The sequence below is a fragment of the Nocardioides sp. genome (genome assembly GCF_035697785.1).
Taxonomy (GTDB): Bacteria; Actinomycetota; Actinomycetes; order Propionibacteriales; family Nocardioidaceae; genus Nocardioides_B.
This window is the reverse complement of record NZ_DASSCL010000153.1, coordinates 1-47,769: the sequence shown is the minus strand read 5'-3', so window position 1 is coordinate 47,769 and position 47,769 is coordinate 1. Positions and strand designations below refer to the sequence as shown.

The following is a 47,769-nucleotide window of genomic DNA, read 5'->3' as shown; positions in this document are numbered from 1 at the left end:
GTTCGGCGACTGGGCCAGCTCCGACGTCACCCTCACGCTGACCGGGCAGGACGAGAACGGCGGCTCCGGGCTGAAGGAGATCCGGTACACCACCGACGGGTCGACCCCGACCGCCGGCCACGGCCAGGTCTACGACCCGGCCGACCGGCCGGTGATCTCCACCGAGGGCACGACCACCGTGCGGTACGTCGCGGTCGACAACGCCGGCAACGTCGAGGCGCCGGTCAACACCGCAGTTGTGAGGCTCGACAAGACCGTCCCGGTGATCACCGACGACTCGGTGGCGAACCCGCCGAGCGGCGAAGCCGGGACGAACGGCTGGTACACCAGCGACGTCGTCGTGACGTTCCGGGCGGCCGACGGGCTGTCCGGGTTCACCGGCAAGCCCGACCCGCACACGTTCACCGCCACCACCAGTGGTGAAGGGAACGCGGTCACGGTCGCCTCCGGCACGGTCGCCGACGTCGCCGGCAACCTCGGCACCAGTGTCGACAGCGCCCCGGTGCAGGTCGACCTGACCGACCCCGGCGTCAACTGTGCGGCCGCGCCGACGTTCGTCCTCGGCTCCACCGGGCAGCAGGTCTCCGCCACGGTCACTGACGACACGTCCGGACCGGCCGCGGCGACGGTGACCGCCGATGCCGACACCAGCTCGGTCGGCACGCACAACGCCACCGTGACCGGGCACGACAACGCCGGCCGGTCCACCCAGGCGACCTGCTCCTACCGCGTCGTCTACGACTGGTCCGGGTTCTTCAAGCCGATCGACAACCTGCCCGTGCTGAACTCGGTCAAGGCCGGCTCCGCCGTCCCGGTGAAGTTCAGCCTCGGCGGCGACCAGGGTCTCGACGTGATGGCGACCGGCTACCCCAGGTCCACGGTCATCAGCTGCGACTCCACCGCGGACACCGACGCCGTCGAGCAGACCGTCACCGCCGGCTCGAGCAGCCTCTCCTACGACCCGGCGACCGGCCAGTACAACTACGTGTGGAAGACCGACAAGGTATGGGCCGGCACCTGCCGGCAACTCGTCGTCCAGCTCGATGACGGCACCTACCACCGCGCCAACTTCAAGCTGCTGAAGTAGGCCGCCAGGCAGGCGGCAGGCCCCGCGCCGGTGCGCCGGCGCGGGGGCTGTGTTGTCAGGAGCGGGCGGGATCGTCCTCGGGCAGGTAGTCGCACGCCCAGTCCGCCCGCTTCCAGTCCGGGACCGGGGTCGCGCGGCCCGGTCGGGGCACGAACTTCGAGCGGCGGACCAGCTGGTACCGGTGGATGTACCGCGGACAGTTCGGGAACACCTGGGTGACGTGCACGCGGACCACGAACTGGGCGCCCTCGTAGTCGGAGAGCAGGGGATCGTCCAGGTGCACGACGGCCCGCCCCTGCACGCGCAGCCGGTTGCCCTTGACGAAGTCGATGAACAGCAGCCCGACCTCGGGGTTGGCGGCGATGTTGCCCATCGAGAGGTACATGCCGTTCCCGTCGTAGTTGGGGAACGCCAGCGTCCGTTCGTCCACCACCGTGACGAATCCCGGGTCGCCACCCTTGTACGAGCAGGTCGGCCTCCCGTCCTCGTCGGCAGTGGCGAGGAAGAACATGTCCCGAGCCTCGATGAAGGAGGCGGCGTCGGGGCCGACGAAGTCGGTCACCAGCACGTCGTCGATCCGGTCGGCGATGCGCCGGGTGTCGAACAGGTCCTGCAGGGCGCGACTGTGGTGATGGAACATGACCTCAGAGTCCGCCGACACCTCACGTGTCGCAAGGGGCGGCACCCGCCTGAGCACGGTCTTTACGCTGTCCTGACGCCCGCGTGGAAGCCTTTGATCGCGGGGGGTAGGTCCGACCATGCAGGTGTCACGGCGAGGTGCGATCCAGCTCGGGGGCCTCGGGGTGCTCGCGGTAGGTGGACTGTCGGTGCCCTGGAGCGGCGCCGTGCTCTCCGAGTCGGCCAGCGAGCTGGACCAGAACCTGCTCCCGACGCCGTACCAGCGTCCCTTCGCCGTCCCACCGGTCCTGCTGCCCCGAGAGACGGGCCAGGACGAGTTCGGCAGGTACGCGACCTTCGTCATCAACGAGCAGGCGGCGACGGCGCAGGTGCTGCCGTCCGGCCAGCTGCTGCGGGGCTTCGGCTACGACGGCACGATCCCCGGACCCACCATCCACGTCGAACGGGGCACCCGCGTCGTCGCCAAGCTGCGCAACCGCCTGCCGCTGGTGCACCCGCAGTTCGGGCACCGCTTCGACACCTCGACCCATCTGCACGGGAACCCGTCGCTCCCCGAGTACGACGGCTACGCCAGCGACCTGACGGGCCCCGGCAGCAGCAAGGTCTACCAGTGGCCGACCGAGCAGACCGGCGCCCGGACGCTCTGGTACCACGACCACGCGGTCCACCGCACGGCCGAGAACGTCTACTCCGGGCTGGCGGGACAGTTCCACGTGCACTCGCCGGTCGAACGCGCCCTGTTGCCGACGCAGTCGCCCTACGACGTACCGCTCATCGTCTCCGACGTGATGTTCGCGGGGGACGGCAGCCTCGGCTTCGACACCCGTGACGACTCGGGTCTGTGGGGGGACGTCATCCTGGTGAACGGCGTGCCGTGGCCGGTGATGCCGGTGCGACGGCGGGTCTACCGGTTCCGGATGCTCGACGCGTCGCTCTCCCGCTCCTACCGGCCGACACTGTTCCCGGCCGGCATCGTGCACATGGTCGCCACCGACGGCGGCCTGATGCCGCGCTCGCAGGCGGTGACCTCCTGGAGACACGGATCGGCGGAGCGCTACGAGTTCCTGATCGACTTCTCCCAGTACCCGGCAGGCACCCGGGTCGAGCTGCGGAACCTGAGCAACGAGAACAACCGCGACTTCGACCACACCGACAAGATCCTGGCGTTCGACGTCACCGACCAGCCGGTGGACACCTCCGACCCCACCTGGAACGTCATCCCGGACACGCTGTTCCGCTCCGACGTCATGGACCTCACGCCGGACATGGCGGTCAGGCATCGCCTCCTGGCGTTCGAGCGGGAAGGCGGCGAGTGGACCATCAACGGGCGGACCTGGGACGACGTCATCGACAGCGGCTTCCGTGAGGTGGTGGGCAACCCGGGCCTGGGCGACGTCGAGGTCTGGACCTACGAGAACGGCAGCGGCGGCTGGTTCCACCCGGTGCACATGCACCTGGTCGACCAGAAGATCCTGTCCCGCAACGGGAACCCGCCGTTCGACTACGAGGCCGGGCCCAAGGACACCATCTACGTGGGCGAGAACGAGACCGTCGACATCATCATGCGCTTCGGCCCGCATCGCGGCCGCTACATGATCCACTGCCACAACCTGCCGCACGAGGACCACGACATGATGGTCCAGTTCAGCGTCGGCCTCGCCGCCGACGCGGTGGACCCGCACGACCCGATCGGCGCAGACCCGGCCAGCCGGGACGACGACGACGACCGCGGCCGGTCGCCCGACCCGTGGCCGCCGGGGGTGCCACGGCGTCCGAGCCCGGGCAACTCCGGACCTGGCTCCGGCAGCTCGGGCCCGGGCTCCGGCGGATCGGGCGGTTCCGGGAGCTCTAATGACGACGAGCGGCCGAAGAAGCGCCGGAACAAGAAGCCCAAGAAGAAGCCCGGCAAGAAGGGCAAGGGTCCGAAGGGCAAGGGTCCGAAGGGCAAGGGTCCGAAGGGGAAGAAGGGCAAAGGACCCAGGGGCAAGGGCGGCCGGCCGCCGCGCCGCCCACGTCGCCGTTGACCCCAGGGGATACTCGGGGCCATGGCCGGCTGCTGCGACCCTCGTGGATGCGACGAGATGTTCGGTACGGGGTTCGCGCGCCGCACGGCCAAGCGGTACCGCCGGCGCGGACTCGACCGGGCGGCTGAGCACATCGTCGACTTCGTGGCCGGTGACGGGCTCGCGGGCGCGTCGGTGCTCGAGATCGGTGGCGGGGTCGGTGAGCTGGGCCTCGAGCTGCTTCGCCGGGGTGCCGCCACCGCCACCACGCTCGAGCTGTCGCCGGCGTACGACGACGAGGCCGACCGGCTCGCCCGCGAGGCCGGTGTCGCCGACCGGGCCCGTCGGCGGATCGTGGACATCGCGGCCACGCCCGACGAGGTGGAGGCGGCCGACATCGTGATGATGCACCGCGTCGTGTGCTGCTACCCCGACTACCGGCGCCTGCTTGCCGCCGCCGCCGACCACTGCCGCGGCCGGCTCGCGTTCAGTCGACCACCCCGCAACCTGGTCAGCCGGAGCCTGCTCGGGACGCAGAACGCCGCGTTCGCGCTGATCGGCAAGGAGTACCGCGCCTTCGTGCATCCACCGGCGGCGATGCTCGAGGTGCTCGCCGACCGTGGGTTGCGGCACGTGAAGACCTATCCCGGACGCGTGTGGCCGGTGGAGGGCCTGGCCCGCTGAACCCTCAGGGTCTCCGGAAGCGCTCCGCCACGCGTCGGGCCAGTGCCCGGGCTCGGGACCGGGTCCGTCCGGTGCTGCGAGCCTGAAGCTCGCGAACCTCGGCGCGCAGCGCGGCAACCTCCTTGGTGAGCACGGCGACCGCGTCGATCGCGAGGTCGCGGGAGGCCCGTGGTGTGACCCGGTGGTCGGCGGCCGCACCACCGGACACGAGGTGCGGTCTCAGGTCGGCGAGGTCGCCGGCCACATCGTAGCCGGCCGCCTCGATCCGGCGTACCCACTCCGCGGTGATCTCCTCCAGCCGTGGCACGAGCGACTCCGGCGTGCTCACCCGCTCGGACCCGTCGGAGCGCAGCGCCTCGTTGACCAGGACCTGCTTGACGGTACGACGCAGGTGGGGCGGGGCGTCGCCCTTGCGGAGCCTCCGGTTCACCCGGGCCAGGACGTCGACGGCGGTGACGCCGAGCGAGGTGTTGGCGCCCACCTCGGGGATGGTCGCTGACGACGGGTCGACCCCGACGACGGAGCAGAACCGCTGCCAGAGCAGGTCCCTCGGCGCTCCGGGCGGAGGGCAGGTGACCAGGTGCACCCGCTCGGGTGAGAGGTGCCGACCCCAGCGGTCGAGGATGTCCGCGAGGTCCTGGTGCCGCCAGAACTTGGTGGCGTGGGTGTGCGACCGGTCGGCGTCGAGCACGCGGGAGAGGAACTCGTCGAAGCGCAGCCCGCGGCCGTGCTTCACGCCCTCCTGCCACTCCGCGGGCAGCTGGCGGGCGAGGTCCCGCGCGGTCACGATGACGTGCACCTCGAGCCCGTCGAGATGCGCGAGTGCCGCGGGCACGTCGGCGGCCTTCACGTTGCTGAACAGCTCGTTGCTGAACACCGAGGTGCCGCCGCGCCGACGAGCCTGCTCGCAGAGGCCGCGCCAGCTGCCCCGCACGCGCTGCTGGGGCACGCCCCACCCGGGGTGGTTGCCGGTCAGCTCCAGGGCGGCGTGGAAGAGGCCACGATGCTGCTGGGTGGGGTACCAGACGCCCCGCTCGGCGAGCCGGTCGGCGTTGGCGCGAAGCGTCGCCTGCAGGAACGACGTACCGCTCTTGGGGACGCCGACGTGCAGGAAGACGCGTGCCCCCGGCTCGCTGCTCATGCGCCGAGGATAGAAGGCGCCTTCCTTGCCGGGGCGACACGGGGGACACGCAAGACCACCGACTTAGTTGACTTAGGCGGACTTGGCCGTTTAGCGTAGTGAACTACTCAAGAAACAAAGTCAGTAGACAAAAGCGGAACACTGTCCGTTCCGCGTTCGAAAGGGTGCAACCTTCATGCGTAGTCTCCTCGTGCTCGGCTTGGTGGGCTTCATGGCCCAGCTCGTCGACGGATCGCTCGGCATGGCCTACGGCGTGACCTCGTCCACACTGCTGCTGGCCACCGGTGTCGCTCCGGCGGCAGCGTCGGCGGCCGTCCACTTCTCCGAGATCGGCACCACGTTGGTGTCCGGCATCGCCCACCACCGTCTCGGCAACGTCGACTGGCGCACCGTCTCGATCATCGCCGTCCCCGGCGGCATCGGCGCGTTCGCCGGTGCGACGTTCCTGTCCAACATCGACGGAGACACCGCCAAGCCCTGGGTTGCCGGGCTGCTGCTCGCCCTGGGTGTCTACGTGCTCTACCGCTTCCTTCGCCTCGGCGGCCGGCGCATCCAGTTCCGCGGCCGGGTGCCCGCCCCGTTCCTGGTGCCGCTCGGCGCCGTGGCCGGCCTCATGGACGCGATCGGCGGCGGTGGCTGGGGCCCCGTGGGCACGCCGACCCTGCTGGCCTCGGGCCGCATGGAGCCGCGCAAGGTGATCGGCTCGATCGACACCTCCGAGTTCGTGGTCGCGATCGGCGGCTCGCTCGGCTTCATCCTGGCGCTCGGCAGCCAGGGCATCCCGTGGGACGTCGCCGCGGCCCTGCTCATCGGTGGCGTGATCGCCGCTCCGGTCGCCGCCTGGCTGGTCAGGCACCTGGCCGCCCGGGTCCTCGGCGTCGCCGCCGGTGGCCTGATCATCCTCACCAACAGCAAGACGATCCTCGAGTCCCTCGGCGCCACCGGCTCCATGGTGGCGGTCACCGCGGCCGCGCTCTTCGTCGCCTGGATCGTCCTCATCGTGTGGGCGGTCAAGCAGGAGCGCATCGCCCGCAGCCAGCCGGAGCAGGAGGCCGTGCCGGTCTGAGGCCCTGAGCGCGGGGTTCGGTGGTGCGCACCCGCCACCGGACCCCGTACCTACCAAGAGGTGCACACGTTCGGCCCCGGGACGCCCGCTCTCACGCAGCGGGGGCGCCCCGGGGCCGAGCGCACGCACGAGCGCGGCACGGCCGTGGGGCATTTTGTGTACTTGTCTGACAAACTTTGCCCATGCGCGTCTCCGCCAAGTCCGACTACGCCCTTCGAGCGCTCATCGAGCTGGCCGGGCGCGACGAGGGTGCCCCGGTCAGTGCCGAGGAGCTGGGGCGTCTCCAGGACATCCCGCACGGCTTCCTGCAGGCGATCCTCGCCGACCTGCGCCGTGCCGGCGTGGTGATGAGCCAGCGCGGACAGTCCGGTGGCTGGCGGATGGCCCGCGACCCGGCCACGGTCAGCGTGGCCGACGTGATCCGCGCGGTCGACGGTCCGCTGGTCAGCGTCTACGGCCTGCGCCCGGAGGCGGTCTCGTACAACGAGTCCGCCGATGTCCTCCAGCACGTCTGGATCGCCGCGCGCAGCAGCCTGCGTGACGTCTTCGAACACGTCTCGATCCGTGCGCTGGCCGACCACAAGCTGCCGCGGGCGGTCACGTCGCGGACCCAGTCCGAGGACGCCTGGCTGCCGCACTGACCGTTCGGTCTCGCGGTCACCGGGCGCCACCTAGGCTCTCTTCATGGTGGGCGAGGTGTTCCGGGCGGTGCTCGCCCTGATCATGTCCGCCGTGGTCGCGACGGCCGAGGCTCCGGTCGCGCGTCCCGAGGCCGCATCGCCGGGCCCCGGTCCGGTCGTCGGCGCCGACATCAGCTGGCCCAACTGCCCGCGCGGCATGGGGATCAGGTCGCGCCCCACGCTGGGCAAGCCGCTGCCTCGTCGTACCGCGCGCTTCGTCGTCATCGGCCTGACCAACGGACCGGCCTTCCACCCCAACCCGTGCCTCGACGCGCAGGTGGCCTACGCGCAGGACAGGAAGATGTGGGCCTCGGCGTACGCCGTCGCGACGTACCCGACCAGGAGCCAGCTCCGGGGCCTCGGCAACGACGGGCCCGCGGACCCGTCGAAGCGACGGGGTCGGCTGTTCAACACCGGGTACGCGCAGGCGAAGCTGAACGTGGACTGGATGCGGGAGGCCGGGCTGGACTCCCCGGCGGTCTGGGTCGACGTCGAGCCGGTGAGCCCGCCGGCGCCGTGGTCGAGCCGGCCACGGGAGAACAAGGCCGTGGTCGACGGCGTGCTGCGGGCCTATCGGGAGGACGGCCTCGACGTCGGGTTCTACTCGGTGGGGACACTGTGGCGCCAGATCATGGGAACGGTGAGGTACGGCATCCCCGAGTGGCGCAGCGCGGGGCCGACGAACCGCAAGCGGGCGCTCGCGATGTGCACGTCTGGCCGGTTCCAGGGCGGTCCCGCCGTGATCGGGCAGTGGTGGGACGACGACCGCGACTACAACCTGCTCTGCCCCGGGACCCCGGCCGAGGACGTGCTCGCGCGCTGGTTCACCAACTACTGACAACGATTCGTCTGCGATCTATGGGGTGATTTGCCCGGGCGGATCGCAGACGAATCGTTGTTCAGGCCGGGTGGGCGGCGACCCAGTCGAGGAACGGCCGGGCCGCCCGCCAGTCCTCGCGCACCATGTCGACGAGCTCGGGGGAGTGGATGACCGGCGCGAAGCCGTACTTCTTCCCCAGGGTCAAGGACTTGTGCCGCAGCAGCCCGATCCGCGGGTGGTCTGCGTCGTACCCGCGCGGGCTGGTCTTCAGCGTCTCGCCACCGACCTCCCACCCGGCGCCGGTCAGCGCGGCGAGGATCCGCTCCAGCTCGGCACCTTCCCTGTCGTCGGCGATACCGGCCCGGATGGCCGCCAGCTGGGGGGCCTCGGCCGCGTAGAACCCCGCGCCGACGCGGACGCCCGGTGCCGCCACCTCGACGTACCACCCGGTCGCGGGGCCGCTGGCCACGAACGCACCCTGGTGGGTCTTGTACGGCGTCTTGTCCTTCGCGAACCGCACGTCGCGGTAGGGCCGGAACACCTTGGCCGGGCCGAACTCGTCCTCGAGAGCCGCGACCAGCGCGACCATCGGCACCTTCACGGCGGTGTCGTAGGTGTCCTTGTGGGCCGACCAGAACGACTTGGTGTTGTCCATCTCGAGGTCGTCGTAGAAGTCGAGCGCGGCGACCGGGAAGCCGGTGAACGAGGACATGGGGCCGACCGTATCCACCCGTCGGTGAGGCCGTCCGGGTGGCTTGCCCTGGGGAGCCGAGGCGTCTCGACGAGGGACCGTCGTACCTGGAGCGGATGACGAGACTCGAACTCGCGACATCGACCTTGGGAAGGTCGCGCTCTACCAACTGAGCTACATCCGCAGGGCGGCCGTGGCCGCCGCTCGCAGATAGTACCCGAGACGGCACACCCGCCGACCCGGACCTTGTAGGTTCTCCCTGTGCTTCTCTCCGACCGCGACATCCTGGCCGAGATCGACGCCAAGAGGGTCGCCCTCGACCCGTTCGAGCCCTCGATGGTGCAGCCGTCCAGCATCGACGTACGCCTCGACCGGTTCTTCCGTGTCTTCGAGAACCACAGGTACCCGCACATCGACCCCGCGGCCGACCAGCCCGACCTGACCCGCGAGGTGGAGCCGGACGGTGAGGAGCCGTTCATCCTGCACCCGGGCGAGTTCGTGCTCGGGTCGACGTACGAAGTGATCAGCCTGCCCGACGACGTCGCGGCCCGGCTCGAGGGCAAGTCGTCGCTGGGCCGGCTCGGGCTGCTCACGCACTCGACGGCCGGCTTCATCGACCCCGGCTTCTCCGGACACGTGACGCTGGAGCTGTCCAACGTGGCGACGCTGCCGATCAAGCTGTGGCCCGGCATGAAGATCGGCCAGCTGTGCTTCTTCCGGCTGTCGTCGCCCTCGGAGAACCCCTACGGCTCGGCGAAGTACGGCTCCCGCTACCAGGGCCAGCGTGGTCCGACCCCGTCGCGGTCGCACCAGAACTTCCACCGCACGTCGATCTGACGTCGCGTGGGGGGCGCGTGGGGTGGGGCGGATTACCACGGTCCCGTGGTAATTGGCCCCTTACCGGGGTGCGTTCACCACGGGGAGCGGGAGATTGCCTGGGGGACCGGTGCACGGGCCGCAGCGTCAACGGGGGATTACCACGGTCCCGTGGTAATTGACCCCTTACCCGGGAGAGTTCGCCACGGGGAGCGGCAAGCTCACTGGGGACCCAGTGAATTGGCCACCGCCCCACCCAGCGACACCAGCCTCGGGTAGCGCGGCGTGAGCCCGTCGCCGGAGGAGGTGCCGCGCAGGCGGCGCTGCACCCAGGGCGCGGCGTGGGCGCGGGCCCAGGCGAGGTCGGCGTCGCGGCGCTGGCGCCGGTCCATCACGGGGAGCGGGTCGAGCTCCGGCGGGGTGATGCCGTGCGGGACGTCGAGCACGTCGAGGACGATGGCCGCCATCCGCTCGTGACCGGCCGCGGACATGTGCATCCGGTCGATGTCCCACAGCCGCGGGTCCCGGTACTCCCGGCGCCGCCAGTAGTCCACGATCGTCGCCCCGTGCTCGTCGGCGGCCTCGCGGACCAGCTCGTTGTACGTCGCGACGCGGCCACGCAGGTGCCGGAACACCGGCGCGAAGCCGAGGTCGAAACCGGTGAAGACGAGCAGCCGCGCCCCGGTCGAGGCGAGCCGGCCGATCGCCTCGGCGTACCGCTCGACCAGTCCGTCGATGTCGACCTTGGGGCGCAGGATGTCGTTGGCGCCGGCGTAGATCGTCACCAGGTCCGGCTCCAGGGCGACGGCCGGCTCGATCTGCTCCGTGACGATCTGGTCGAGCTTGCGGCCGCGGATGGCGAGGTTGGCATAGCCGAAGTCGTCGCTCTGCGAGGCGAGCACCTCGGCGACCCGGTCGGCCCATCCCCGTACGCCGTTGGGACGGTCCGGGTCGTGGTCGCCGACGCCCTCGGTGAACGAGTCGCCCAGGGCGACGTACCGGTGGATGGTCATGCGGGCCATTCTCCCGGGCCGCCCTCGAGGACGCGGAAGGGCCCGTTGCCGGTGGTGGTGCGGCAACGGGCCCAGGGCCGGGGTGCGGTCGCGCGGGCCGCTGGCGAGCGGCTCAGGAGTCGAGTCGGTCGGCGAGCGCGTGCAGCCGGTTCGCCCAGCCGTGGCGGCCGCGGGGGCGGTGCCGGGTGGGCGGCTGCTGCCGCGCTCCGGTCGCGACGCGCTCGCGGATCTGCTGGTGGGCAACGGTGTCGAACATCGGGTTGAGGTCGAACATGATCTGCTCCCTTCAAGGGCGGTGCTGACGGGGTGGTTCCAGGGTGGTGCCGGTGGATGGCTGCCGGCCTGACCGTTCTTGCGGACCGTGGGCTCAGCGCTGCTCGAGGACGATGTCGCCGCTCACGGTCTTGGCACGCAGCTCCAGGAACTCCTGTCCCTCCTCCGGCTGGCCGGCACCGGAGAGGTTGGAGCGGACGGAGCCGCTGAGAGTGGAGATGTCGGTCCAGACGGGTACGCCGCCCGGCACGCCGACGCGGATGTCGCCGGAGACGTTCTTGGCGGCCAGCTGTCCGGTGCCCATCAGGTCGACGGTGAGGTCGCCGGAGGCGGTGGACAGCGAGACGTCGCCCTCGGGGTTGTGCACCCTGAGGTTCCCCGAACCGGTCTTGACGTGCACGTCGCCTGAGGCGTGCTGCACGTCGACGTCGCCGGACCCGGTGGAGATGGTGCCGGCCCCGCCGAGCTCGCGGACCGAGACGTTCCCCGAGCCGGCCTTGGTCCGCAGGTCTCCCGCCACGACGCCGAGGCTGACGTCGCCCGAGCCGGACTCGATCTGCACTTCGGAGCCGGCGGTCTCGAGCCGGATGTCGCCGGAGCCGGACCTGAGAGCCGCGACGCCGAGCGAGCCTCTGGCGACGAGGTCGGCCGAGCCGAGCTTGGTGGTGAGGTCGGTGCCGTCGGGGACGGTCACGTGTACGTCGAGGCGGCGGTTGCCGCTGAAGAAACCGCCGCGGCGCTGCGGTCCGATCACGACGATCTTGTCGCCGCGCTGCTCGACGGTGGTCTCCTCGGCGTCGTCGCCGTCGACGCGCACGAGGACCCGGTCCTCGGCGTGGGTCTGCACCACGACTTCACCCGAGCCGGTCTCGACGTACAGGGAGACGTGGCCGGTGGTGTCGAAGGTCGTGTCCATGGTGATGCTCCTGTCTGAGGGTGTGCGCGTCCAGCCGGACGACCGGTCGGCCGTCGGTGGGTGCCTGTGTGCTGGTTTGAGCTGGTCGAGCGCGTCGAGATCCGAAGGTCTAGAGCCAGCCGGTCATCCGCTTCCCGCCGCGGCGGCCGGACGGACCGGCCTGGTCGAGGAACGGGATGCTGGAAAGGTCGACGTCGATGTTGATCGCCCGCTCGCGGGTGGCGGTGCGGACCACGTTGACGATCCAGCTGTTGAGCGAGTGCCCGCTCTTGGTGGCGAGCTCCTCGGCCTTGTACTTCACCGACTCGGGGATCCGGAGGGTGATCCGGGCGATGCTGTCGTCCTCCTCGACCTCGAGCTCCTCGGGGCTGGGCGGCGCCGGAGGCGTGGGCGCGGTGGGTGCGGCGGCGGCCATCGGCATCGTGGGCACGTCGACCACGAACTGGGGCTCGCGGCCCTTGAGCCGGACGTCGACGGAGCCGGCAGGCAGCTCGCTGGTGATCTCGGCCGCGGCCTGGCTGAGCGCGTCCATGAGAGCGAGGCGCACGGCCGGGTCCAGCGCCAGGGCGAGCCGCTCGGCTGCCGCCCGGGCCTCCGGGCCGCCGGCCTCGGCCGCGGCGGCGAGGTCGTTGCGGAGGCTTTCGACGTAGGGGGTGATGTCCATGCGCACCACCATGACACCATGATGACGTCATGTCAACACCATCTTGACGTCAATTCTGACGTCACGTGACGTCAGGCGATGTCAGGTGGTGTCAGTGCCGCCATCAGCGGCCGTCGAGCCGGGCTTGTCGCCGAGCCCCAGCCTGAAGGGCGAGGCTCAGAACAGGGTGTCGCCGCCCCGCTTCTCAGCGTCCGGGTGGGCGTCCTCGTCCGCTGCCGCCTCGTGCTGGGCCTGGACCGCAGCGTCGTCCCCGGGCTCCGTCGACGCCTCCGGCTCGTCGGTGGTGGCCGGGTCCGGGAGGGTCGCGTCGGCGGGCTCGGTCTCCTCGGCCGGGTGCGCGGACGGCACCGGGGTCGGCTCGGTGCTCGCCTCTGCTGCGGCGCCCACGTCGGCCGGCTCGGTGACGGTCGCCTCCGTCTGGGTGGCGTCGCCGGGCTCGGGCTCCGCCTTCACCGCCTCCGGCTTCCCGGCTTGCTCCCCGGTGGGCTTCTCCAGCACGGCGGTGGCCGTGGCCGCACCCGCGGCGGCCGGCGCGGTCGTCGTACCGTCGCCGGTCGGCGCGGTCCGCGGGGCAGGCGTCCGCTTGACCGACGCCAGCAGCAGCTGGGCGACGTCGAGCACCTCGACCTCTTCGCGCGCCGATCCGTCGGCCTGCTTGGCGGTGAGCCCGTCGGAGAGCATCACCCGGCAGAACGGGCAGCCGGTGGCGATCTGGTCGGCGCCGGTCTCGACCGCCTCGGTGGTTCGGTTGAGGTTGATCCGCTCGCCGATCGTCTCCTCCATCCACATGCGGGCACCGCCGGCGCCGCAGCAGAAGGAGCGCTCGCTGTTGCGCGGCATCTCCTTGAGCTCGGTGTTGGGGATGACGTCGAGCAGCTCGCGCGGGGGTGAGTAGACCTGGTTGTGCCGGCCGAGGAAGCAGGGGTCGTGGTAGGTGACGGAGTGGCCGCCGCCGTTGATGCCGGTGCGGTCCGCCGACTGTGCGACGGGGGTCAGCCTGCCCTCGCGGACCAGCCGGTTGAGCAGCTGGGTGTGGTGCACGACCTCGAGCTCGACGCCGAACTGGGAGTACTCGTTCTTCAGGGTGTTGAAGCAGTGCGCGCAGGTGGAGACGACCTTCTTGACCTTGGTCTCCTTGAACACCTCGGCGTTCTGCATCGCGAGCTGCTGGAACACGAACTCGTTGCCGGAGCGGCGGGCCGGGTCGCCGGTGCAGGTCTCGCCGTCACCGAGCACGGCGAAGGAGACCCCGGCCAGGTCGAGCAGCTCCGCGACCGCCCGGGTGGTCTTCTTCGCGCGGTCCTCGTAGGCGCCGGCGCAGCCGACCCAGAACAGCCAGTCCACCTCGTCGAGGTCCTCGACATCGGCTCCGACCTGCTTGACCTCGAAGTCGAGGTCCTTGGCCCAGTCCATGCGCGCGTTGGGCGACATGTTCCAGGGGTTGCCCTTGTTCTCCAGGCCCTTGAACAGCCCGTTGAGCTCGGACGGAAAGCTCGACTCGATCAGGACCTGGTAGCGGCGCATGTCGACGATGTGGTCGACGTGCTCGATGTCGACCGGGCACTGCTGCACGCACGCGCCGCAGGAGGTGCAGGACCACAGCACGTCGGGGTCGATCACCGCGCCGCCGCTGGGCAGGGTCGGGTCGCCCTCCGTGGCACCGACCAGCTCCCGCTCCGCCTCGGCCTTGACCTCGGCGGGCAGCGCGTCGCGCTCCTCGGGGTCGGCCAGCAGGTACGGCGCCTTGGCGTAGGCGTGGTCACGCAGGTTGGTGATCAGCAGCTTGGGGGACAGCGGCTTCTCGGTGTTCCAGGCCGGGCACTGCGACTGGCAGCGGCCGCACTCGGTGCACGAGGTGAAGTCGAGGATGCCCTTCCAGGCGAAGTCCTCGATCTTCCCGACACCCATCGCGGCGTCCTCGTCGAGCTCCTCGATGTTCTCGAAGTCGATCGGCTCGCCGGCGACCATCATCGGCTGGAGGCCGCCCAGCGCCGTACCGCCGTCGGCCCGGCGCTTGAAGAAGATGTTGAAGAACGCGGTGAACCGGTGCCAGGCGACGCCCATCGTGGTGTTCAGGGAGAGCACGATCATCCAGGTGAACGAGATGACGATCTTCACCATCGCGACCAGGTAGATCGCGTTCACCAGGGCGTTCTCGGACATCCCGCCGAACGCCTCGCCGAGCCAGAACGTCAGCGGGAAGTGGACGGCCGAGGTGTCGTCCCCGGTCGCGTTCATCAGGGCGTACTCGAGGCCCCGAAGAGTGACGATGCACAGGCCGACGCCGAGGATGACCAGCTCGACGAAGTAGCCCTGCCACATCGTCGAGCCGTAGAACCGGCCGCTGGTGCCGCGCTGACGCTCCTTGGGGCGGGACAGGCGGTAGCCGATGAAGGCGACGATCGCGACGAGCATCGCCCACGTGAACAGCTCGGTGACCCACTCGTAGAGGACGAAGTGTCCGATCAGCGGGAGCGCGAAGTGCGCGTCGAAGAGCTGCCCGAATGCGGTCAGCAGCGTGAAGAACAGCAGGCCGAAGCCGACGAACACGAACCAGTGGCCCACCCCGACCGCGGTCCACTGCAGCATCCGGGTGTGGCCCAGCGTCTCCTTCAGCAAGGTGACCGTGCGCGCCTGGGGCTGGCCGGTGCGGCTCGCGGTGGGCTGCCCCAGCTTGACCACCGCGATGATCTCGCGGATCGCCTTGACGAACAGGGCGATGCCGACGGCGGCGATCGCCAGGGACACCACGATGGCGAAGATCTGCATCAATGCTCCTCTTGCGGGGGCTGCCCGGCCGGCCGTGCGCTCGAGCGCGTCGATTGAGCCTAGTGCGGCCGGGTACGCCGCGTCAGCGGCCAAGATCACACGGCGTACCGCACCTGCCGGCGGGCGACTCTCGACGGGCGCGTGCCGGTGAGGAGTCACCTGTGCGGTGACACGCCGTCCAGAGCCCTGAAGCTCTGACTCCTCGCGGGTTGACAGGTATATGCCTGGAGAGGCATATTTCAACAGGTGGCGATGACGACGACGGCGTTCGACGTGCTGGCGGAGCCGACCCGGCGGCGGATCCTCGACCTGCTGCTCGAGGGGGAGCGGCCGGTCGGCGAGCTGGTCGAGGTGCTCGGGGTCGCGCAGCCCAACGTCTCCAAGCACCTGCGCGCGCTCAGCACCGCCGGCCTGGTGCGGGTGCGTCCGGAAGGGCAGCGGCGCATCTACGCACTGCGTCCCGAGCCGCTGCGCGAGCTCGACGCCTGGCTCGCGCCGTACCGCCGCACCTGGGCCGACCGGCTCGACGCCCTCGAGCGACACCTCGACGAGATGGAGGACTGACATGAAAGACACGGCCGAAGCACGGATGGGACGACTGCTGCCCGACGGCGGGGTGGAGTTCGTCCGGCATCTCGCGCACGCCCCCGAGAAGGTGTGGCGGGCGCTCACCGAGAGCGAGCACCTCGTGCACTGGTTCCCGACCGACATCCTCGGCGAGCGGCGCGCCGGCGCATCCTTGGAGCTGCCGTTCTGGCCGCGAGTGGTGGAACGTTGGTCGATCGAGCAGCCCGTCACGAAGGGTGAGCTGGTCGCGTGGGTCCCGCCGCGGCTGTTCGAGTGGACCTGGGAGGGCGACCGGCTCCGGTGGCAGCTCGAGCCGGAGGCGCAGGGCACCCGCCTGGTGTTGTCGACCTGGTTCGCCGACGCCACCGCGGAGTACCGCACGAAGTCCGAATCCGGCTACCACCTGTGCCTCGACCAGCTCGAGGAGCTGCTCGACACCGGAAGCGTCAGCTACCTGGAGGACGCCACGATCGCGGAGTTCGAGAAGAAGTACGCCGACCTCGCCTGATCGCCGAGGAGTCACTTCTGCAGCGACCCGCCGCCCGGAGCCCTGAAGTTCTGACTCCTCGCCGGCCTCACCAGAGCAGGGGGACGAAGGTCTGGTCCTGCATGGGAGCGCGGACGTAGGCCGTCTCCCTCATCGCGGGCAGCTGCACCACGGGCGGCGGGGTGACGTCCTCGAAGTCGAACCGCGACAGCAGGTGGTTGATGCAGTTCAGCCGGGCCGCCCGTTTGTCGTCGGACGGCACGACGTACCAGGGCGCCTGCTTGATGTCGGTGTGCCGGAAGGTCGTGTCCTTGGCCTGGGAGTAGTGCACGTAGAGCTCGTGCTCGGCGAGGTCCATGTCGGAGAGCTTCCAGCGCTTGACCGGCTCGGCGTTGCGGGCCTCGAAGCGGCGGCGCTGCTCCTCGAAGCTGACCGAGAACCAGTACTTCAGCAGCACGATGCCCGAGCGCACCAGCATCCGCTCGAACTCCGGACAGCTGCGTAGGAACTCCTCGTGCTCCTCGTCGGTGCAGAAGCCCATCACTCGCTCGACGTTCGAACGGTTGTACCAGGAGCGGTCGAACAGCACGATCTCCCCAGCGGCAGGCAGCTGCGCGACGTAGCGCTGGAAGTACCACTGCGTGCGCTCCCGCTCGGTCGGCCGCGGCAGCGCGGCGACCCGGACGATCCGCGGGCTGGTGCGCTCGGTGATCGTCTTGATGACCCCGCCCTTGCCGGCCGACCCGCGCCCCTCGAAGATCACCAGGACCTTCATCCCGGTGTGCTGGACCCAGTGCTGCAGCTGCACCAGGCGCTCCTGGAGGACGACGATCTCGCGCTCGTAGACCTCCGAGCGGAGCTTGCCCTTCTTGTTGTAGCTGTCGGGGTGCCGGTGGTGGGGCGAGGCCTGTGCGTCGTCGGCACCCTCGGGCGGGCGCTGGTCGATGGGCTGCGACACGGTGTCTCCCGTCCTGGCGCTGCTGTCACCGGGTCTGGGCGACCCCGTGACAGCATCGTCTGCCGTCAGGGGTGCGCAGGCAAGAGTCAGCGCACCCGCACGAGCCGTCCGCCCTCGGTGAAGTCGACCCGGACCCGCGTCGTGCTCCCGCCGTCGGCCCGCGCGCAGTAGGTGAACGTGTCGTCGAGACGGGCGTGGGGCTGGCCCGCCGTGCGCAGCACCCGGCGTACGGACATGCCCGGCTCGAGACCGCGGAACACCTTCGCGCGCTTGGCGACCTCGGGCTGGCGACAGGCGTCGTTGTCCACGCCGACGGCCCGCTCCCACATCTGCAGGTAGGCCTCGACGCCGCGGCTCATGTCGTCGAGGATCTGCGCGCCGGTGCCCGCAGCGTCGGCGTCAGCGACCTTGGTGAGGTCCTCGACCCAGTCCGGGTACAACCCGTAGTGCGAGACCCCGTCGACGTTGATGTCGTAGACCCGCTCGCCACTGCGCTGCTGGTGGACGGTGACGCCACCGAGCCCCTCGAAGGGGTACGTGACCGGGTTCGGTACGCCGGGGCCGCGCGGGTCGCCCTGTGCCCCGAGACCGTTCATGTCCGCGCCGTACCCGAAGCCGAAGTAGAAGTGCGGGTCCGCCCAGGTGAGGTGGCGCCTCCACTTGTCCACGAAGCCGGTCGCGTCGCCGGCGTACGGCATCACCGTGCCTCCGAGCCGGTAGATCCGCGGGTACGCGTCGGGGGTGGACCACGAGTGGCTGGAGATCACGCCGGGGTAGCCGATCGCCTCGAGCTGGTCGAGCGCGGCGTCGCGCCCGGCCACGCTCATGTGGTCGGGGTCGAAGACCATGCCGCGCTCGGCCAGCCGGCCGACGAGGTGCCGGCCGAGCCCGGTGAGCCCGCGCCGGTTGCAGTGCTCGGGCGGCCCGTAGAGCGGGGCCGGCTGCACGCCGCTGATCCGCGCGACGGCGCCGAACAGGGCGTCCTGCTGCTCCGCGTCGATGCCCCCGGGCGCGGCGTCCAGTGCGGTGGGTTGGGCCTTGTCGTGCGTGCCCGGGGTCGCGGGCTCGCAGTGCTGCATCGCCCAGTAGGAACCGGTCTCCAGGAAGTTGGCCGCGTTGACCAGCAGGCCGGTGGAGCCCTCGTCGCCGGCCACGCCGGAGAGCGCGTTGTCGAACTTGTTGACCAGCTCCATCTGCCGCACGCCCAGCCGGTGCACTTCGTCGAGCTGGGCGTCGATGGAGGCCTCGTCGCACGCCGGCACGTCGACCTTCACCGTGCACTTGAACGGCACCGACGTCTCGATGCCCATGACGACCGCGAGCTTGCCCTCGTTGACCACGCGGCGGGCCTGGAACGGGTTGGTCACGATGCGGTACCAGCCCTCGCCCGGCCCGCCGTACTGGGCGTCGACGTGTCGCTCGAGGGCCCGCATCTGCCGTGCCTGCAGCCGGATGGAGTCCATGTCGTCGCAGGAGTTCTTCTTCAGCGGGTAGAGCTCGCAGAGCTTGTTGTTCTCGACGAGCAGGTTCACAAACAGCCGCAGCCCGCCGCGCCAGGAGCGCTCCATCCACCTGTAGTAGGTGCCCTCGTGGGTGAGAGAGCTCGGCGCCGGCCAGTCCTTGAAGGTCGGCCAACCGACCGGGTCGTGCCCGGCCGCGCCGGAGAGGGCGGTCTCCAGCAGCGCGCCGTACCCGTTGGTGGCGCTGTGGTCGGGGCAGTCGGTGAGCGCGTGCTGGACGCCGTAGGGATGCCACGGCCGGCCGCAGTGCGCGCGGCCGCCGAGGAACTCGAAGGCCATCCCGTGCGTGTGGGCGTCGGCGTAGCCCCGGGTCTCCTGGAAGGCCGAGACGCCGCGGAACGGGCGACCGGAGACGTTGGTGCCGATCTCGGCCCAGTCGGCGCAGCCACGCGTCCTGCGCAGGGTGAACGCGTCGGCGGTCGGACCGGGCGCCAGCGCGCCGGCCGTGTCGACGGACAACCGGTCGCCGCCCGGCAGCCCGAAGGTGTACGCCGAGCCGGCGCGCCGCACCGTCCAGTCCGCGGCCGGGCCCGGAGTGGCGGCCGCGGCAACCGAGGCCTTCTGGAGCAGGGGGATGCCGTCCTTGCGGGCCAGGAACGTCCGGTCGGCCCCGTAGAGCAGGTAGCTGCCGAGGTCGGTGGCCTGGAAGTGGAACGGCTCGGCGCCGGCTCGCGTCGGGATCGTCGCGACGTACCCGGTCCCGTCGCGGGCCACCCAGCGGCCGGTGGTGGAGCTCCGCAGCGCGTAGCAGCCGCCGGCCATCGCGTACCGGTCCTCCGGAACCACGGCGCGCGCCGGTCGCCTGGCGACCGGGACCAGCTCTGGGTCGCGCTCGCCGCGCTGCCGCGCGACCGCCTCGATTCCCGCGACCCGCTCGGCGAGCGTCGTCGGGTCGGCCGCCGCGGCGCCCTGGTCGGCGGTGCGGGAGACGGCGTTCTTGGTGGTCGGGTCGTCGTGACTGTGCGCGTGACCGTCGGGCGCTCGCGAGCTGCCAGACGCTCCGGTCGCCTCCGCCGTCGCCTCCGCCGCGGCGCGCAGCCCCTCGTCGTACCGGTCGGCGAGGTTGCCGCTGCCGGCGGACCGGTCGGTGACCGCCGTCTCGACCGGGTCCTCGCTCGCGGACGTGACGCCCGAGGCCGGGACGACCACGATCGCGGCGACCACGGCGCCGGCCGCGGCGGCCACGGACCACACGAGGCGGCGGTGTGAGGCGGACGGCAGCCGCGCGGGACGGTGCGGACGACGTGACGGCATGCGGAACCTCCGGTCGGCTACGAAGGTGAAACGAGTTCCAGCCCGCCGGGTTACGTCAGCCCTTCCCGCCGAGTCGCCGGGTCAGCACGCCTGCCGTACGCCGGACGTGGCCCGCGAGCCGGGCGACGTCGGGCGACTCCTCGGCGGGGTAGGTGACCGCGAGCCCGGCGACGGGGTGGCCGTTGTGGTCCAGCACCGGGGCGGCGACGGAGGCGAACCCCGGCGTCACCTCACCGTCCTCCAACGCGTGGCCGCGCTGCCGGGTCTCGCCGAGCAGCGCCCGCAGCGCACTCGGTGACGCCGGCCCGGAGCCGTGCCGGTCGGCGAAGGCGGACCGGTCCGGGTACAGCGCGCGCACCTGGTTGGCCGGCAGCGCGGCCAGCACGGCCCGGCCGCTCGCGGTGAGGTGCGCCGGCAGTCGTACCCCCACGTCGGTGACGAGCGGCGGGCGTCCGGGGGCTCGCTCCTCGATCACGTACAGCACGTCGCGCCCGTGCAGCACCGCCAGGTGCGCGCTCTGGCCGAGCACGTCCACCAGCGCCGCGAGCGGCCGGCGCGCGATCCGCTGCAGCGGCCCCTGCCGGCTGTAGCCACTGCCCACCTCGAACGCCGCCACCCCGAGGCCGAAGCGGTGCTCGTCGGCGAGATGGGTCACGAAGCCCTCGGCCTCCATCGCGCGCATCAGGTGGTACGCCGTGGAGCGGGGCAGCCCGACCGCCGACGCGAGCCGGTCCAGGCTGACCGGGTCGGGCTGGCTGGCGAGGTAGCGGAGCACCCGGAGCGCGCGGGTGGCCGCCGGGATGTTGCTCATCCGTCCGGCCGGCTGCCGTCGAGCGCGGGGCGTCGCATGCTCCAGGTCGACGCGGCCGGACGGTAGCCGAGCCGGTCGTTGATCGCGAGCATCGCCCGGTTCTCCTCGTCGTTGCCGGTGGACGCGACGATCACGCCGGCGTCGGCGAGCGCCCGCAGCGTGCGCGCCTTCGCCAGGGTGGCGAGCCCGCGACCCCGGTGGTCGCGGCGGCAGCCGGTCATGGTGCTCCAGGCGCGGTCGCCGGCCACGTCGACCTGGCTGTAGGCGACCACCTCGCTCTCGTTCACCACGGCGTGGCCGAGGTCGGCCCGGTGCAGCGGCCCGGTCCAGTCGGTGGCAAGGAAGTGCTCGAACGGGACGCGGGCGGTCAGGCCGGACGGGTCGTCCTGGGCTGTGGCGTCATGGCACTCCCACACCGCTCGGGGCCCGACCTCCTCGAGCGTGCGCACGTCCATGTCCGGCGGCGGGGCGGCGGGGGCCGCGACGGTGCGCGGGTCCGTCGACGAGACCCTGTGCTCGCGCACCCGGGAGAAGCCCCAAGCCGCCGCCACCGCGAGCGACCGGTCGTCTCCGTTGACGAGGGAGTCCAGGTCCTGCGGACCGGTGATCTGGACCAGTCGGTCGAAGAGGAGCCGGCCGACCCCACGGCCTTGATGCTCGGGGTGGACCATGACCATCACGCTTGGCGTGGTGTCGCCCCGCCGGCGTACCCGGCCGATCCCGACGACTTCGCCGTCCTCGACGACCACGTACCGGGCCAGCGTGGTGGTGTCCTGCTCCATGTCGTGCAGCACCGAGGCCTCGGTGCCCAGGAGGTACGGCCCGGCTGCCACCCGCACGCGTGCCCAGCCCTCGGCGGCGCCTGCCGTCGCGAACCTCAGCTGCATGACCCTCCTCGACAACGATTCGTCTGCGATCGGCCCGCGTGAATCACCCCAAAGACCGCAGACGAATCGTAGTGCTGTCTCGGATCCGAGACAGCAGTAGGTGCTGCGTGGTGGTCCCGCGGACCCGGGTGCGGTGGGATGGCGACATGGTCTCGACAGGCTCAACCACCGGCCTCGGCTCTCCCCACCAGGTCTCGACGAACGCGAACGCGACCGCGGAGGTGGTCACGCTCGGCACCGGCCCACTGACCCTCGACGAGGTGCTGGCCGTCGCCCGTGGCGGCGCGGGTGTCGAGATCGGCGCCGACGCGGTCGCCGCGATCGAGCGGTCCCGCGCCGCCGTCGAGACGCTGGCCGCCGCCCCGACCCCGTCGTACGGCATCTCGACGGGGTTCGGCGCCCTCGCCACCCGGCACATCCCCACCGACATGCGCGCCCAGCTGCAGCGCTCCCTGGTCCGCTCGCACGCCGCCGGCAGCGGCCCCGAGGTCGAGCGCGAGGTGGTCCGGGCCCTGATGCTGCTCCGGCTCTCCACCCTCGCGACCGGGCACACCGGCATCCGCCTGGTCACGGCGCGGACCCTCGCCGGGATGATCACGAACGGCATCACGCCGGTGGTGCACGAGTACGGCTCGCTCGGTTGCTCCGGCGACCTCGCGCCGCTGTCCCACTGCGCTCTCGCGCTGATCGGCGAGGGCGAGGTGACCGACGCCGACGGGGTACGCCGGCCCGCGGCGGTCGCGCTGAGCGAGGCCGGCCTGGCCCCGGTGGAGCTGGCCGCCAAGGAGGGGCTCGCGCTCATCAACGGCACCGACGGCATGCTCGGGATGCTGCTGATGGCCGTGGCCGACCTGCGAATGCTGCTCAAGGCCGCTGACGTCACCGCCGCGATGTCGGTCGAGGCACAGCTCGGCACCGACCGGGTGTTCGCCGAGGACCTGCAGGCGCTGCGGCCGCATCCGGGTCAGGCGGCCTCTGCCGCCAACCTGCGCCGGATCCTCGCGGAGTCCGGGGTCGTCGCCAGCCACCGCGGACCGGACTGCAACCGCGTGCAGGACGCCTACTCCCTGCGTTGCTCGCCCCAGGTCCACGGCGCCGCCCGCGACACCGTCGAGCACGCCATGACGGTCGCCGAACGGGAGCTCGCCAGCGCCGTGGACAACCCCGTCGTGCTCGACGACGGCCGGGTGGAGTCCAACGGCAACTTCCACGGTGCGCCGGTCGCCTACGTGCTCGACTTCCTGGCGATCGTGGCCGCCGACGTGGCGTCGATCAGCGAGCGGCGCACCGACCGGTTCCTCGACAAGGCCCGCAACCACGGGCTGCACCCGTTCCTCGCCGACGACCCGGGCGTCGACTCCGGGCACATGATCGCCCAGTACACCCAGGCCGCGATCGTCTCGGAGATGAAGCGGCTCGCCGCCCCGGCCAGCGTCGACTCCATCCCGAGCAGCGCCATGCAGGAGGACCACGTCTCGATGGGCTGGTCCGCTGCGCGCAAGCTGCGCCGCTCGGTCGACGGGCTGACCCGGGTCGTCGCGATCGAGTACCTCACCGCCGCCCGAGCCCTCGACATGCGCGCCCCGCTGGCACCCTCGCCGGCCACCGGTGCCGCCCTGGCGCTGCTGCGCCGCAACGTGGAGGGGCCGGGTCCCGACCGGCACCTCGCCCCCGAGATCGAGCACGCCGTGCAGGACGTCGCCTCCGGCGCCCTGGTCCGCGTCGTGGAAGACGTGATTGGAGAACTGGCATGACGACCCCCGGCCCCCGCGAGGTGCGCTCCCCGCGCGGCACCGACCTCACCTGCAAGTCGTGGCAGACCGAGGCCCCGATGCGGATGCTGATGAACAACCTCGACCCGGACAACGCCGAGCGGCCCGACGACCTCGTCGTGTACGGCGGCACCGGCAAGGCGGCGCGGTCCTGGGCGGCGTACGACGCGATCGTCCGCACCCTGCAGACGCTCGAGAGCGACGAGACCCTGCTCGTCCAGTCGGGCAAGCCGGTCGGCGTGATGCGCACCCACGAGTGGGCGCCGCGGGTGCTGATCGCGAACTCCAACCTGGTCGGCGACTGGGCCAACTGGGAGGAGTTCCGGCGGCTCGAGCACCTCGGGCTGACGATGTACGGGCAGATGACAGCCGGCTCGTGGATCTACATCGGCACCCAGGGGATCCTGCAGGGGACGTTCGAGACCTTCGCCGCGATCGCCGACAAGCTCGCTGACGAGGGTCGGGTGGTCTCGACGGGTTTGACCGCCGACGGATCCCTCGCCGGGACCATCACCCTGACCGCGGGCCTCGGCGGCATGGGCGGCGCGCAGCCGCTGGCCGTCACCATGAACGACGGGGTCGCCATCTGCATCGAGTGCGACCAGACGCGGATCACCCGCCGGATCGAGCACCGCTACCTCGACGTCCAGGCCGACGACCTCGACCACGCCGTCCGGCTGGCGGTCGAGGCCCGGGACGCGCGCCGGCCGCTGTCCATCGGCGTGCTCGGCAACGCCGCCGACATGGTGCCCGCCCTGCTCGCGCGGGACGCGCCGATCGACATCGTCACCGACCAGACCTCCGCGCACGACCCGCTCTACTACCTGCCTCGCGGGATCGCGTTCGAGGACTGGGCGGCCCTTCGGGACAAGGATCCGGGGATGTTGACCGAGAAGGCGCAGTCGTCGATGGCCGCGCACGTCGAGGCGATGGTCGGCTTCCGGGACAAGGGCGCCGAGGTGTTCGACTACGGCAACTCGATCCGCGACGAGGCCCGCAAGGGTGGCTACGCCCGGGCTTTCGAGTTTCCCGGCTTCGTCCCGGCGTACATCCGGCCGCTGTTCTGCGAGGGCAAGGGCCCGTTCCGCTGGGCGGCGCTGTCCGGCGACCCGGCCGACATCGCGGCGACGGACAAGGCGATCCTCGAGCTCTTCCCCGACAACGAGCGGCTGCGGAAGTGGATCACGATGGCGGGCGAGCGGGTGCACTTCCAGGGCCTGCCCGCCCGGATCTGCTGGCTCGGGTACGGCGAACGGCACCGGGCCGGCCTGAAGTTCAACGAGATGGTCGCCTCGGGCGAGCTCAAGGGTCCGATCGCCATCGGCCGCGACCACCTCGACTGCGGGTCCGTCGCGTCGCCGTACCGCGAGACCGAGGGGATGCTCGACGGCTCCGACGCGATCGCCGACTGGCCGCTGCTCAACGCGCTCGTCAACACCGCCTCAGGCGCGACCTGGGTGTCGATCCATCACGGCGGCGGCGTCGGGATGGGACGCTCGATCCACGCCGGCCAGGTGACGGTCGCCGACGGCACCGACCTGGCCGCGCAGAAGATCGAGCGGGTGCTCACCAACGACCCGGGCATGGGCGTGATCCGGCACGTCGACGCCGGGTACGACGACGCGGTCGAGGTCGCCGCCGAGCGTGGCGTGCGGGTCCCGATGAAAGACGCCTAGTGCCTGCGCCGACGCCACCAACGGTTCGTCTGCGACTTATGGGGTGTTTCCCGCGGGGGGTTCGCAGACGAATCGTTGTCGTCGGTACGACGGCGGGCGGCGCGGCGCTCGCGCCACGCCTCGACCTCGCTCTCCACATCCCGCGTCGGCGTCACGACCGGCGGGCCGCCCTGGAGCTGACGACGGGCCTCGACCACGCGGCGGTTGAAGTCCTCGACGTGCTGACGCACCCCGTCAGGGGTGGCGAGCCGGTCGAGCTCCGCCTCGAGCTCGGCGTCCTCCCGGCGCAGGCCGAGCGCCGGCGGCAGGACGGCGGTGATCTTCTCGCGTTCCACGAGCCCCTTCACCCACCAGTCCGGGTCGTGCGTGGCCGGCAGCCGCAGTGGCTTCCCGGCGCCGGGCAGGTTGTCGAACTCGCCTCGGGCCATGGCTGCCCGGACCTGCCGGTCCACCCACAGCGTCTGCTGGTCGATGCGCGCCCGAGCACCCTCCTCCGCGGCCTCCTCCGCCTCCTCGACCTCGGGGTCGGGCGGTGCGCCAACGGCCTTGAGGAGCGCGGCGTCGCGGAGGCGACGCTCCTCCTCCCACTGGGCCAGCCGGTTCGTGCGGTCGTGCCTGTCCGTCATGTCGTTCACCCCGCCCCCATCGTACGAAAGCGGCCGTCGTCCGGGTCACCAACGACCGCGGTGCACGACCTCGTCGGCCGTCCGGCGGGCCCGGCGCGTCGGCGACCCCTTCGCCTCGCTCGCCGCGGGGTCGGCCGGCCTGTGCCCCACGGTGATGGCGCCGATCGGGGTGTACGCCGCGGGCACCTCGAACGCCTCGCGGAACCGGTCCATGGCGTGCGGCGGCACCCCGAAGAAGCAGGCTCCGAGCCCCTCGTCGACCGCCGTCTGCAGGATCAGCAGCGCGGCCATGCCGGTGTCTATGTCCCAGTACGGCACCGGCCACCGGTTCTCGTCACGGTCGGTCCAGCCCTTGTCGTCCTGGGCATAACGATCGAGGTAGATCTCCTTGCAGGACAGGGGAACCACGATCAGCGGGGCCGTGCGCATGCCCCGCAGCCAGGTGTCCTCCGGCCGGTCGTCGGGATCCTCGTCGCTGGTCGCGGCCCAGAACCTCTCGATGTCGGCCGGCGTGCCCAGCACCAGGAACGCCCAGCCCTGGCTGAACCCCGCGCTCGGTGCGCGCACCGCGTTGTCGAGCAGCCGATCCACGACCGCCGGGTCCACCGGACGGTCGGGGTCGTAGCTGCGCACCATCCGTCTGCGTCGTACGACGTCCTGGAACTCCATGGGAGTGATCTTGTCTGACTTCGAGTCGATGTGGCGCGACCTGCTCCCGCTGGGCCGGTCCGCGGCGAGCGGCGGCTACTTCCGCCAGCCCTGGACCTCGCCCGAGCGGGAGGCCCGGGCGTGGTTCGTCGCGGAGGCGGAGGCCCGTGGGCTGGAGGTCCGGCGCGACGGGCTCGGCAACCTGGTGGCGTGGTGGCGGCCGGTCGGCCTCGACGAGGCCACCGAAGCGGTCCTCACCGGCTCGCACCTCGACTCGGTGCTCGACGGCGGCGCGTACGACGGCCCGCTCGGCGTCGTCTCGGCGCTCGCCGCGCTCGACCTGCTCCGCTCCCGCGGCTTCGAGCCCGACCGCCCCATCGGCGTCGGCGCGTTCGTCGAGGAGGAGGGTTCACGGTTCGGGATCGCCTGCCTCGGCTCGCGTCTGCTCACCGGCGCGACGTCCTGGGACCAGGCGCGCGAGCTCCGCGACCGCGACGGCGTGCGCCTCCCGGACGCCCTGGCAGCCGAGGACCTGCACGGTCCGGGTCCGGGCGAGGGCGGCCTGCTCGACGGCGTCGGCTGCTTCGTCGAGCTGCACGTGGAGCAGGGCCGCGACCTCGTCCACCGCGACGTCGCGGTCGGGGTGGCGAGCGCGATCTGGCCGCACGGGCGCTACCGGTTCGACTTCGCGGGTGAGGCGAACCATGCGGGTACGACGCGGATGGAGGACCGCCGCGACCCGATGCTCAGCTACGCGATGACCGCGCTCGCCGCCAACAAGCAGGCCCGGACCCGGGGCCAGCGCGCCACCTTCGGCCGCGTCGACGTGCGACCCAACGGCACCAACGCGGTGCCCTCCCACGTCACCGCCTGGCTCGACGCGCGCGCGGAGTCGGGCGAGGAGCTCGACGCCCTGCTCACCGACGTCTCCCGGCAGGCGCAGGAGCGCGCCGAGCGCGACGGCACGTCGCTGAAGGTGACCGCCGAGTCGGTGTCGGGCGAGGTGCGCTTCGACCCCGACCTGGCCGCGCGCATCGCCGCGCCCGGCGGCTGGCCGGTGATCCCGACGATGGCCGGGCACGACGCCGGCGTGCTGTCCGCGTCGGGCATCCCGACGGCGATGCTGTTCGTGCGCAACCCGACCGGCGTCTCGCACAGCCCGGCCGAGCACGCCGAGACCGCCGACTGCCTCGCCGGCGTCGACGCCCTCGCGGACACGCTGGCCCTGCTCGCGGGCGGCGACCGGTGACGGCGTACCTCCTCGAGCGGGCCCTGCTCCCGACCGGCGTCGTCGACAACGTGAGGGTGGACGTGGCGGACGGCCGGTTCGCCTCGGTCGAGGTCGGCGGGTCCGCGGGAAGCGCGAATCGCCTTGCTGGCTTGACGATTCCCGGCCTCGCGAACTGCCACAGCCATGCCTTCCACCGGGCGTTGCGCGGACACACGCAGCAGGACCGGGGCACGTTCTGGACGTGGCGGGAGCAGATGTACGCCGTGGCCGGGCGGCTCGACCCGGACCGGTACCTGGCCCTCGCCCGCGCCGTCTACCGCGAGATGGTGCTCGGCGGGATCACCACCGTCGGGGAGTTCCACTACCTGCACCACGGCCCCGACGGAACGCCCTACGCCGACCCCAACGAGATGGGTCTCGCGCTGGTCGAGGCCGGTCGCCAGGCCGGGATCCGGGTCGTGCTGCTCGACACCTGTTACCTCGCCGCCGGGATCGGCCGCGGGCCGGAGGGGGTGCAGCGCCGGTTCAGCGACGGGACCGCCGACGCCTGGGCGTCCCGCGTCGACGACCTCCGCCGAGGGGTCACAGGTTCAGGGTCCTCACCGGCGGGTCGTGACACAGCTGACCCCTGGGCGGGTCTGGGGGCGGCGGTGCACTCGGTCCGGGCGGTGCCGCGCGAGCAGGTGCCGGTCGTCGCGAAGTGGGCCGCGGCCCACGAGGCGCCGCTGCACGTGCACCTGTCCGAGCAGGTGGCCGAGAACGACGAGTGCCTGGCCGCGCACGGGCTGACCCCGACCGAGCTGCTCGCCGACGCCGGCGCACTGGGGGAGCGGACCTCGGCCGTGCACGCCACGCACCTCACCGACCGCGACATCGACCTGCTCGGCAGCTCGCGCACGCAGGCCTGCTTCTGCCCCACCACCGAGCGCGACCTCGGCGACGGGATCGGCCCGTCGCGCGCTCTCCTCGACGCGGGTTCGTCGCTGACGCTGGGTTCCGACAGCCACGCCGTGGTCGACCTGTTCGAGGAGATGCGGGCTGTCGAGCTCGACGAGCGGCTCGCCTCCCGGGAGCGCGGGCACTGGTCCGCGGCCGAGCTGCTGACGGCGGCCACCGTCGACGGGCACCGCTCGCTCGGGGTCGCCGACGCGGGCCGGATCGAGGTCGGCGCGCGAGCAGACCTGGTCACCCTCGACACGTCCAGTCCGCGGACCGCCGGCACCGGAGCGGGGCAGGCGACGGCGGTGTTCGCCGCGTCCGCCGCCGACGTCGTGCACGTGGTGCGCGACGGGGTCGTGGTGGTGACGGCGGACGACCGGCACGATGTGGGTCGCGAGCTGGACGCGGCGATCCGGGAGGTGTGGGCGTGACGGACTCGACCGGCGGCTCCGCCGGCGGCACGACGGTGCTACTCACCGGCATCGGCGAGCTCACCAGCCACGACCCCTCTCACGGGCCAGCCCCCCTGCGCGACGCCGCCGTGGTCGTCGAGTCGGGCCGCGTGGCCTGGACCGGTCCCGCCGCGAGGGCGCCCGCGGCCGACACGGCGTACGACGTAGGGGGCCGGGCGGTCATCCCGGGCTTCGTCGACTCGCACTCGCACCTGGTTTTCGCGGGCGACCGCGCCGAGGAGTTCGCGGCCCGGATGACCGGGGCGCCGTACTCCGCCGGCGGCATCCGCACCACCGTCGCCGCCACCCGGGCCGCGACCGACGAGCAGCTCACCGCCAACGTCGCCCGCCTCGTCGACGAGATGCGGCGGCAGGGCACCACGACCGTGGAGATCAAGAGCGGCTACGGGCTCACCGTCCACGACGAGGCGCGCAGCCTGGCCGTCGCGCGGCAGTTCAGCGATGAGACCACGTTCCTGGGGGCTCACGTGGTGCCGGAGGGGCAGACGCCGGAGGAGTACGTCGGCCTGGTGACCGGGCCGATGCTCGAGGCCTGCGCCCCACACGCCCGCTGGGTGGACGCGTTCTGCGAGCGCGGCGCCTTCGACGCCGACCAGGCCCGCGCGGTGCTCTCGGCCGGGGTGGCGGCCGGGCTGCGCGGCCGCCTGCACGCCAACCAGCTCGGCCCCGGGCCCGGAGTGGAGCTGGCCTGCGAGCTCGGCCTGGTCGCGGTGGACCACTGCACCTACCTCGACGACAACGACGTCGCCGCGCTCGCCGACAGCGGCACCATCGCGACCGTGCTGCCGGGCGTGGAGTTCTCGACGCGGTCGCCCTACCCGGACGCCCGCCGGCTCCTCGACGCCGGTGTCCGGGTGGCCATCGCCACCGACTGCAACCCGGGCTCCTGCTACACCTCGTCGATGCCGCTGTGCGTGGCGCTCGGCGTGCGCGAGATGGGGATGTCCCCGGCCGAGGCCCTGGCCGCCGCGACAATCGGGGGAGCGGCCGCGCTCGACCGCGACGACGTGGGCCACCTGCGCCCCGGGGCCCGCGCCGACCTGGTCGTGCTGGAGGCCCCGTCGTACCTCCACCTCGCCTACCGCCCCGGCGTCCCCCTGGTCCGCGAGGTGTTCGTCGCCGGCCGCCGCCACCTGAGGTAGCGCCTAAGGCACCCCCCGCCGCGGGGCCGCACTAATAGGGAGTCCTTCCGATGTGCGGGCCTACCTCAGACGCGCAGGATCAACGACATCAAGCAGACCAAGGAGAGAGGTCATGAAGATGTCCGAGATCGCAGGCGCAGTGTTCGAACCGTACTGGTCCGCCGAGCTCGACTACCGGCGGGAGCAGGCGGCCCGGTCCTTCGGTGGCGGCGGTCGCCGTCGCTTCCGGATCCGCCGTCGCCCGGCCCTGAAGATGCCGCAGCAGGGCGCTCGTCGTCCCGTCGCAGTCGCGTGACCGTTACTGTCGCCGCGTCCGACTCGGCGGACACGGACCAGGCGGACACGGACCAGACGGACGGTCCGAAGGACCAGGCGGACGGGTCAGCAGACCCGACCCGGCCCGAACAGAACAGACAAATCGAGAAGGCAGGACGTGGTACGTCGAAATCGGCGAGCGCCCTGTCGGTGGTGGGCGCGATGATGGAGCACGTGGCTCCCGACGTCGCGACACCGTTCCTGGGGCGTGACCGCGAGCTCGCCCACCTCGCCGAGCAGATCGGCCTGGCGGGCGAGCCGCGGTCACGCGCCGTGCTGCTCGCCGGCGACGCCGGGGTCGGCAAGACCCGTGCGCTCGGTGAGCTGATCGCCCGCGCCGAGGCGCAGGGGTGGCGCACCGCCGTCGGGCACTGTCTCGACTTCGGCGACAGCGCGCTGCCCTACCTCCCGTTCAGCGAGCTCTTCGGCCGTCTCGACCACGCCGACCCGGAGACCTCCCGTCGGCTCGCCGACGCCCACCCCGCGCTCAACCACCTCCAGCCCGGCCGCAGGCTCCTCTCCGGCCTCGCCTCGACGCCCGGTGAGGGCCTCGACCGCGCCGAGCTGTTCGAGGCGGTCCACGGAGCGCTCGACGACCTCGCCGACGACGCCCCTCTCCTCGTCATCGTCGAGGACGCACACTGGGCCGACCGCTCCACCCGCGACCTGCTGAGCTTCCTCTTCAGCCGTCCGTTCAACCATGCCGTCGCCCTGGTCACCTCCTACCGCAGCGACGACCTGCACCGTCGCCACCCGCTGCGGTCGACGGTCGCCGAGTGGGTCCGGGTGCCGGGCGTGGTCCGGGTCCCGCTGCCGCCGCTCGCCGACACCGACGTACGCCGGCTGGTCCGCGCCCTCCACGGCGGCGACCTCGCGCCGGCCGACCTGGTGCGCATCGTCAGCCGCGCCGAGGGCAACGCGTTCTTCGCCGAGGAGCTGGTGGCCGCCGAGCTCGGCGAGACCGGGCTCCCCGACGACCTGGCCGACCTGCTGCTGGTCCGGCTCGACCGGCTCGACGACGAGGGCCGCCGGGTGGTCCGCGCCGCGGCGGTCGCCGGACGCCGGGTGTCCCACGCAATGCTCTCCGTCGTCTGCGACATCGACGCCGACGCCCTCGAGCGGTCTCTCCGCGCGGCCGTCGAGTCCAACGTGCTGGTCCGGGTCGGCACCGACGGCTACGCCTTCCGGCACGCGCTGCTGGCCGAGGCCGTCTACGACGACCTGCTGCCGGGCGAGCGGGTGCGGCTGCACGCGTCGTACGCCCAGGCGATCGGCAGCCAGGCCGTGGACGGCACCGCCGCCGAGCTTGCCCGTCACGCCCGGGCGGCCCACGACCTCGACACCGCGGTCACCGCGAGCATCGACGCCGGTGACGACGCGATGGCGGTCGGTGGTCCCGACGAGGCTGCGCACCACTACGAGACCGCGCTCGAGCTGCTTTCCGACCCGCGTCGCCCGCTTCCCGAGGGCCTCGACCCCGTCTCCCTGGTGATGCGCACCACCGACGCGGTGATCGCCTCCGGCCATCCCCAGCGCGCCCGCAAGCTCGCGAAGGACCAGCTGACCCGCCTCCCGGGAGACGCGCCCGCCCACCACCGGGCGCGTCTCCTGATGGCATCGGCGATGGCCACGCTCCTCACCGAGGACGACCTGCAGGCCCTCGACATCACCACCGAGGCGATGACCCTCGTGCCCGACGAGCCCACCCCCTTGCGTGCCAAGCTGCTCGGGGTCCACGCCCGCGCCCACCTGGCGCAGGGTCACGACGAGAGCGCAGCCCGGTTCGCGTCCGAGGCGCTCGGCCTCGCCCAGAAGCTCGACATGCCGATGCTCGTCGCCGACGCCACCACCACGCTCGCCGGCGTCGACCAGCGGGTCGGTGACCCCGACGCCGCGCTGCAGGCGCTCGCCGAGATCGTGGCGCGGGCGCGGGCGGCCGGCGACACCGCCGCCGAGATGCGCAGCCAGTTCCTGATCGGCAACATGCACCACGAGCGCGCCGACCTCCCCGCCTCCCGCGACGCGTTCGCCGAGGCCGACGAGGCCGCCCGTGCCGCCGGCCGGCCCTGGGCTCCCTACGGCTTCGACGCCCGGCTGATGGAGGCGCTGACCGACTACCTGATCGGCGACTGGGACGCCGCCGTCGCCGCCGTCGACCGCGTCGCCACCCCGGGGCCGCCGGTCGCCGAGGCGCTGCTGGCCGCGGTGCGGCAGATGGTCGCCGCCGGCCGCGGCGAACCCGACGGCCACCTGCTCTACGCCCAGCTCCGACCGCTGTGGGAGCGCGACGGCATGGTCGCGATCCTGAGCGGGCCCGCCGCGCTCGACGCGTACGGCGACGAGGGTGACCTCGACGCGGTGTTGCGGGTGCACGACGAGCTGGTCGCGGTCCTCAGCAAGATGTGGAACGAGCACTTCCAGGCCCGGATCCGGGTCATCGCCCTGCTGTTCGGCCAGCTCGCCCGGGCCGTCGGCCACGTGCCGACCGGCGAACGCGCCACCCTGCTGGCCCGCATCCCCGAGATGCTCGACGCCATCGAAGGTGTCCAGCAACGGGTGCGCAAGCGCAAGCGTCCGTTCGGTCCCGAAGGTCTCGCCTGGGTCGCCCGCGCGCACGCCGAGCACCTTCGGCTGCGCTGGCTCGCCGACGTCGAGCCGCCGGAGGAGAAGGAGCTCGTGCGCGCCTGGGAGGACGCCGTGGCCGCCTTCGAGGCGATGGGCAACGCCTTCGAGACCGCCCGTTCGCAGGCCCGCCTCGGTGCGGTGCTCCGCGCCGCGGGTCGCGCCGAGGAGGCCCAGCCGTTGCTCGCGGCGGCCCGCGAGACCGCGGCCCGGCTCAGTGCGAAGCCGCTGCTGGCCGAGCTCCGCCAGGTCTCCGGACGTGCGCGGGAGGCGCGGGACGCCAGGTCGGACGGCGCCGCCGAGCTGACCGGCCGGGAGACCGAGATCCTCGCCCTGGTCGCCGAGGGGCGCAGCAACGGCGAGATCGCACGGCAGCTCTTCATCAGCGCCAAGACCGTCAGCGTGCACGTGTCCAACATCCTGGCCAAGCTCGGTGCCGCCGGCCGCACCGAGGCCGCGGCGATCGCCCGGCGCGACGGACTGCTCGGCTAGCAGACGGCCCGGCAAACCGGGTGCACACCCCCGGGCGGCGGTGCCACACTTCCGGCCGTGACGATGCGCGAGCGGCTGCGGGCGATGCGGCTCGACACCACGCCGCTGCGACAGTCCCGGGACTTCCGGCTGCTGTTCCTGGCCGGCACCGTGTTCTACCTCGGCGGGATGGTCTCCTACGTCGCGGTGCCCTACCAGCTCTACACGCTGACCCGCTCCAACCTCGCGGTCGGTGCGCTGGGCATCGCGGAGCTGGTCCCGCTGCTGGTGTTCGGCCTGTACGGCGGGGCGCTCGCCGACCACCTGGACCGGCGCAGGCTGCTGATCGGCACCGCGCTCGCACAGGTCGTGCTCACCGGCGTGCTGGCCTGGAACGCCTTCCTCGCCGATCCGCACGTGTGGCTCATCTACGTGGTCGGCGCGCTCCTGGCCGCCGCCGGGGCGCTGCAGCGGCCCTCGAAGGAGGCGCTCGAGCCGCGCACGGTCCGGCACGACCAGATCGCCGCCGCCAGCGCCCTGTCGTCGTTCGGCATGCAGGTGGGGCTCCTCGCCGGGCCGGCCGTCGGCGGGATCCTGCTGGCGACGGTCGGCATCGGCTGGTGCTTCGTGGTCGACGTGACCGGACTGCTGATCGCGACGGTGCTGTTCCTGGCGATGCGGTCCTACCCGCACGTCGGCGAGACCACCCCGCCGAGCATCCGGGCGATCCGTGAGGGCATCTCCTACGCGGTCGGTCGCCGGGACCTGTTGGGCACCTATCTCGTCGACATCGCGGCGATGCTGCTGGCGATGCCGGTGGTGCTCTTCCCCGCGCTGGTCGAGGACGTCTTCGACCAGCCCGAGCTGCTCGGCCTCCTCTACTCCGCCGAGACGGTGGGCGCCATGCTGGCCACCGCGACATCCGGCTGGACCGGCCGCGTGCACCACCACGGCCGCGCGATCGTGGTCGCCGCCTCGGCGTACGGCGTCGCGATCGCGCTGGCCGGCCTGGCGCCGACGCTGGTGCTGGTCGCCGTCTGCCTTGCGCTGGCGGGCGCCGCCGACATGATCAGCGGGATCTTCCGGGCCACGGTGTGGAACCAGACCATCCCCGACCACCTGCGCGGTCGGCTCGCGGGCATCGAGATGCTGTCGTACTCGCTCGGCCCGCTCGGGGGCCAGGTGCGGGCCGGTCTCGTCGCGGACGCGTGGTCGGTGCGCGGGTCGATCGCCAGCGGCGGTGTCGCCTGTGTCGTGGGGGTGGCGGTCACGGCCGCCTGGTTGCGCGACTTCTGGACCTACGACAACCGCACTGACGAGCACGCGATCGCCGAGCGTGCGGCCCGGCAACGAGCGGGCGAGGCCGAGGCCTGACACCGCTGGGCACACCGCTCACATACCCCTAGTATGGAAACGCGTTCTACCACGCCCCGAGCCCAAGGGAGTCCCGATGACCGTGACCGACGACCGGCTGGCGCGGATGCGCCCGTTCGCGGGAGACACGGGCCGGAAGCTCCCTCGCGGCGCCCTGCCTCCCGGTCCGCGCTGGCCGGCGCTGCTGCAGAGCATCGCGCTGGTCCGGTTCCGGCACTGGTTCGTGCCGCGGATGCACCGCAGGTACGGCGACTGCTTCACCGTCCGGATCCTGCCGAGCGGCTCGGCGCTGGTGCTGTTCACGCGCCCCGACCACGCCAAGGAGATCTTCGCCGGCGACCCGGAGGTGTTCCACGCCGGCAAGGGCAACGCGATCCTCGGCCCGATCATGGGCGAGCACTCCCTGCTGCTGCAGGACTCCGCCGAGCACAAGCGCGCCCGCCGGCTGCTGATGCCGGCCTTCAACGGCGCCGCGCTGCACGGCTACCAGGACCTGGTGACCCGGATCGCCCGCGACGAGGTCGGCACGTGGACACCCGGCCGGCCGTTCCGCTCTCTGGACCGGATGAACGCGCTCACCCTCGAGGTGATCCTGCGCGTCGTCTTCGGCGTCACCGACGAGTCCCGGTTGGCCGAGCTGCGCCCGCTGGTCAACAAGACCGTCGACATCAGCCCGGCGATCCTGCTCGGCTGGGGGTACCCGTGGCTGCAGAGGTTCGGGCCGTGGAAGGCGACGGTGCAGAACCAGCGCGAGCTCGACCGGGTCATGTACGCCGAGATCGCCGAGCGCCGCCGGGCCACCGACCTCGACCGACGCACCGACGTGCTCTCCCGGCTGCTGCAGGTCGGCGCGGCCGGCGAGGGCGACGACCAGCCGCTCACCGACACCGAGCTGCGCGACCAGCTGGTCACCCTGCTGCTGGCCGGCCACGAGACCACGGCGACCGCGCTGTCCTGGGCGCTCTACGAGCTCGGCCGCGACGCCGGCCGGCTGGCCAGGGCGCGCCGCGCGACCGACGAGGGCGACGACGACTACCTCGAGGCCGTGATGAAGGAGTCGATGCGGTTGCACCCGGTCATCCCGATGGTGGTCCGGCACCTGATGGCACCGGCCACCATCGGCGGCGTCAACCTCCCGCGCGGGGTCAACGTGGGTCCGTCGATCCTGATCAGTCACTCCCGCGGGGCCAACTTCGACGAGCCGGGCGTCTTCCGGCCCGAGCGCTTCCTCGAGGGCCACGTCGCCCCGCACACCTGGATCCCGTTCGGCGGCGGCGTGCGGCGATGCATCGGTGCCGGGTTCTCGCTCATGGAGGGTGTCGCGGTGCTGCGTGAGGTGCTCACGGCGTACGACGTGGCGGTGCCCGCCGGTCCCGCGGACTACCCGCGGGTCCGCAACATCACCAGCGTGCCGCGGCACGGTGCGAAGGTGGTCGTCACCCACCGTTGAGCAGGGACGAGACCGTGGCCCGCAGCACCCCGGCCTCGTCCTCGGCACGGAACTCCTCGTCGGAGGCGATCCGGCCGTAGAACCCGTCGACCAGGAGGGTCACCCAGCTCGCGATGCGGGTCGCGGAGAGGTCGGCGCGAACGCCGCCTTCGTCCTGGCCGCGCCGCACCAGCGCGGTGAGCCCATCACCGATCACCGCCTCGTTGGCCGCCAGGGCGCCCGCGACCTCGGGCAGGGCGCCGGCACCGATCATGGCGTTGACCAGCCCGGCCACCCGGGGGTCGGCCGCCTCCTCGATCGCCCGCTCCACCCACGCGCCGAGACCGTCCCAGGCGGGACGGTCACGGTGGGCGGCGAAGAAGGCAAGCACCTCGCGGGTGTCCTCCTCCAGCAGCGCCGTCATCAGCGACGCCTTGGTGGGGAAGTAGTGGAACAGCGTCCCGGACCCGATGCCCGCCTCCCGGCACACCTGGGCGGTGGTGGTCCCGGCGAAGCCACGGGCCGCGAAGCAGGTGACCGCGGCATCGAGGATCATCAGCCGCCGGGCGCGGTGCCGGTCGGGGTCGACGGTGCGGGCCATCAGGCGCCGTCGCCTGCGCCCTGCGCGTCTCGGTGCCGCCGGCGCCTCAGCTCGGCCCGCGCGACGAAGCCGGCGACCAGGATCGGGAACCAGTACTTCTTCGAGTCCATCACCGCCCGTACCCAGTCCGGCACAGTGACGTCGGGCAGCGGGACCGACGGCCAGGGGACGGACGGCAGCGGCACCGAGGGCAGGTCCGGAAGCGGGATCGACGGGAGCCAGCCCCACGGGATCCAGCCGACCGCGAGCGACACGGCGACCAGGCCGAACAGGACCTGGGCCGTGGCCACGGCAACGTGCCGGGCGGCGTACCACCGCGGGTGCCGCCGGGCGAGGTCCCAACGCCGCCAGGCCCGGGTGCCCGGCGGCGGCTCGAGCTCCACCACCTCGGGTCGTACTGCTCGGCCCGGACCAGCGCCGGGCGCCGCCGGTGGTACGACGAGCCGGACGGTGCGGAGCCGGCCGCGGCGACCGGACCGCACCTGCAGGCTCGCCCCCTCGAGCCGCAGCCCGGCGAGGTCCCACTCGGGCGCGAGCTCGGCGAGCGGGACGTCGGATCCGGTCCAGGTGGCCCGCAGGGTGGTGACCACCCGGCCGTCGACGGCGACCTCGACCGGCGTCCCGACGCCGCCGACGCGCGGCAGGGGAGCGGCGACCAGCTCCCTGCCGGCCAGACGCAGCCGCCAGGGCCCGGGTGCGGGATCGGTGAAGGGCGCCATCCCGAAATAATAGAGCAGTCACTCCAGCAATTGCCGGTCGATTTGTGACACCCAACGCCCCTACGCGTCACGATTGAGCAACACGGGCCCGTCGATCCTTGACTCGCGCCTCCCCAGGGACGACGTTGGCTCCGGCGCACAGCCTGGTGCGTCCGTGTCCTGCCTGCCTGAGGAGCCGCGCGCGTGAGTACGCCCCTGGATGTCGAGCCCGCGGACGCCGCGGCGACGGAGGCGGCTCTCGTCGGGGGCGACAAGATCGAGGGCAGGTCGCTCGGCCAGATCGCGTGGCGCCGGTTCAAGCGCGACAAGGTCGCCATCGCCGGCGGCTGCTTCCTGATCTTCCTGATCGTCGTCGCGCTGGCCGCGCCGCTGATCACGAAGTGGTTCGGGCACCCGCCCAACGAGTTCCACCCCGAGCTCATCGACCCGAACACCACGCTTCCCATCGGCAAGTACGGCGGGATGAGCTGGGACTTCCTGATGGGCGTCGAGCCGCTCAACGGCCGCGACATCTTCAGCCGCGTCGTCTACGGCGCGCGGATCTCGCTGCTGATCGCGATCTTCGCCACCCTGGTGTCGGTGCTGATCGGGACCGTCCTGGGGATGACGGCAGCGTTCTTCGGCGGCTGGGTGGACTCCCTGATCAGCCGGATCATGGACATGTTCCTGGCGTTCCCGGTGCTGGTCTTCGCGCTGGCGCTCGCCGGCGTGTTCCCCGACGAGGCCTTCGGGCTCTCCGGCAACACGCTGCGGATCGTGCTGCTGGTCTTCATCATCGGCATCTTCAACTGGGCCTACATCGGCCGGATCATCCGTGGCCAGACGCTGTCGCTGCGGCACCGTGAGTTCGTGGACGCCGCCCGCAGCCTCGGCGCCAAGCGCAGCTACGTGCTCAGAACCGAGCTGCTGCCCAACCTGGTCGCACCGATCCTGGTGTACTCCACGCTGCTGATCCCGACCAACATCCTGTTCGAGGCGGCGCTCTCGTTCCTGGGCGTGGGCATCCGGCCTCCCACGGCCTCCTGGGGCGGGATGCTGTCCGACGCCGTCGTCTACTACACGACCCCGCACTTCATGCTCTGGCCCGGGCTGGCGATCTTCGCCACCGTGCTGGCCTTCAACCTGTTCGGGGACGGTCTGCGTGACGCCCTCGACCCGAAGACCCGCTAACCACACAACATCACCCATCGAGAGAAGGGCGTAACGGCAAATGATGAGCAGGCGAACGAAGGTACTCACAGCCTTCGCAGCCGTCGCCGCCTTGGGCCTCAGTGCCTGCGGAGGCGTCGGCGAGGATGACGGCGGCGATGGCAACGGCAACGAGGACAGCGGCGCCGCCGCTGAATTCAACTCGGCGCTGACGGAGGTCTTCAACCCCTCCGAGGAGCAGGGGGGCACCCTCAAGATGGGCAAGCCCGGCGACTGGGGTGACACCGTCGACCCGGGTGAGACCTACTACGGCTACTCGTGGAACTTCACCCGCTACTACGCCCGTCCGCTGGTGATGTTCAACCCGGTTCCGGGCAAGGGCAGCCAGGAGATCGTGCCCGACCTCGCCGAGGACGTCGGCGAGCCGAGCGACGGCGGTCAGACCTGGACCTACACCCTCAAGGACGGCGTCACCTACGAGGACGGCACGGAGGTCACCTCCGAGGACGTCAAGTACGCCGTGCTCCGGTCCACCGACAAGGAGACCTTCCCGAGCGGTCCGGCGTACTTCGAGGCTCTGCTCGACCTGCCGGAGGGCTACCAGGGTCCGTTCAAGACCCCGGACATGGACACCGACCAGGCGATCGAGACGCCCGACGACAAGACGATCGTCTTCCACCTCAAGCAGCCTTTCGCCGGGTTCGACTACCTCGCGCAGCTGCCGCAGACCGCCCCGGTCCCGGCCGACAAGGACACCGGCGCGAAGTACCGCGAGCACGTGATCTCCACGGGCCCGTACATGTGGGACACCTACGAGTCGGGCAAGCGCTACGTCCTGGTGCGCAACCCCGAGTGGGACCAGTCCACCGACGACCTGCGCAAGGCGCTGCCGGACCGCATCGAGGTCCAGCTCAACATGAACCCGAACGACGTCGACAACCAGATGATCTCGGGCGACCTGCACATGGACATCGAGTCGATCGGCGTCCAGCCGGCGACGCGTGGCCGGCTGCTGAACGACCCCGACCTGAAGGCGATGTCGGACAACCCCGTCGCGTCCCGGCTGCAGTACACCTCGGTCAACCCGACGGTGAAGCCGCTCGACAACATCGAGTGCCGCAAGGCGATCCAGTTCGGCATGGACCGGTCGGCGTACGTCACGGCGTACGGCGGCCCGATCGCCGGTGGTGACCCGGCGACGACGATCATGCCGCCGACCATCCCCGGCCACGTGGACTTCGACGTCTTCCCGGCCGGCGAGACCGGTGACGTCGAGGCGGCCCAAGAGGCGCTCGAGGCCTGCGGCCAGCCGGACGGCTTCGAGACCAACATCGCCTACCGGGCCGAGCGTCCGCAGGAGAAGGCGGTCGCCGAGGCGTTCCAGCAGTCGCTGGAGCGGATCGGCATCACGGCCAACCCGAAGCCGCTTCCGCAGGGCACCTACTTCACCGAGACCTGCGGCCTCCCGCCGTACGTGGTGAAGAACAACATCGGCATGTGCCTGAACAGCTGGGGCGCTGACTGGAACGACGGCTACGGCTTCCTGTCGCAGATCGTCGACAGCCGGGTGATCCGGGAGACCGGTGGCTCGTCCAACACGTCGGTGCGGATCCCCGAGGTCGACGAGATGCTCGACGAGGCCCTCGCGGAGCTGGACGACGCGGCGCGCGAGCAGCTCTGGGGCGAGATCGACCGCCGCGTCATGGAGGAGGCCGTCATCTACCCGGGCGTCCACGGCAAGGTGCTGCTGATCCGGCCGCAGGGCGTGACCAACGTGTTCGTGAACGAGAGCTACGGCCAGTACGACTTCATGTCGCTGGGCGTCGAGAACCCGTAGCCACGCAGCTCATTCACAGCACGGTCACTCATAGGTAGGTGAAGGCAGATCGCAGGTCGGCCCGGGGGTGTCCCCGGGCCGACCCGCGAAGCCGACCATTGTGTTCGCATACATCGTCAGGCGCGTGATCGCCGCGATCGCGCTGATGTTCGTCGTCAGCGTGATCATCTTCTCGATCTTCTATCTGGTGCCCCGGCTCGCCGGCGCCAGCCCGGAGACGCTGGCCTCCCGCTACGTCGGGCGGGCCGCGACCGAGTCGACGGTCAAGGTGACGGCCGAGCGGCTCGGCTTCTACGACCCGATCTACGTGCAGTACGGCGACTGGGCCAAGGGCGTCGTGACGGGCGCCGAGTACGACATGGGCCCGGTGACCGAGCAGTGCCCCGCTCCGTGCCTGGGCTACTCGTTCGTCAACCGGCAGCCGGTGTGGCCCGAGCTGGTCGACCGGATACCGGTGACCTTCTCGCTGGCGATCGGCGCCGCCGTCATCTGGGTGATCTTCGGGGTCTCCGTCGGGGTGCTCTCGGCGTTGCGGCGTGGCAGCTTCTTCGATCGGTTCGCGATGGTCATCGCCCTCGCGGGTGTCTCGCTGCCGATCTTCTGGACTGGCCTGGTGGCGCTGTTCCTGTTCAGCTATCGGTGGGAGATCGCGCCACCGGGTGGCACCTACGTCCCGTTCCTCGACAATCCGTTCGAGTGGGCCGCGGCACTCACGTTGCCGTGGATCACGCTGGCGCTGCTGTTCTCCGCGCAGTACGCACGGCTGACCCGCGCCGGGATGCTGGAGACGATGAACGAGGACTACGTCCGCACCGCGCGTGCGAAGGGTCTGACCGAGCGGCGCGTGGTGACCAAGCACGGCATGCGCGGTGCGCTCACGCCGTTGGTGACCATCTTCGGCCTCGACTTCGGGTTGCTGATCGGCGGCGCGATCCTCACCGAGACGGCGTTCGGGCTCAACGGGCTCGGCAAGTACGCCGTGGAGGGGATCCGGGCCAACGACCTGCCCAAGATCATGGGGGTCGTGCTGGTCGCGGCAGTCTTCGTCGCCGTCGCGAACCTGCTCGTCGACCTCCTGTACGCCGTCGTCGACCCGAGAGTGCGGACGCAGTGATGACCACCACCCAGGACACGAGCGCCCCCGTGCCGTCGTCGGGCACCGGCCCGTTCCTCGACGTACGCGACCTGCGCGTGCACTTCCCCACCGACGACGGGCTCGTCAAGTCCGTCGACGGGTTGTCGTTCCACGTCGAGCGGGGCAAGACCCTCGGCATCGTCGGCGAGTCGGGCTCGGGCAAGAGCGTCACGAGCATGGCCGTGATGGGGCTGCACAACCGCGCGAACGCGGAGGTCTCCGGCGAGATCCTCGTCGACGGCAAGGACATCGTCAGCGCCTCGCCCGACAGCGTGCGCAGGCTGCGCGGCAAGCGGATGGCGATGATCTTCCAGGACCCGCTGTCGGCCATGCACCCCTACTACACGGTGGGCAACCAGATCATCGAGGCCTACCGGATCCACAACAACGTCTCCAAGTCGCAGGCGCGCAAGCACGCGGTCGAGATGCTCGACCGGGTCGGCATCCCGGAGCCGGACCAGCGCGTGGACGCCTATCCGCACCAGTACTCCGGCGGCATGCGCCAACGGGCGATGATCGCGATGGCGCTCTCCTGCGACCCGGAGCTGCTGATCGCCGACGAGCCCACCACGGCCCTCGACGTGACCGTGCAGGCGCAGATCCTCGACCTGATCCGGGACCTGCAGAAGGAGTTCAACTCGGCGGTCATCATCATCACCCACGACCTCGGCGTGGTCGCCGAGCTCTCCGACGACATCCTGGTGATGTACGCCGGGCGGGCAGCCGAGTACGGCACCGCCGAACACATCTTCAACGAACCCGAGCACCCCTACACCTGGGGGCTGCTGGGCTCCATGCCACGCTTCGACCGGGTCCGCTCGGAGCGCCTGCTGCCGATCAAGGGCTCTCCGCCCAGCCTGATCAACGTCCCGCGGGGCTGTGCGTTCAACCCGCGCTGCACCTTCGCCTCGCTCAACGGCGACCTCAGCACCACCGAGCGTCCGGAGCTGGTCGAGTCCGGGCCGGGCCACCTGGTGGCCTGCCACCTGCCGGTGCCGCGGCGCCGGGAGATCTGGCGCGACGAGATCCAGCCGAAGATCTAGGGAGAGACGATGACTGCCACCGACACGGCCACCGAGGGGGCCGGCGCCGGGGACAAGCAGGAACTGCTGCGCGTCACCGGGCTGGTCAAGCACTTCCCGATCCGCAAGGGCCTGATGCAGCGCCAGGTCGCAGCGGTCCAGGCCGTCGACGGGCTCGACTTCTCCGTCAACGAGGGCGAGACGCTCTCGCTCGTCGGTGAGTCGGGCTGCGGCAAGAGCACCACCGGACGGCTGATCACCCGGCTCGAGGAGCCGACCGCCGGCCAGATCGTCTTCGAGGGCCGCGACATCACGCATCTCAAGGACGGGCCGATGCGCCCGCTGCGCCGCGACATACAGATGATCTTCCAGGACCCGTACTCCTCGTTGAACCCGAGGCACACGGTCGGCAAGATCGTCGGCGCCCCCTTCCACCTGCAGAACGTCACGCCCGAGGGCGGCGTGAAGAAGGCGGTGCAGGACCTGCTCGAGCTGGTCGGGCTCAGCCCCGAGCACTACAACCGCTACCCGCACGAGTTCTCCGGCGGCCAGCGTCAGCGCATCGGCATCGCCCGCACCCTCGCGCTCAAGCCACGGCTGATCGTGGCCGACGAGCCGGTCTCCGCGCTCGACGTGTCGATCCAGGCGCAGGTGGTCAACCTGCTCGAGGACCTGCAGGACGAGCTGAACCTGACCTACGTGATGATCGCTCACGACCTGTCGGTGGTGCGGCACGTGTCCGACCGGGTGGCGGTGATGTACCTCGGCAAGATCGTCGAGATCGCCGACCGCGACCCGCTGTACGAGCGGCCGATGCACCCCTACACCGTGGCGCTGATGTCCGCCGTACCCATCCCGGACACCAAGCGACGGCACCAGCGCGAACGGATCCGGCTCGAGGGCGACGTGCCCTCACCGATCAACCCGCCGCCGGCCTGCCGCTTCCACACCCGGTGCTGGAAGGCGCAGGACATCTGCAAGACGGTCGAGCCCCCGCTGGTCGAGCTCGCGCCGCGGCACCAGGTGGCGTGCCACTTCCCCGAGAACGCGCCGGCCGGAAGCGCGGCCGGGCAGCCCGAAGCCGGGGCGGCCGGTCCGGCGGCAGACCCGGCGACGTAGGACGCGCGGGGCGGACGGGGCACACGGTGGTACGACGGGGGTCGGTGAACCGAGGCGTGGGACGCCACCGGGGCACGCTCATGTGCCTTGGCCGGGTCAGGGATGATCGTGGCATGGCACGCACAGACGACGAGGCGCCCTGGACGCGTCAGCTCCTCGTCGGCCTGGGTGCGCTGGTGGCCATCTCCCTGTTGGTCGGCACCGTCGTCGGCGCGATGGCGTTGGGGGCCGCCAAGCTGACCGGCATCGATGGTGCGGGCCGCGGGCCGACCCAGGAGCCGAGCCTGGTGATCCCGACCGGGGAGCCGAGCACCAGCCCGGAGGCGTTCCCCGACCCGCCGGCCGCGGACGATCCCACCCCCACCGAGGTCTCCACCCCGAAGCCCTCGAAGCGGACGAAGAAGCCCCGCCCGCTCTCGTTACAGGCGTTCCCCCGCTCGGTCAGCCCGGGAGAGCGGATCAACCTGACCGGGGTCTACCCCGGCGGTGAGGGCGCCACCCTGCAGGTCCAGCGCTTCGAGAACGGTTGGACCGACTTCCCGGTCTCCGCCCGGGTGAGCGGCGGCACGTTCACCACCTACGTGCTCACAAGCCGCACCGGCGAGTCCCGCTGGAGGGTGCAGGACACGGGGAGCGGCCGCGCGTCCAACCCGGTCCGCGTCACCATCCGCTGAGCGGGTCCCCCGCGGCCGATCCCCGCAGCCGGCCGAGCCTGCCGCGCGCCCGGCGCGCCCGGTCGCTGCGGCGGCGCGTCGGCCGGGGAGTACGGCGGGGGTGGCCGCTCGCTGCGGCCGCCGCGGCCAAGCCGCTTGACGCTCCCCGGGCGCACCGTGCGCCCGTCCGTCTCGTCCGGCACGCCTGAACCTGGGTCTGGGAACCCATCGATCATCGGCTGCGTTGAGGCGTATGACAAGACTTGAGTTGGATCGACTCAACTTGTTTGACACAATGGGAGCAGAAGGCCCAGCATCGGGTCGTCGTCCCTGACCTATGACGAACAACATCCCCTGCGGACCTCCGCCGGGGCCCGCTACATGGAGGTACCCACATGGCTCGCGCGGTCGGCATCGATCTCGGCACCACCAACTCCGTCGTCTCCGTCCTCGAGGGTGGTGAGCCCACCGTCATCGCCAACGCCGAGGGGGCCCGCACCACGCCCTCCGTGGTCGCGTTCGCGAAGAACGGCGAGGTCCTCGTCGGTGAGGTCGCCAAGCGGCAGGCCGTCACCAACGTCGACCGCACCATCCGCTCGGTGAAGCGGCACATGGGCACCGACTGGAACACCAAGATCGACGACAAGACGTTCACCCCGCAGCAGATCTCCGCGTTCGTGCTGCAGAAGCTCAAGCGGGACGCCGAGTCCTACCTCGGCGAGACCGTCACCGACGCGGTGATCACCGTGCCGGCGTACTTCTCCGACGCCCAGCGGCAGGCCACCAAGGAGGCCGGTGAGATCGCGGGCCTCAACGTGAGCCGGATCGTCAACGAGCCCACCGCGGCCGCGCTGGCCTACGGGCTCGACAAGGAGTCCGACCAGACCATCCTGGTCTTCGACCTCGGTGGCGGCACGTTCGACGTGTCCCTGCTCGAGATCGGCGACGGCGTGGTCGAGGTCAAGGCGACCTCCGGTGACAACCACCTCGGTGGTGACGACTGGGACACCCGCCTCGTCGAGTGGATGGTCAAGAAGTTCAAGGACAACAACGGCGTCGACCTCGGTGCCGACAAGATCGCCAAGCAGCGTCTCCAGGAGGCCGCCGAGAAGGCGAAGATCGAGCTGTCCTCCTCGTCGGAGACCACGATCCACCTGCCGTACATCACCCACTCGGAGTCCGGCCCGTTGCACTTCGAGGAGAAGATCAGCCGCAGCGAGTTCCAGCGGATGACGCAGGACCTCCTCGACCGGACCAAGCAGCCGTTCAAGCAGGTCATCAAGGACGCCGGCATCGACGTCGCCAAGATCGACCACGTGATCCTGGTCGGCGGGTCCACCCGGATGCCGGCCGTCGCCGAGGTCGTCAAGGACCTGACCGGCGGCAAGGAGCCCAACAAGGGCGTGAACCCGGACGAGGTCGTCGCGGTCGGCGCCGCGCTGCAGGCCGGCGTGCTGAAGGGCGAGGTCAAGGACGTGCTGCTCCTCGACGTCACCCCGCTGAGCCTCGGCATCGAGACCAAGGGTGGCGTGATGACGCGGCTCATCGAGCGCAACACCACGATCCCGACCAAGCGGTCCGAGGTGTTCACCACCGCCGACGACAACCAGCCGTCCGTGATGATCCAGGTCTACCAGGGCGAACGCCAGATGGCCGCGCAGAACCAGCCGCTCGGCAACTTCGAGCTGACCGGTCTGCCGCCGGCCCCGCGTGGCGTGCCGCAGATCGAGGTCACCTTCGACATCGACGCCAACGGCATCGTGCACGTCTCCGCGAAGGACCGCGGCACCGGCCGCGAGCAGCGGATGACCATCACCGGCGGTTCGGCGCTGTCCAAGGAAGAGATCGACAAGATGATCAAGGACGCCGAGCAGTACGCCGAGGAGGACCGTCGTCGCAAGGAGGCCGTCGAGCTGCGCAACCAGGCCGACGGTGTCGTCTACTCCACCGAGAAGTTCCTGGAGGAGAACGGCGACAAGGTGCCCGACGAGGTCAAGACCGAGGTGCAGGCCGACGTCGACGCGCTGAAGGCGGCGCTCGAGAAGGCCGACAGCGGCGAGGCCGACGGGGCCACCTCCGACATCGAGTCCGCCCTGGCCAAGCTCAACGAGTCGAGCCAGAAGATGGGCGCCGCGATGTACGCCGCTGGTGCGGCCGACGCCTCGGCCGCCGGCGGTGCGACCGGCACCGGTGACACCGACGAGGACGTCGTCGACGCCGAGATCGTCGAGGACGACACCGACGACGAGGGTGACACCAAGTGACCGAACAGCACTTCCCCGACGAGGGCATGACCTCGTTCGACACGGAGGGCGACAGCCGGCAGGGTGCCGCGCGAGCCGACGGGGCTGCCCAGCCCCAAGGCTCCGCGGCACCCGGTGCCGACGCCGACACCGACGCCACCGCCTCCGGGAGCGACCCGGGGCCGGACGTCGTAGCCGACGACCTGACCGCCGCGCAGTCGGCGGTGGCGGCGCTGACCAACGACCTGCAGCGGCTGCAGGCCGAGTACGTCAACTACAAGCGCCGCGTCGACCGGGACCGCGAGCTGGTGCTGGAGAACGCCAAGTTCGCCATCCTGTCCTCGCTGCTGCCGGTGCTCGACGCCGTCGACCGGGCCCGCGAGCACGGCGAGGTCGAGGGCGGTTTCAAGGCCGTCGCCGACGCGCTGGAGCGCGTGGTCGAGGGCCAGGGGCTGGTGAAGTTCGGGGCACCGGGCGACGAGTTCGACCCACGCTTCCACGAGGCGCTGATGCACTCGCACTCGCCCGACGTCACCACGACGACCTGTCAGAACATCGTGTCGGCCGGCTACCAGATCGGCGAGCGGGTCGTCCGGCCCGCGCGGGTCACGGTGGTGGACCCGGTCGAGGAGGCGCCGGCGCCCGCGGCGGACACCGAAGCCGCAGGATCGCCCGACGACGTCGAGTCGGGCCCGCAGGACGACAGCTGACGGTCCGGCGTACCGCCTGAGCTGGACACCGCACGACACGCACGAGAAAGAGGGGAGGAGGGCGCATGACGAGCTCGGACTGGGCCAACAAGGACTTCTACAAGGTCCTCGGCGTCG

At 71.4% G+C, this 47,769-nt stretch carries 42 protein-coding genes and 1 tRNA gene; 26 read left to right on the top strand and 17 right to left on the bottom strand.

What is annotated here, in order from left to right:
• Window positions 1-1,087 (top strand): PxKF domain-containing protein (locus VFH10_RS16305; protein ID WP_325130421.1); only part of this gene is annotated, 1,087 nt, incomplete at its 5' end.
• Window positions 1,088-1,142: 55 nt separating this feature from the next.
• Here the strand turns inward: VFH10_RS16305 and VFH10_RS16300 are convergent.
• Window positions 1,143-1,727 carry a pyridoxamine 5'-phosphate oxidase family protein gene (locus tag VFH10_RS16300; protein ID WP_325130420.1) on the bottom strand — a complete coding sequence of 195 codons (585 nt, stop codon included), beginning with the start codon at window positions 1,725-1,727 and terminating at the stop codon, window positions 1,143-1,145.
• Window positions 1,728-1,845: 118 nt separating this feature from the next.
• Here VFH10_RS16300 and VFH10_RS16295 point away from each other — a divergent pair, with 118 nt between their 5' ends.
• Together VFH10_RS16295 and VFH10_RS16290 are read left to right on the top strand one after the other, a co-directional pair.
• Window positions 1,846-3,750, top strand: coding sequence for a multicopper oxidase family protein (locus VFH10_RS16295; RefSeq protein ID WP_325130418.1), 1,905 nt, complete (start codon window positions 1,846-1,848; stop codon window positions 3,748-3,750).
• A gap of 57 nt (window positions 3,751-3,807) precedes the next feature.
• Window positions 3,808-4,413 carry a methyltransferase domain-containing protein gene (locus VFH10_RS16290; RefSeq protein WP_325130416.1) on the top strand — a complete coding sequence of 202 codons (606 nt, stop codon included), beginning with the start codon at window positions 3,808-3,810 and terminating at the stop codon, window positions 4,411-4,413.
• A 4-nt stretch (window positions 4,414-4,417) separates the two neighbouring features.
• Here VFH10_RS16290 and VFH10_RS16285 read toward each other — a convergent pair whose 3' ends face one another.
• A complete protein-coding gene (locus VFH10_RS16285) occupies window positions 4,418-5,554 on the bottom strand; it encodes a hypothetical protein (RefSeq protein WP_325130414.1) in 1,137 nt (378 codons plus the stop codon).
• Window positions 5,555-5,729: 175 nt separating this feature from the next.
• Between VFH10_RS16285 and VFH10_RS16280 the strand changes: the two genes are divergently transcribed.
• From VFH10_RS16280 to VFH10_RS16270, 3 genes are all read left to right on the top strand, one after another.
• Window positions 5,730-6,620, top strand: a complete 891-nt coding sequence (locus VFH10_RS16280; RefSeq protein ID WP_325130412.1) for a sulfite exporter TauE/SafE family protein — start codon at window positions 5,730-5,732, stop codon at window positions 6,618-6,620.
• A gap of 182 nt (window positions 6,621-6,802) precedes the next feature.
• Window positions 6,803-7,261 (top strand): Rrf2 family transcriptional regulator, encoded by a 459-nt coding sequence (locus VFH10_RS16275; RefSeq protein WP_325130410.1) that lies wholly within the window; start codon window positions 6,803-6,805, stop codon window positions 7,259-7,261.
• A gap of 43 nt (window positions 7,262-7,304) precedes the next feature.
• On the top strand, window positions 7,305-8,138 hold the full coding sequence (locus VFH10_RS16270; protein ID WP_325130409.1) for a hypothetical protein: 834 nt from the start codon (window positions 7,305-7,307) through the stop codon (window positions 8,136-8,138).
• 61 nt (window positions 8,139-8,199) lie between these two features.
• On the opposite strand, the gene VFH10_RS16265 is transcribed toward VFH10_RS16270, so the two are convergent.
• Window positions 8,200-8,832: a DUF2461 domain-containing protein gene (locus VFH10_RS16265; protein ID WP_325130407.1), complete on the bottom strand. Its 633-nt coding sequence runs from the start codon at window positions 8,830-8,832 to the stop codon at window positions 8,200-8,202.
• A gap of 87 nt (window positions 8,833-8,919) precedes the next feature.
• A tRNA-Gly gene (locus VFH10_RS16260) sits at window positions 8,920-8,995 on the bottom strand.
• A 77-nt stretch (window positions 8,996-9,072) separates the two neighbouring features.
• Between VFH10_RS16260 and dcd the strand changes: the two genes are divergently transcribed.
• Window positions 9,073-9,648: a dCTP deaminase gene (gene dcd, locus VFH10_RS16255; protein ID WP_325130405.1), complete on the top strand. Its 576-nt coding sequence runs from the start codon at window positions 9,073-9,075 to the stop codon at window positions 9,646-9,648.
• 200 nt (window positions 9,649-9,848) lie between these two features.
• Here dcd and VFH10_RS16250 read toward each other — a convergent pair whose 3' ends face one another.
• The 5 genes from VFH10_RS16250 to VFH10_RS16230 form a co-directional block, all read right to left on the bottom strand.
• On the bottom strand, window positions 9,849-10,640 hold the full coding sequence (locus tag VFH10_RS16250) for an SGNH/GDSL hydrolase family protein (RefSeq protein WP_325130402.1): 792 nt from the start codon (window positions 10,638-10,640) through the stop codon (window positions 9,849-9,851).
• A 112-nt stretch (window positions 10,641-10,752) separates the two neighbouring features.
• Window positions 10,753-10,914, bottom strand: coding sequence for a hypothetical protein (locus VFH10_RS16245; protein WP_325130400.1), 162 nt, complete (start codon window positions 10,912-10,914; stop codon window positions 10,753-10,755).
• A 93-nt stretch (window positions 10,915-11,007) separates the two neighbouring features.
• Entirely contained in the window at window positions 11,008-11,829 is an 822-nt protein-coding gene (locus tag VFH10_RS16240) for a DUF4097 family beta strand repeat-containing protein (RefSeq protein ID WP_325130398.1), read from the bottom strand.
• Between the two features lie 109 nt (window positions 11,830-11,938).
• Window positions 11,939-12,505 carry a toxin-antitoxin system HicB family antitoxin gene (locus VFH10_RS16235; RefSeq protein WP_325130396.1) on the bottom strand — a complete coding sequence of 189 codons (567 nt, stop codon included), beginning with the start codon at window positions 12,503-12,505 and terminating at the stop codon, window positions 11,939-11,941.
• A gap of 144 nt (window positions 12,506-12,649) precedes the next feature.
• Window positions 12,650-15,262, bottom strand: coding sequence for a heterodisulfide reductase-related iron-sulfur binding cluster (locus VFH10_RS16230; RefSeq protein WP_325130394.1), 2,613 nt, complete (start codon window positions 15,260-15,262; stop codon window positions 12,650-12,652).
• Between the two features lie 252 nt (window positions 15,263-15,514).
• On the opposite strand from VFH10_RS16230, the gene VFH10_RS16225 reads away from it, so the two are divergent.
• Both VFH10_RS16225 and VFH10_RS16220 read left to right on the top strand, forming a co-directional pair.
• Window positions 15,515-15,826 (top strand): metalloregulator ArsR/SmtB family transcription factor, encoded by a 312-nt coding sequence (locus VFH10_RS16225; protein WP_325130424.1) that lies wholly within the window; start codon window positions 15,515-15,517, stop codon window positions 15,824-15,826.
• 1 nt (window position 15,827) lies between these two features.
• On the top strand, window positions 15,828-16,337 hold the full coding sequence (locus VFH10_RS16220) for an SRPBCC domain-containing protein (protein ID WP_325130392.1): 510 nt from the start codon (window positions 15,828-15,830) through the stop codon (window positions 16,335-16,337).
• Between the two features lie 67 nt (window positions 16,338-16,404).
• Here the strand turns inward: VFH10_RS16220 and ppk2 are convergent, their stop codons facing one another.
• From ppk2 to VFH10_RS16200, 4 genes are all read right to left on the bottom strand, one after another.
• A complete protein-coding gene (gene ppk2 / locus VFH10_RS16215; RefSeq protein ID WP_325130390.1) occupies window positions 16,405-17,274 on the bottom strand; it encodes a polyphosphate kinase 2 in 870 nt (289 codons plus the stop codon).
• An 86-nt stretch (window positions 17,275-17,360) separates the two neighbouring features.
• The gene (locus VFH10_RS16210) at window positions 17,361-20,048 is read right to left on the bottom strand and encodes a hypothetical protein (RefSeq protein ID WP_325130388.1); all 2,688 of its coding nucleotides are present in this window, start codon (window positions 20,046-20,048) and stop codon (window positions 17,361-17,363) included.
• 55 nt (window positions 20,049-20,103) lie between these two features.
• Complete coding sequence (locus VFH10_RS16205) at window positions 20,104-20,859, bottom strand: IclR family transcriptional regulator (RefSeq protein WP_325130386.1); 756 nt, start codon at window positions 20,857-20,859, stop codon at window positions 20,104-20,106.
• Window positions 20,856-21,746 (bottom strand): GNAT family N-acetyltransferase, encoded by an 891-nt coding sequence (locus VFH10_RS16200; RefSeq protein WP_325130384.1) that lies wholly within the window; start codon window positions 21,744-21,746, stop codon window positions 20,856-20,858. Before VFH10_RS16200 ends, VFH10_RS16205 begins: the two co-directional genes overlap by 4 nt.
• A 146-nt stretch (window positions 21,747-21,892) precedes the next feature.
• Between VFH10_RS16200 and hutH the strand changes: the two genes are divergently transcribed.
• Together hutH and hutU are read left to right on the top strand one after the other, a co-directional pair.
• Entirely contained in the window at window positions 21,893-23,500 is a 1,608-nt protein-coding gene (hutH, locus tag VFH10_RS16195) for a histidine ammonia-lyase (RefSeq protein WP_325130382.1), read from the top strand.
• Window positions 23,497-25,194 (top strand): urocanate hydratase, encoded by a 1,698-nt coding sequence (gene hutU / locus VFH10_RS16190; protein WP_325130380.1) that lies wholly within the window; start codon window positions 23,497-23,499, stop codon window positions 25,192-25,194. Before hutH ends, hutU begins: the two co-directional genes overlap by 4 nt.
• On the opposite strand, the gene VFH10_RS16185 is transcribed toward hutU, so the two are convergent.
• Together VFH10_RS16185 and VFH10_RS16180 are read right to left on the bottom strand one after the other, a co-directional pair.
• Complete coding sequence (locus tag VFH10_RS16185; RefSeq protein ID WP_325130378.1) at window positions 25,191-25,820, bottom strand: DUF1992 domain-containing protein; 630 nt, start codon at window positions 25,818-25,820, stop codon at window positions 25,191-25,193. The two genes, hutU and VFH10_RS16185, sit on opposite strands and share 4 nt — an antisense overlap.
• A gap of 45 nt (window positions 25,821-25,865) precedes the next feature.
• The gene (locus tag VFH10_RS16180) at window positions 25,866-26,489 is read right to left on the bottom strand and encodes a nitroreductase family protein (RefSeq protein WP_325130376.1); all 624 of its coding nucleotides are present in this window, start codon (window positions 26,487-26,489) and stop codon (window positions 25,866-25,868) included.
• Between the two features lie 4 nt (window positions 26,490-26,493).
• Here VFH10_RS16180 and VFH10_RS16175 point away from each other — a divergent pair, with 4 nt between their 5' ends.
• The 7 genes from VFH10_RS16175 to VFH10_RS16145 all read left to right on the top strand — a co-directional run bounded on the left by VFH10_RS16175 (window position 26,494) and on the right by VFH10_RS16145 (window position 36,485).
• Window positions 26,494-27,717, top strand: coding sequence for an allantoate amidohydrolase (locus VFH10_RS16175; protein ID WP_325130374.1), 1,224 nt, complete (start codon window positions 26,494-26,496; stop codon window positions 27,715-27,717).
• A complete protein-coding gene (locus VFH10_RS16170; protein ID WP_325130372.1) occupies window positions 27,714-29,069 on the top strand; it encodes a formimidoylglutamate deiminase in 1,356 nt (451 codons plus the stop codon). Before VFH10_RS16175 ends, VFH10_RS16170 begins: the two co-directional genes overlap by 4 nt.
• Window positions 29,066-30,253: an imidazolonepropionase gene (gene hutI / locus VFH10_RS16165; protein ID WP_325130370.1), complete on the top strand. Its 1,188-nt coding sequence runs from the start codon at window positions 29,066-29,068 to the stop codon at window positions 30,251-30,253. The genes VFH10_RS16170 and hutI overlap by 4 nt, the downstream gene beginning before the upstream one ends.
• A 112-nt stretch (window positions 30,254-30,365) precedes the next feature.
• Window positions 30,366-30,548, top strand: coding sequence for a hypothetical protein (locus tag VFH10_RS16160; RefSeq protein ID WP_325130368.1), 183 nt, complete (start codon window positions 30,366-30,368; stop codon window positions 30,546-30,548).
• A gap of 194 nt (window positions 30,549-30,742) precedes the next feature.
• Window positions 30,743-33,682: a helix-turn-helix transcriptional regulator gene (locus VFH10_RS16155; RefSeq protein WP_325130366.1), complete on the top strand. Its 2,940-nt coding sequence runs from the start codon at window positions 30,743-30,745 to the stop codon at window positions 33,680-33,682.
• Window positions 33,683-33,745: 63 nt separating this feature from the next.
• Entirely contained in the window at window positions 33,746-35,035 is a 1,290-nt protein-coding gene (locus tag VFH10_RS16150) for an MFS transporter (RefSeq protein ID WP_325130423.1), read from the top strand.
• Window positions 35,036-35,111: 76 nt separating this feature from the next.
• Window positions 35,112-36,485: a cytochrome P450 gene (locus tag VFH10_RS16145; protein WP_325130364.1), complete on the top strand. Its 1,374-nt coding sequence runs from the start codon at window positions 35,112-35,114 to the stop codon at window positions 36,483-36,485.
• Here the strand turns inward: VFH10_RS16145 and VFH10_RS16140 are convergent.
• Both VFH10_RS16140 and VFH10_RS16135 read right to left on the bottom strand, forming a co-directional pair.
• Window positions 36,472-37,065, bottom strand: coding sequence for a TetR/AcrR family transcriptional regulator (locus VFH10_RS16140; protein WP_325130362.1), 594 nt, complete (start codon window positions 37,063-37,065; stop codon window positions 36,472-36,474). The two genes, VFH10_RS16145 and VFH10_RS16140, sit on opposite strands and share 14 nt — an antisense overlap.
• Window positions 37,065-37,784, bottom strand: a complete 720-nt coding sequence (locus VFH10_RS16135) for a hypothetical protein (protein WP_325130360.1) — start codon at window positions 37,782-37,784, stop codon at window positions 37,065-37,067. Before VFH10_RS16135 ends, VFH10_RS16140 begins: the two co-directional genes overlap by 1 nt.
• A gap of 183 nt (window positions 37,785-37,967) precedes the next feature.
• On the opposite strand from VFH10_RS16135, the gene VFH10_RS16130 reads away from it, so the two are divergent.
• The 8 genes from VFH10_RS16130 to grpE all read left to right on the top strand — a co-directional run bounded on the left by VFH10_RS16130 (window position 37,968) and on the right by grpE (window position 47,652).
• A complete protein-coding gene (locus tag VFH10_RS16130; protein WP_325130359.1) occupies window positions 37,968-38,954 on the top strand; it encodes an ABC transporter permease in 987 nt (328 codons plus the stop codon).
• A 43-nt stretch (window positions 38,955-38,997) separates the two neighbouring features.
• Window positions 38,998-40,770, top strand: coding sequence for an ABC transporter substrate-binding protein (locus tag VFH10_RS16125; protein ID WP_325130357.1), 1,773 nt, complete (start codon window positions 38,998-39,000; stop codon window positions 40,768-40,770).
• Window positions 40,771-40,837: 67 nt separating this feature from the next.
• Window positions 40,838-41,884, top strand: coding sequence for an ABC transporter permease (locus VFH10_RS16120; RefSeq protein ID WP_325130355.1), 1,047 nt, complete (start codon window positions 40,838-40,840; stop codon window positions 41,882-41,884).
• Window positions 41,884-42,948, top strand: coding sequence for an ABC transporter ATP-binding protein (locus VFH10_RS16115; protein ID WP_325130353.1), 1,065 nt, complete (start codon window positions 41,884-41,886; stop codon window positions 42,946-42,948). The genes VFH10_RS16120 and VFH10_RS16115 overlap by 1 nt, the downstream gene beginning before the upstream one ends.
• Window positions 42,949-42,957: 9 nt before the next feature.
• On the top strand, window positions 42,958-44,046 hold the full coding sequence (locus VFH10_RS16110; RefSeq protein ID WP_325130351.1) for a dipeptide ABC transporter ATP-binding protein: 1,089 nt from the start codon (window positions 42,958-42,960) through the stop codon (window positions 44,044-44,046).
• A gap of 113 nt (window positions 44,047-44,159) precedes the next feature.
• On the top strand, window positions 44,160-44,720 hold the full coding sequence (locus tag VFH10_RS16105; RefSeq protein ID WP_325130349.1) for a hypothetical protein: 561 nt from the start codon (window positions 44,160-44,162) through the stop codon (window positions 44,718-44,720).
• 374 nt (window positions 44,721-45,094) lie between these two features.
• Window positions 45,095-46,963, top strand: a complete 1,869-nt coding sequence (gene dnaK, locus VFH10_RS16100) for a molecular chaperone DnaK (protein ID WP_325130346.1) — start codon at window positions 45,095-45,097, stop codon at window positions 46,961-46,963.
• Window positions 46,960-47,652 carry a nucleotide exchange factor GrpE gene (grpE, locus tag VFH10_RS16095; protein ID WP_325130345.1) on the top strand — a complete coding sequence of 231 codons (693 nt, stop codon included), beginning with the start codon at window positions 46,960-46,962 and terminating at the stop codon, window positions 47,650-47,652. The genes dnaK and grpE overlap by 4 nt, the downstream gene beginning before the upstream one ends.
• Window positions 47,653-47,769: the final 117 nt, after the last annotated feature.

What these genes read in the sequence shown, in the direction of transcription:
- VFH10_RS16300 (WP_325130420.1), bottom strand. Translation starts at nt 1,727, where the DNA reads ATGTTCCATCACCACAGTCGCGCCCTGCAGGACCTGTTCGACACCCGG.
- VFH10_RS16295 (WP_325130418.1), top strand. Translation starts at nt 1,846, where the DNA reads ATGCAGGTGTCACGGCGAGGTGCGATCCAGCTCGGGGGCCTCGGGGTG.
- VFH10_RS16290 (WP_325130416.1), top strand. Translation starts at nt 3,808, where the DNA reads ATGTTCGGTACGGGGTTCGCGCGCCGCACGGCCAAGCGGTACCGCCGG.
- VFH10_RS16285 (WP_325130414.1), bottom strand. Translation starts at nt 5,554, where the DNA reads ATGAGCAGCGAGCCGGGGGCACGCGTCTTCCTGCACGTCGGCGTCCCC.
- VFH10_RS16280 (WP_325130412.1), top strand. Translation starts at nt 5,730, where the DNA reads ATGCGTAGTCTCCTCGTGCTCGGCTTGGTGGGCTTCATGGCCCAGCTC.
- VFH10_RS16275 (WP_325130410.1), top strand. Translation starts at nt 6,803, where the DNA reads ATGCGCGTCTCCGCCAAGTCCGACTACGCCCTTCGAGCGCTCATCGAG.
- VFH10_RS16270 (WP_325130409.1), top strand. Translation starts at nt 7,305, where the DNA reads ATGGTGGGCGAGGTGTTCCGGGCGGTGCTCGCCCTGATCATGTCCGCC.
- VFH10_RS16265 (WP_325130407.1), bottom strand. Translation starts at nt 8,832, where the DNA reads ATGTCCTCGTTCACCGGCTTCCCGGTCGCCGCGCTCGACTTCTACGAC.
- VFH10_RS16250 (WP_325130402.1), bottom strand. Translation starts at nt 10,640, where the DNA reads ATGACCATCCACCGGTACGTCGCCCTGGGCGACTCGTTCACCGAGGGC.
- VFH10_RS16245 (WP_325130400.1), bottom strand. Translation starts at nt 10,914, where the DNA reads ATGTTCGACCTCAACCCGATGTTCGACACCGTTGCCCACCAGCAGATC.
- VFH10_RS16240 (WP_325130398.1), bottom strand. Translation starts at nt 11,829, where the DNA reads ATGGACACGACCTTCGACACCACCGGCCACGTCTCCCTGTACGTCGAG.
- VFH10_RS16235 (WP_325130396.1), bottom strand. Translation starts at nt 12,505, where the DNA reads ATGGTGGTGCGCATGGACATCACCCCCTACGTCGAAAGCCTCCGCAAC.
- VFH10_RS16230 (WP_325130394.1), bottom strand. Translation starts at nt 15,262, where the DNA reads ATGCAGATCTTCGCCATCGTGGTGTCCCTGGCGATCGCCGCCGTCGGC.
- VFH10_RS16225 (WP_325130424.1), top strand. Translation starts at nt 15,515, where the DNA reads ATGACGACGACGGCGTTCGACGTGCTGGCGGAGCCGACCCGGCGGCGG.
- VFH10_RS16220 (WP_325130392.1), top strand. Translation starts at nt 15,828, where the DNA reads ATGAAAGACACGGCCGAAGCACGGATGGGACGACTGCTGCCCGACGGC.
- VFH10_RS16210 (WP_325130388.1), bottom strand. Translation starts at nt 20,048, where the DNA reads ATGCCGTCACGTCGTCCGCACCGTCCCGCGCGGCTGCCGTCCGCCTCA.
- VFH10_RS16205 (WP_325130386.1), bottom strand. Translation starts at nt 20,859, where the DNA reads ATGAGCAACATCCCGGCGGCCACCCGCGCGCTCCGGGTGCTCCGCTAC.
- VFH10_RS16200 (WP_325130384.1), bottom strand. Translation starts at nt 21,746, where the DNA reads ATGCAGCTGAGGTTCGCGACGGCAGGCGCCGCCGAGGGCTGGGCACGC.
- hutH (WP_325130382.1), top strand. Translation starts at nt 21,893, where the DNA reads ATGGTCTCGACAGGCTCAACCACCGGCCTCGGCTCTCCCCACCAGGTC.
- hutU (WP_325130380.1), top strand. Translation starts at nt 23,497, where the DNA reads ATGACGACCCCCGGCCCCCGCGAGGTGCGCTCCCCGCGCGGCACCGAC.
- VFH10_RS16185 (WP_325130378.1), bottom strand. Translation starts at nt 25,820, where the DNA reads ATGACGGACAGGCACGACCGCACGAACCGGCTGGCCCAGTGGGAGGAG.
- VFH10_RS16180 (WP_325130376.1), bottom strand. Translation starts at nt 26,489, where the DNA reads ATGGAGTTCCAGGACGTCGTACGACGCAGACGGATGGTGCGCAGCTAC.
- VFH10_RS16160 (WP_325130368.1), top strand. Translation starts at nt 30,366, where the DNA reads ATGAAGATGTCCGAGATCGCAGGCGCAGTGTTCGAACCGTACTGGTCC.
- VFH10_RS16150 (WP_325130423.1), top strand. Translation starts at nt 33,746, where the DNA reads ATGCGCGAGCGGCTGCGGGCGATGCGGCTCGACACCACGCCGCTGCGA.
- VFH10_RS16145 (WP_325130364.1), top strand. Translation starts at nt 35,112, where the DNA reads ATGACCGTGACCGACGACCGGCTGGCGCGGATGCGCCCGTTCGCGGGA.
- VFH10_RS16140 (WP_325130362.1), bottom strand. Translation starts at nt 37,065, where the DNA reads ATGGCCCGCACCGTCGACCCCGACCGGCACCGCGCCCGGCGGCTGATG.
- VFH10_RS16135 (WP_325130360.1), bottom strand. Translation starts at nt 37,784, where the DNA reads ATGGCGCCCTTCACCGATCCCGCACCCGGGCCCTGGCGGCTGCGTCTG.
- VFH10_RS16125 (WP_325130357.1), top strand. Translation starts at nt 38,998, where the DNA reads ATGAGCAGGCGAACGAAGGTACTCACAGCCTTCGCAGCCGTCGCCGCC.
- VFH10_RS16115 (WP_325130353.1), top strand. Translation starts at nt 41,884, where the DNA reads ATGACCACCACCCAGGACACGAGCGCCCCCGTGCCGTCGTCGGGCACC.
- VFH10_RS16110 (WP_325130351.1), top strand. Translation starts at nt 42,958, where the DNA reads ATGACTGCCACCGACACGGCCACCGAGGGGGCCGGCGCCGGGGACAAG.
- VFH10_RS16105 (WP_325130349.1), top strand. Translation starts at nt 44,160, where the DNA reads ATGGCACGCACAGACGACGAGGCGCCCTGGACGCGTCAGCTCCTCGTC.
- dnaK (WP_325130346.1), top strand. Translation starts at nt 45,095, where the DNA reads ATGGCTCGCGCGGTCGGCATCGATCTCGGCACCACCAACTCCGTCGTC.